The 57,671-nt window shown below is 56.3% G+C and carries 33 protein-coding genes and 1 rRNA gene (1 of these 34 running past the window's edge); 19 read left to right on the top strand and 15 right to left on the bottom strand.

The window, feature by feature from the left end; genetic code table 11:
• From Pla52o_RS25335 to Pla52o_RS25320, 4 genes are all read left to right on the top strand, one after another.
• Positions 1 to 35, top strand: the 3' portion of a protein-coding gene (locus tag Pla52o_RS25335) for a hypothetical protein (RefSeq protein WP_146597437.1). It extends 454 nt beyond the left edge of the window; the window shows 35 of its 489 coding nt (coding positions 455-489); the start codon falls outside the window, past its left edge; the stop codon is at positions 33 to 35.
• Positions 36 to 173: 138 nt separating this feature from the next.
• A complete protein-coding gene (locus Pla52o_RS25330; protein ID WP_146597436.1) occupies positions 174 to 1,352 on the top strand; it encodes a peptidylprolyl isomerase in 1,179 nt (392 codons plus the stop codon).
• A 163-nt stretch (positions 1,353 to 1,515) separates the two neighbouring features.
• Positions 1,516 to 2,154, top strand: a complete 639-nt coding sequence (locus Pla52o_RS25325; RefSeq protein WP_146597435.1) for a hypothetical protein — start codon at positions 1,516 to 1,518, stop codon at positions 2,152 to 2,154.
• A gap of 203 nt (positions 2,155 to 2,357) precedes the next feature.
• Positions 2,358 to 2,666: a hypothetical protein gene (locus Pla52o_RS25320; RefSeq protein WP_146597434.1), complete on the top strand. Its 309-nt coding sequence runs from the start codon at positions 2,358 to 2,360 to the stop codon at positions 2,664 to 2,666.
• A 113-nt stretch (positions 2,667 to 2,779) separates the two neighbouring features.
• Here Pla52o_RS25320 and Pla52o_RS25315 read toward each other — a convergent pair whose 3' ends face one another.
• Positions 2,780 to 3,802, bottom strand: a complete 1,023-nt coding sequence (locus tag Pla52o_RS25315) for a DUF4261 domain-containing protein (protein ID WP_146597433.1) — start codon at positions 3,800 to 3,802, stop codon at positions 2,780 to 2,782.
• A 239-nt stretch (positions 3,803 to 4,041) separates the two neighbouring features.
• Between Pla52o_RS25315 and uvrA the strand changes: the two genes are divergently transcribed.
• The 8 genes from uvrA to Pla52o_RS25275 all read left to right on the top strand — a co-directional run bounded on the left by uvrA (position 4,042) and on the right by Pla52o_RS25275 (position 24,528).
• Entirely contained in the window at positions 4,042 to 10,530 is a 6,489-nt protein-coding gene (uvrA, locus tag Pla52o_RS25310) for an excinuclease ABC subunit UvrA (protein WP_146597432.1), read from the top strand.
• A gap of 162 nt (positions 10,531 to 10,692) precedes the next feature.
• Entirely contained in the window at positions 10,693 to 11,121 is a 429-nt protein-coding gene (locus tag Pla52o_RS25305) for a GNAT family N-acetyltransferase (RefSeq protein WP_146597431.1), read from the top strand.
• Positions 11,122 to 11,438: 317 nt separating this feature from the next.
• On the top strand, positions 11,439 to 12,539 hold the full coding sequence (locus tag Pla52o_RS25300; RefSeq protein ID WP_231612660.1) for a glycosyltransferase: 1,101 nt from the start codon (positions 11,439 to 11,441) through the stop codon (positions 12,537 to 12,539).
• Positions 12,540 to 13,083: 544 nt separating this feature from the next.
• On the top strand, positions 13,084 to 15,237 hold the full coding sequence (locus tag Pla52o_RS25295) for a protein kinase domain-containing protein (RefSeq protein WP_146597429.1): 2,154 nt from the start codon (positions 13,084 to 13,086) through the stop codon (positions 15,235 to 15,237).
• Positions 15,238 to 16,052: 815 nt separating this feature from the next.
• Positions 16,053 to 19,034: a zinc-dependent metalloprotease gene (locus tag Pla52o_RS25290; RefSeq protein ID WP_231612659.1), complete on the top strand. Its 2,982-nt coding sequence runs from the start codon at positions 16,053 to 16,055 to the stop codon at positions 19,032 to 19,034.
• A gap of 379 nt (positions 19,035 to 19,413) precedes the next feature.
• Positions 19,414 to 20,100, top strand: a complete 687-nt coding sequence (locus tag Pla52o_RS25285) for a GDSL-type esterase/lipase family protein (RefSeq protein ID WP_197169520.1) — start codon at positions 19,414 to 19,416, stop codon at positions 20,098 to 20,100.
• Between the two features lie 829 nt (positions 20,101 to 20,929).
• A complete protein-coding gene (locus tag Pla52o_RS25280; protein WP_197169519.1) occupies positions 20,930 to 24,184 on the top strand; it encodes an organic solvent tolerance protein OstA in 3,255 nt (1,084 codons plus the stop codon).
• Positions 24,184 to 24,528 (top strand): diacylglycerol kinase, encoded by a 345-nt coding sequence (locus Pla52o_RS25275; protein WP_231612651.1) that lies wholly within the window; start codon positions 24,184 to 24,186, stop codon positions 24,526 to 24,528. The genes Pla52o_RS25280 and Pla52o_RS25275 overlap by 1 nt, the downstream gene beginning before the upstream one ends.
• Positions 24,529 to 24,622: 94 nt before the next feature.
• Here the strand turns inward: Pla52o_RS25275 and cutA are convergent, their stop codons facing one another.
• Complete coding sequence (gene cutA / locus Pla52o_RS25270) at positions 24,623 to 24,949, bottom strand: divalent-cation tolerance protein CutA (protein ID WP_146597426.1); 327 nt, start codon at positions 24,947 to 24,949, stop codon at positions 24,623 to 24,625.
• Positions 24,950 to 25,131: 182 nt separating this feature from the next.
• Between cutA and Pla52o_RS25265 the strand changes: the two genes are divergently transcribed.
• Positions 25,132 to 26,148 (top strand): efflux RND transporter periplasmic adaptor subunit, encoded by a 1,017-nt coding sequence (locus Pla52o_RS25265; RefSeq protein ID WP_146597425.1) that lies wholly within the window; start codon positions 25,132 to 25,134, stop codon positions 26,146 to 26,148.
• A 71-nt stretch (positions 26,149 to 26,219) separates the two neighbouring features.
• Here Pla52o_RS25265 and Pla52o_RS25260 read toward each other — a convergent pair whose 3' ends face one another.
• The 8 genes from Pla52o_RS25260 to Pla52o_RS25225 all read right to left on the bottom strand — a co-directional run bounded on the left by Pla52o_RS25260 (position 26,220) and on the right by Pla52o_RS25225 (position 43,304).
• Complete coding sequence (locus Pla52o_RS25260) at positions 26,220 to 26,936, bottom strand: hypothetical protein (protein ID WP_146597424.1); 717 nt, start codon at positions 26,934 to 26,936, stop codon at positions 26,220 to 26,222.
• Between the two features lie 214 nt (positions 26,937 to 27,150).
• Entirely contained in the window at positions 27,151 to 31,077 is a 3,927-nt protein-coding gene (locus Pla52o_RS25255) for an FtsK/SpoIIIE domain-containing protein (RefSeq protein WP_146597423.1), read from the bottom strand.
• A gap of 72 nt (positions 31,078 to 31,149) precedes the next feature.
• On the bottom strand, positions 31,150 to 31,410 hold the full coding sequence (locus Pla52o_RS25250) for a hypothetical protein (RefSeq protein WP_146597422.1): 261 nt from the start codon (positions 31,408 to 31,410) through the stop codon (positions 31,150 to 31,152).
• Entirely contained in the window at positions 31,407 to 32,966 is a 1,560-nt protein-coding gene (locus Pla52o_RS25245; RefSeq protein WP_146597421.1) for a HEAT repeat domain-containing protein, read from the bottom strand. The genes Pla52o_RS25250 and Pla52o_RS25245 overlap by 4 nt, the downstream gene beginning before the upstream one ends.
• A gap of 43 nt (positions 32,967 to 33,009) precedes the next feature.
• Entirely contained in the window at positions 33,010 to 34,470 is a 1,461-nt protein-coding gene (locus Pla52o_RS25240) for a DUF1501 domain-containing protein (RefSeq protein WP_146597420.1), read from the bottom strand.
• A gap of 64 nt (positions 34,471 to 34,534) precedes the next feature.
• Positions 34,535 to 38,050 (bottom strand): PSD1 and planctomycete cytochrome C domain-containing protein, encoded by a 3,516-nt coding sequence (locus Pla52o_RS25235; RefSeq protein WP_231612650.1) that lies wholly within the window; start codon positions 38,048 to 38,050, stop codon positions 34,535 to 34,537.
• Between the two features lie 188 nt (positions 38,051 to 38,238).
• A complete protein-coding gene (locus Pla52o_RS25230; protein WP_146597419.1) occupies positions 38,239 to 42,180 on the bottom strand; it encodes a hydantoinase B/oxoprolinase family protein in 3,942 nt (1,313 codons plus the stop codon).
• Between the two features lie 5 nt (positions 42,181 to 42,185).
• Positions 42,186 to 43,304 carry a hypothetical protein gene (locus Pla52o_RS25225; protein ID WP_146597418.1) on the bottom strand — a complete coding sequence of 373 codons (1,119 nt, stop codon included), beginning with the start codon at positions 43,302 to 43,304 and terminating at the stop codon, positions 42,186 to 42,188.
• Between the two features lie 312 nt (positions 43,305 to 43,616).
• Between Pla52o_RS25225 and Pla52o_RS25220 the strand changes: the two genes are divergently transcribed.
• Positions 43,617 to 45,659, top strand: coding sequence for an ATP-dependent DNA helicase (locus Pla52o_RS25220; RefSeq protein ID WP_146597417.1), 2,043 nt, complete (start codon positions 43,617 to 43,619; stop codon positions 45,657 to 45,659).
• Positions 45,660 to 45,681: 22 nt separating this feature from the next.
• On the opposite strand, the gene Pla52o_RS25215 is transcribed toward Pla52o_RS25220, so the two are convergent.
• Entirely contained in the window at positions 45,682 to 47,301 is a 1,620-nt protein-coding gene (locus tag Pla52o_RS25215) for an L-fucose/L-arabinose isomerase family protein (RefSeq protein ID WP_146597416.1), read from the bottom strand.
• A 428-nt stretch (positions 47,302 to 47,729) separates the two neighbouring features.
• Between Pla52o_RS25215 and Pla52o_RS25210 the strand changes: the two genes are divergently transcribed.
• Both Pla52o_RS25210 and Pla52o_RS25205 read left to right on the top strand, forming a co-directional pair.
• Positions 47,730 to 48,377 carry a hypothetical protein gene (locus tag Pla52o_RS25210; RefSeq protein ID WP_146597415.1) on the top strand — a complete coding sequence of 216 codons (648 nt, stop codon included), beginning with the start codon at positions 47,730 to 47,732 and terminating at the stop codon, positions 48,375 to 48,377.
• Between the two features lie 279 nt (positions 48,378 to 48,656).
• Positions 48,657 to 49,964, top strand: a complete 1,308-nt coding sequence (locus Pla52o_RS25205) for a DUF3472 domain-containing protein (protein ID WP_231612649.1) — start codon at positions 48,657 to 48,659, stop codon at positions 49,962 to 49,964.
• A gap of 170 nt (positions 49,965 to 50,134) precedes the next feature.
• Here the strand turns inward: Pla52o_RS25205 and ylqF are convergent, their stop codons facing one another.
• Together ylqF and Pla52o_RS25195 are read right to left on the bottom strand one after the other, a co-directional pair.
• On the bottom strand, positions 50,135 to 51,091 hold the full coding sequence (ylqF, locus tag Pla52o_RS25200) for a ribosome biogenesis GTPase YlqF (protein ID WP_146597414.1): 957 nt from the start codon (positions 51,089 to 51,091) through the stop codon (positions 50,135 to 50,137).
• Positions 51,092 to 51,528: 437 nt separating this feature from the next.
• Positions 51,529 to 52,095, bottom strand: coding sequence for a hypothetical protein (locus Pla52o_RS25195; protein WP_146597413.1), 567 nt, complete (start codon positions 52,093 to 52,095; stop codon positions 51,529 to 51,531).
• 222 nt (positions 52,096 to 52,317) lie between these two features.
• On the opposite strand from Pla52o_RS25195, the gene Pla52o_RS25190 reads away from it, so the two are divergent.
• Complete coding sequence (locus Pla52o_RS25190; RefSeq protein WP_231612648.1) at positions 52,318 to 53,208, top strand: endonuclease/exonuclease/phosphatase family protein; 891 nt, start codon at positions 52,318 to 52,320, stop codon at positions 53,206 to 53,208.
• 28 nt (positions 53,209 to 53,236) lie between these two features.
• On the top strand, positions 53,237 to 53,626 hold the full coding sequence (locus Pla52o_RS25185) for a CoA-binding protein (protein WP_146597411.1): 390 nt from the start codon (positions 53,237 to 53,239) through the stop codon (positions 53,624 to 53,626).
• Positions 53,627 to 53,643: 17 nt separating this feature from the next.
• On the opposite strand, the gene Pla52o_RS25180 is transcribed toward Pla52o_RS25185, so the two are convergent.
• Positions 53,644 to 54,369, bottom strand: a complete 726-nt coding sequence (locus Pla52o_RS25180; protein ID WP_146597410.1) for a platelet-activating factor acetylhydrolase IB subunit — start codon at positions 54,367 to 54,369, stop codon at positions 53,644 to 53,646.
• A gap of 353 nt (positions 54,370 to 54,722) precedes the next feature.
• On the opposite strand from Pla52o_RS25180, the gene Pla52o_RS25175 reads away from it, so the two are divergent.
• On the top strand, positions 54,723 to 56,672 hold the full coding sequence (locus Pla52o_RS25175) for an autotransporter outer membrane beta-barrel domain-containing protein (protein WP_197169518.1): 1,950 nt from the start codon (positions 54,723 to 54,725) through the stop codon (positions 56,670 to 56,672).
• 879 nt (positions 56,673 to 57,551) lie between these two features.
• Here the strand turns inward: Pla52o_RS25175 and Pla52o_RS25170 are convergent.
• Positions 57,552 to 57,671 (bottom strand): 16S ribosomal RNA (locus Pla52o_RS25170); the annotation flags it as partial.

The following is a 57,671-nucleotide window of genomic DNA, read 5'->3' as shown; positions in this document are numbered from 1 at the left end:
GGCGTGGCGAGCGGATCCCCGGCGATATTTTCTAAGCGGGATGGAGGTGTTGGCATGTTCGCAGCGATTTTTCGAACTCTCGGTCCGTTCTGATCTTGCGTTTGCTTCCGCTACTGGGCTACAAGCCATGGGATTGTTTCGCCCCCTCTCTCCTTTTCAGCGTAGAGCAAGGAATGCAACCGCTTTACCACTACCGGCTCGTTGGTGTGTTCGTCGTGCTGATCGCAATTCAGTGCGGTGGGGTCGACGCTCGCGCCCAGATCCCGACGCGAGCGGAAGTCGACGCGGTCCAAAGCGTCAGCCTTCCCGAGGACCCTGCGGCAATCATTGCCGTGGTGGGACAGACGCCGATTTTTCTGGGTGAAATCAGCCCCAAGGTCGAAGCCCGTATCAACGAAGTGCTCGCCAAGGCAAATCAAAGCGTTCCCGAAGACCAACTCAAATTTGCACGGATCAATTTGACCCGCGGAATGCTGACTCAGGCCATCCAAAACAAGATGATGCGAGAGAGTTTCTTGTTGGACCAAGTGGGGACCCAAAGTGCAGAGAAACGCGCCGAGGCCGATGAAACGCTGGCGGCACGCGCACGGCAAATGTTCCACGAGTCGGAATTGCCGCAGCTGAAGAAGCAATACAAAGCCAATGACATGAGCGAACTCGATGCCTTGTTGCGTCAAAAGGGAAGTTCATTAGCGGCACGACAACGTGACTTTACCGACGCGATGTTGGGGCACCTCTACATCCGTAGCAAAGTCAATAAAGACCCCACCGTTTCGTTGGCCGACATCACTCAGTACTACAACGAGCACCAGGCAGAATACCGACGCACGGCGATGGCGAACTGGGAACAGTTGACGGTGTTGCATAGCAACTTCTCTTCTCGTGACGAGGCGATCAAGGCGATCTCGGACATGGGACGCGAAGCCTACTTTGGCGGTAATGTGCAAGCGGTCGCTCGTGCCAAGAGCCAAGAACCCTTTGCCAGCTCCGGCGGCCTTCATGATTGGACCGCCAAGGGATCGCTCGCATCGGAGGTGCTCGATGCACAAATCTTTTCGCTGCCGCTCAATGCACTCAGCGAGATCATCGAGGACGAGACCGGGTTTCACATCATTCGCGTCCTCGGTCGCAAGGAGGCGGGTTTCACTCCGCTCAGTGAGGTCCAGGACGAGATTCGGGCGAAAATTCGTGAGCAGAAAATTGCGGAATCCCAGAAGAATGTGATGAAAGAGATGCAGTTGCGAGTTCAAGTTTGGTCATTGTTCCCCGACGACATCGAAGGGGCCAAGCCATTGCCGTCGAGCATCGCATCGCGTCCAAGTGCGACCCCCGCCGCAGCGAATCGTTTCTAAACCTAAACAGGACGAATGAAGGTGACGCTTGCGGAAGGCCGTCACCGGAGATCCTTCGTTTCGGGAGCTTGGTTCGGCCACGTGAGACGCTCGCCGAACTCCGCCACTCCCTTTCCTAGGCGTTCCCCCAACGCCAATCGCCTACGCCGTTGAGACCGTGATCATGAACAAGCGAGTTGCCCAATACGGAAGGTGCATTTCGCTTGTCATCGTCCTGTTTGCCGGCTGTGGCCAAATTGCCAATCGCTTGATCACGAATGTTCCCGAGCCCTTCGTTCCTAACCCATTGGAACTACCACCGGCTCCGGACACCTTCGTTTGGTCCCAAGTCATTGACGCCGTCGACGACTACTTTCGTATCGCTCGCGAACAACCGGTGCAAAATGCAGACGGCATCATTCTCGATGGCCGTTTAGAAACCACCTATCAAGTGGGTGGGACGCTGAGTGAACCGTGGAAAAAGGACAGCACGCCTGGCTTTGAGCGTTTGCAATCGACGTTGCAATCAATTCGCCGTCGGGCGATCGTGACGGTGCGTCCCCAGGGCGCAGGCTACGTGATCGAAGTGATTGTTCAAAAAGACCTCGAGGATACCGATCGCACGCAATTTGCGACCGAATCGACCGCGTCCAAACGGCATGACGGAACGCTGATTCGAGAAGAAAATCGGATCGACGATATACCGCAAACGCTCGGTTGGATTCCCTTAGGTCGAGATGCTTCGTTAGAACAGGTAATCTTGCGAGACATTTTCGGTCGTATCACTCAGGCAGACCGCAGCCAATCCCTTTTGCATCACTAATTTTTTCGAAATGTGTCATTCGGAACGGAATCGGCACAATCGACATGGCTTATCAGTGATTGCGGGACTTGACGTCCATCTTTGTCTTGGAGCGTTAATCTCCAGGCACCTCGGCGCCGATATCGAACCCTGCCATGCGGTGCTGACCCCCGATTGCATGGTCGTGTGAAACATTGGGCGTCGCCCCTCGAGTCATTACATCCATGATCTGCATCACGCCTCCTCGCGTCGACTATCAAACACTTTGTGCGAACATCGAACGCCGGCTTTGCGAACTAGGGATGCTTGAATCGAAGCAATTTCCAATGACTCAACGCGAAGTCGTTCGGGGTGGGAAAACGTGTGGCATTTACTTTTGCTTGCATGGACCACGTAGTGTCAAATTGACGGCGATTTGCGACTTCAACAAAAACACCATCATCTATTACGGTAGCGATGGCATTCGCCGCGAAAACGCCACGCTGCCCGCACGCATGGTCAGCCAGATTCAAAGCGAATTGAAGGCAGCTTAAGCCGAAGCGTACGCGACGCAATAACGTTCTTGGCTCGGTCCCTCGCTGACGCGTCGGGTTGGGATTGCCGTTCCTCGCTGACGCGTCGGGTTGCGATTGCCGACGTCTCCGGCTTAGAGATCGTCGTCGTCAAGAAAATCTTCATCGAGTTCGTCTTCGTCGAACTCGTCCACGGCCTCGCCGCGATCTAGAAATTCCTCAGGGGGATCGACGCCGTCTTGCGGGATCCAGCGGATCGTGGGACGCGGCGGATCTGAGAGTGCTTCTTCACACTCGAGCGCTTGCCAGGTCAAATCGCCAGGCCCATCGGCGGTGTCACCATCTTCGACCTCTTCGTCGGAGGTCAGCATGTAGAGCGATGCGTTCCGCAGAAAACGCTCGATATCGGCCGGTTCAAACTTTTCGGCCGGGTAGACCGCTTCGAGATCGGGCAAATCAAGTTGGCCGTTGCCGACCGTGTCCATCAACGTCCAGGCTTCGTCTGCCTTGAAAATGCGGACGTTCGTCCACATATCCAACGGTGGCAACTCGTGGCTCCAGGCGTAGTTGAGTCCTTGCCGGAGTCCCGTTTCCTCACGCAGCACCTCGCCGCCAGGATTGAAATAGCAGATCGCTTGGGGCAATTGCAAAAGTTCGGTGACCGCCCGCGTAATGAACTGCATCTCGTTGACGGCGTCGTAGTCCTCGGGAACGAGGGGGATATCTGCGTCATCTTCGTCGCTGCCAGCCTCTTCGACGCCGAGCACGTAGGAGATCAAGACGCGAATATGGGCTTGATGCTGCTTGATCGCGCTGGAGCCGTCTTCCCAGCCCCAAGTTTGTTCGCTGGCGCGTTGTAAACAACCGGGAAAGGCGAGCGGACCGAATTGGCCGAGCGACCAGGCGACAAAGCGTTCGGGAGACTCATCGGGATCCCCCATGTCATCGGGCCAGGGGGAGCGGGACGGGGTTACGAGCAAATGACCCCCCACTTCTTCGCGATACTTGAGCACCAAGGTTTCGGGAGCATCATCGTCTTCGATCGATTGATGGCGTCCAACCAGCTCGAAACATTTGAGGCGTTCTTCTAAATCCGCGATCGAAACCGGCTCACGGAGCAGGACGCACATCCCCTGAGTGAACAATCCTTTAGCCATTTCGATCTCTATTCCCGTCGCTCGCGATTTAGTGATCTACCGTTTTAACCCAGCATCGAAGCATTCACGAGGGTACACACCGCCTGGGGGCGGGCTCAACGCCGCATCGCGAAGCCAAAAGCCGCTAGAGACAGCGAAACGGAAAAACCGATACACTCCCCCTTTCCATTGCCTAAGAATGCTCATAGCGTTGATGATTCACACGGCAATTCTTTGTTCTAAGAGGCACCTGAACGAGCATGACGACGAAGGAAATCACAGTCAAAGGTGCTCGAGAGCATAATCTTCGCGATGTGAACCTCAGTTTGCCCCGAGGCCAATTGATCTGTTTTTCAGGTGTTTCGGGGAGCGGAAAGTCCTCGCTAGCATTTGACACGCTGTATGCCGAAGGTCAGCGGCGGTATGTCGAAAGTTTGAGCAATTACGCGCGGCAATTCATGGGGCAAATGCCCAAGCCCGATGTCGATTTTGTTGGCGGGTTGAGCCCCTCGATCTCGATCAGCCAAAAATCGACGGGAAATAATCCGCGCAGTACGGTCGGCACGATCACGGAAATTTACGACTTTTTGCGGGTGTTGTACGCGCGGGTCGGCACGGGACATTGCCCTCAATGTGAAGTCGAGATCACGGCGCAATCGCGTGACGCCATCGTGACGCGAATTTTGTCACTGCCCGGCGAGGCGACCTTGTGGGTGATGGCGCCGCTGATCCGCGGCCAAAAGGGCGAATTTCGCGATCTGTTCGAAGACCTTCGCAAACAAGGCTTCTCGCGCGCCCGCGTCGATGGCGAGACGATCCGGTTAAGTGATCCGCCCCATTTGGACCGCCAACATCGCCACGATGTCGAAGTCATCGTCGATCGTATTGATCCCGACTCACGCGATCGCGGCCGGGTCACCGAAGCGATCGAAACCGGCTTGAAACTAGGGGAGTCGACCGTCATGGTTTCGCTCTCCGAAGCCAATGACCGCGACGCCGGTAAACCGGCCGCCGACCTGCTCTACTCGTCACGTTATTCCTGCGGTTCGTGTGGCCAGAGTTTTAAACCGCCCACGCCCCAATTGTTTAGTTTCAACAGCCCGCAAGGGATGTGCGAAGCCTGTGACGGACTGGGACGGCTGTATACGTTTGTTCCCGAGTTGCTGATCCCCGACGAAACAAAGTCGGTTCGCAAAGGAGCGATCGATCTGCTCGGCGCCTGGAGCGAGATGGGACGCTATCGCCAACACATCTACAAGGGTGTCGCCGAGGCGATGGACGAAGCGTTGGAGCTCAAAAGCGGCACGATGCTCGAGGGACCCTGGCAAGACCTGCCCGAGCAAGCCAAACGCGTCTGGCTGTGGGGCACCGGCAACACGGTTGAGTTCACCTGGCGAGCGGCTGGGAAAACGAAAAAGTACTCGGATTCCTTCGAGGGCTTCATCCCAGAGTTGTTGGATCGCTATCGCACTAACAAGAACAAGATGCAACAGCGTCAGTTCGAAAAGTACATGAGTACGATCGAGTGCGTCGATTGCCATGGCAAACGGCTCAATCCTCAAGCCAGTGCCGTCACCCTGGCCACGATGAGTCAAACGTATCAGGCCGCTTTGGGAACGGACAAAGCGTCGCTGCCGGCATTGTGTGAATTGCCCATCGATGAATTGGTTGAGTTCTTTCGTGACGTACGGCTAGGCGAAACCGATGCCAAGATTGCTGCCGAAGCGCTGAAGGAAATTCGCACACGACTGGGCTTTTTGCTTGGTGTCGGACTCGATTATTTGACCCTTGGTCGCACCGCGCCGACGCTCTCGGGAGGCGAATCGCAACGCATCCGTTTGGCGGGCCAGATCGGCAGCGGGCTGGTCGGCGTGTTGTACATCTTGGATGAGCCTTCGATCGGATTGCATCCACGCGATAATGATCGTTTGATCGAAACGCTCGTTCGGCTTCGCGATCGCGGCAACACGTTGGTCGTGGTGGAACACGACGAAGATACGATGCGGGCCTCGGACATGATCGTCGACTTCGGCCCCGGGCCTGGCATCAAGGGAGGTCGGGTGGTTGCCATCGGTGACGCCGAGACCGTTTCCAACACGGCGAAGAGCGTGACCGGCCAATTTTTGTCGGGCAAACGCACCATCACGCCACCCGAAACGCTGCGTCCGATCGATCCCGAGCTGCAGATCACGATCAAAGGGGCGCGCTTTCATAACCTGCGAAACATTGATGTTTCGATTCCGTTGGCGACCGTGACCTGTGTCACCGGGGTTTCCGGTAGCGGCAAGAGCTCGTTGATCGGTGGCATCCTCGAACCGGCGCTGCGCGTCGCGCTCAACGGAGCGGAATGCGAAAGTGGCGAGCACGACTCGATCAGCGGACTCGAGCATCTCGACAAAACGATCGCGATCGATCAGTCGCCGATTGGGCGTACCCCGCGCAGCAACCCCGCGACCTATGTCAAAGTGTTTGACGAGATTCGCAATCTGTACGCCAAGTTGCCCGAAGCCAAAACTCGCGGCTACACGGCGAGCCGGTTTAGCTTCAACGTCGACGGCGGCCGCTGTGCCGGATGCGATGGAAACGGGGCTTCAAAATTAGAAATGGACTTCCTGGCGGATATTTGGGTGACGTGCCCGGTTTGCCAAGGACGACGTTACAACCGCGAAACCTTGTCGGTTCAGTTCAAGGGGCAATCGGTCGCCGACGTGTTGGAAATGGACATCTCGCAATCGCTTGAGCTGTTCAAGGACATCCCCAAGATCGCCGAAAAGCTACAAACGCTTGTCGATGTCGGCCTCGAATACCTCAAACTTGGCCAACCTTCCCCGACCCTTTCCGGCGGTGAAGCACAACGCATCAAGCTTTCGCGTGAGTTGAGCAAGCGTGAAACCGGACGTACGCTTTACGTGCTCGACGAGCCGACCACGGGATTGCACTTTGCCGACATCGAATTGCTGTTGAAAGTGATCCACGGGTTAGCCGATCGCGGCAACACGATTGTGATCGTCGAACACAACACCGATGTGATTAAGACCGCGGATTGGGTCATCGATTTGGGCCCCGAAGGGGGTGCCGGTGGCGGGTTGGTGATTGCCGAAGGTCGTCCTGCGGAGGTTGCGAAAGTACCGGGCAGTTACACCGGCGCGGCGATTGCCAAATCGCTGGGCTTGGCGCCGCGCCCGACCGCGAGCAAGCCGATCGACACGGTCCTTTCAAGCATCCTCGACAGCACGGTGAACACGAACACTCACGTGTTAGTGGAAGGGGCGACCGAACATAACTTGAAATCGGTCGATGTCGAAATTCCGCGAGACGCGATGACGGTGTTTTGCGGTCCTAGCGGCAGCGGCAAAAGCTCGTTGGCGATGGACACGATCTATGCCGAGGGCCAGCGTCGCTATGTTGAGTCGTTGTCGTCGTACGCGCGTCAATTCATTGGGCAAGTGCAAAAGCCCAAGGTGGAACGCATTGAAGGGCTATCGCCGGCGGTGGCATTGGAGCAGAAGAATCTCGGTCACTCGCCGCGAAGCACGGTGGGGACGGTCACGGAGATCTACGATTACTTGCGCATTTTGATGGCGCGGTTGGGAACGATGTATTGTCCCGATTGTCAAATTCCGGTGGGCACGCAAACCCCGGACCAGATCGTTGACAAAATCATGGCCCTTCCCGAGGGGACTCGCGCCATGTTGATGGCGCCCATCGAAGTCCAAGCGGGGCCGGCGTCCGAAGACACATGGCAATCGCTGCGCAGCACGGGCTACCAACGGGTGCGGATCGATGGGGTGACGACGTCGTTGGATGGCGCGCCGATGCTCGACGCTCGACAACGCCACGAAGTCCAAGTCGTGGTGGACCGTATCGTAGTCCAAGAATCGGATCGCTCACGAATCAGCGATAGTATTGAACAAGCGTTGTCGTTGGGCATCGGAGTGCTCGAAGTGGCGTTTGCCGTCCCCGATGTCGACGAAAAATTATGGGAAGTGGTCACGCATAGCCAGCACTTGGTTTGCGGCGATTGTGGCCGTTCGTTTTCCAATTTGACGCCGCACCATTTCTCGTTCAACACCGCCGTGGGATGGTGTCCGCAATGTGAGGGTTTGGGGACGCAGACAGGGACAAACCCGGCTGCCTTGATTTCATCGCCGACGGCCACCTTGGCTGAGGGTGCCGCGCTGTTATGGCCCTCGGTGGACAAAGCGGTGTCGCAGTGGATGTTGCATGCACTGTCACGCCAGACGGGCATTCCGATCGATGTCCCCTTTGACAATTTAACCACCGCTCAGCGGCGTACTTTGTTTCACGGCATGGGAGAACGTTGGATCGACGTGTGCGAAAGCGATCGCGATGTCGCCAAGAAGCATCGCAAAACGGACGTCCCGCTGTTCCGCTACCAATTCAAAGGGTTTTACCCGGCGCTTGCCGAAGCCGCTCGTTTGACGCCGGGACTACGTGGCAAACTAGAGCAATTTGTTGACGAGATTGATTGTAGCGCGTGTGATGGTTCGCGTTTACAAGAGGATGCCGCTGCGGTGCGTTGGCGCGAATTAACGATGGCCGATATCGTCCACATGCCGCTGACCCGACTCGCCGATCAAGTCGACCGCTGGAAACTCGACAAGCGAGAACGCAAGATCGCGGGCGAATTGGTGCGTGAAATCAGCTCGCGAGCTCGCTTCCTGTTGGACGTGGGACTCGATTATTTATCCTTACACCGTGGTGCGGCGACGTTGTCCGGCGGCGAAGCGCAACGGATTCGCTTGGCCGCTCAATTGGGAAGTGGGCTTTGTGGTGTGCTGTATGTCTTGGACGAGCCGACGATCGGCTTGCACCCGCGAGACAATTTGCGATTGATCGGAGCCCTGCATCGACTGCGAGATTTAGGCAATACCTTGCTGGTCGTCGAACATGACCATGACGTCATCGCCAGCAGCGATTATTTGGTGGACTTTGGACCGCGTGCGGGACGCTACGGCGGTCGCATCGTCGCGCGGGGTGAACCAACCCGAGTCGAGCCAATCGAGCAATCCGTGACCGCAGGCTATATCAACGGCAGCAAATCGATTCCGATCCCCTCCCATCGACGTCCCACCTTTGCCGCAAACGGATCACCCTATGTCCAGCTATTGAAGCTTAGCGGCGTTCGCGTGAATAATCTCCGCGGCGTTGATTTAAACCTTCCGCTCGGCGTGTTGACGGCCGTTACCGGTCCCAGCGGCAGCGGTAAAAGTTCGCTGATCGAAGGCGTCTTGTATCCTGCACTGGCGAGGCGACTGCATCGCGCTCGACTCCGTCCCGGTCGCTACGAAAAACTCGAAGGAGTTCGCTTCATCGACAAGGTGATTCAAGTCGATCAAACCCCGCTGGGCAACAGCCCGACGAGCAATCCGGCAACCTACACGGGAGTGTTCGATTTGATCCGTCAATTGTTCGCCGAACTGCCCGAAGCCGCGGAGCGACGGTTCACTTCACGAACCTTTAGTTTTAATGTGGCCGGCGGTCGCTGTGACACCTGCGAAGGCAGCGGGCAACTCAAGATCGAGATGCATTTTCTGCCCGATGTCTGGGTGCCCTGCGAAGAGTGCCAATCGCGTCGTTACCATCCCGATGTTTTGGAGGTCAAGTTGCATGGCGCGTCGATCGCCGATGTGTTGGAAATGCAATGCGGCGAAGCGCTTGAGTTGTTTGCCGATTACCCCAAGATTTCGCGGATCTTGCAAACGATCTGCGATGTCGGGCTCGAGTATGTGACGCTCGGACAATCGGCACCAACGCTGTCGGGCGGCGAAGCCCAACGCGTCAAACTTGCTGCGGAACTGGCTCGGCCAATGACGGGGCGAACACTCTATGTGCTCGACGAGCCGACTACCGGATTGCACTTTGACGATATCGACAAACTACTTGGCGTGATGCAACGCTTGGTGGAAATGGGCAACACCGTCGTCGTGATCGAACACAACCTGGATGTGATCAAGTGTGCCGATTGGGTCATCGACATGGGGCCAGGGGCAGGCGCTCAAGGGGGCCAAATCGTCTTCGAAGGGACCCCTGAAGCCTTGGCGGAAACATGCATGGGGAAAAAACAAAAAGGGATCGTCTCTTCGACCGCACCGTTCCTGGCCGAAGCGCTGGGGCATCACGTTTCCGCGACGGTAAAACGAAAGGCCTTGCCGAAGCTGGGCAAAACAGTAGCCGCTCGCAAATCCACGCCAAAGAAAGCGGCGGTGACGGCGAAAGCAACCGCGAAGGTAGCCGCGAAGGCAACCACGAAGGCAACGCAGCCATCCGATGCCAAGCCGAATCCCGACCAGGACGCTGCAACGCATCCCTGGCAAGTGCTCGGGCGACGCTGGCATTCACTCGGCAAAGGATTCCCAGCGGATTCACAGCCGGAGTGGCCGCTGGAACTTGCCGACATGACGCTGAAATTGCTCGAGCAAGTCGCGGGGGTCGATTCGCTGCGATTTGCTGCCCCCGACCGCGTCGAAGTGCGCCCCAATGGACACGAACAAGCGTGGGCAGAAGTCGAGACAAAGACTCCGGACGCAATCAAGGTCACGTTGGCGGGACCGCAGGAAGCATTCGATCTTGATCAACTCAGCTCGCTCGGGTTGAATGGCCCGTTGCGACCCGCTGACGCCCATCACGCCGAAATGACGTTGCAGTTGACGGAATTGAAGCATGCCCGAAGCCGCAAACTGAAAACGTTTTTGAAGAAACATCTTGAACGAACGATGCAAGACTAGGTATTTTTAATTTTGCTGTCGCTACCCTCGCTAGGCCGTGGACCATGTTCTGGCGTACGCAGTTACAGCTTGATTCCCTCTTCCTTTGTCAAATTGCTCTAGAGTGTCGTTGCTCGGAGGTGGCGGGCACGTGCTCAGGGGGCATGTCATACGGCGGAAGCAATGATCGTTATCAGACCCGTTGCTGAAGATGACATTGCCAACGTAGCCTTGATCTATCGGGACATATTGCAAACCGCGTCGTGGTACGTGGCACATCAGCCTGTGGCACATCAGTCGGCTGCCGATGCGTTTGCCGCCGCAACCGCGGGAGAGCGGATCTGGGTTGCGGTGGTCCAGGACAAGGCAATCGCTGGATTCATCTCGGTTTGGGAAGCGGACTCGTTTATTCATCATCTTTACGTCGATCCGCGGTTTCAACGCCGTGGGGTTGGATCGGCATTGTTGGAATCGTTGACTCTCCCACGCCCGTGGTCACTCAAATGTGCGGCAAGCAATTCCGCAGCGCTCGCTTTCTACCGTTCACGAGGTTGGCAGCAGGTCGGCCGGGGTGACAGCGAGACGGGGCCGTATTTGTTGATGCGATTCTAAGTTCGCCAAGCTGCGGATGGTCGCCGGCTTTTCGTCGCCCGCTTTTCTTCGCACGAGCCGTCACTCCGCAGCGGATTCCGACCGCAGTCGTTCGGACGGTGGACTGCTCGGTCGAGCGTGGGGTTTCCACGGGGTTTGTCGGCACATCTCACGCAAGTATACTCGACAGGTGTTCGCGATCGCCCCGCATGCAGCCAACGGTTGGGGGGAGTGAGCGTTTGGCGTCTCCTCCATCTGTTCTCGCTTGAGCCCGACTTACCTTGGACCTTTCAACGCCAACGCGCACGACGGATCAATCGGGCCATCACGTCTTGACCGTGCTGATCCCGAGTTACAACGAAGAGGCGACGCTAGAGAAATGTGTCGAGCGGGTCCACCAGATCGCGTCGGAGCGGTTGTCGTTGGAAATCATCATCATTGATGATTGCTCGACCAATCGGGGCGGCGAGATTGCCGTGGCGTTGGCTCAGAAGTATGACGACGTCTCGGTTTTGATGCATCGCGTGAACATGGGAAAGGGAGCCGCGTTGCACACCGGGATCGCCGCTGCGACCGGTGACTTTATCGCGATCCAAGACGCCGATCTCGAATACAATCCGCAAGATTTGCTCCGCTTGCTCGAGCCACTCCTGCAGGATCAAGCCGATGTCAGCATCGGGTCTCGTTTTCTCTCGCACGGCGTCCACCGCGTGCTGTACTTTTGGCATTCGATGGGAAACAAGTTTTTGACGTTCCTGTCGAACATGTGTACCGACTTGAATTTGACCGACATGGAAACCTGCTACAAGGTTTTCAAGCGTGAGTTGCTGCAATCGATCCCCCTGCACGAGAAACGGTTCGGATTTGAGCCCGAGGTGATTGCCGCGGTCGCTCAGCGCCGCGTGCGAATTGTCGAGATGGGCATCTCCTACATGGGACGGACGTACGAGGAAGGCAAGAAGATTGGGGTGCGAGACGGATTTCGGGCGTTGTACTGCATCCTCCGCTACAACGCGGCCACGTTGCCGGCGCCGGTCCAGTTTCTGTTTTATTTGTTTGTCGGTGGCGTTTGCGCGGTGTTGAACCTCGCGATCTTTTTGCTGATGTTGCAGTTGGATTTCACGGTGGGAATCGCGGCCCCGGTCGCCTTTGTCGTCGCAGCGATACTGAACTACGCGATGTGCATCCAGCTTCTTTTTCGTCACCAATCTCGTTGGGGACGTTTGGGCGAGATCGGGATGTACTCTCTAGCGGTGCTTCCGGTCGGTGTGGTGGATTGGTACGTGACCGCTTCGTTGATGGCGGTGATCGGACCGGCGAGTGCCAAGTTGATCGCGACGTTGGTTGGATTGATCTTGAATTTCTCGCTCCGTCGTTTGGTTGTGTTCCGCGGGGAACCCTCCGCCCCCTGGCGTCCGCAGGAGGGGGGGCGAGGGTAACGTCGGCGTCTTACGTTTTGTTCTCACTCGATACCCACCCCTGGTTTTGTCGCGGTGTGCACTGAGCGGGGGACGGAGGCTCGCTTGCCGTGGCCCCACTTACCGTCGCGGCGATTACCCTCGCGACGCGTTACCGGGGGCCAAACTCGCTTACGTTACCCGGCAATCATGGCTGACGTTGCCGGTCGGCTCAGGAAGCGTTGGCTCAGGAAGCGAAGGGGGGCTGTGGAACGCGGCGGCCACGATCCGCAAAGTCAATGCGTCGCGAATAACCTACGAAACGCAGCCAATGCCCCCTGTCCTAGGAAACGCTACATCACGCGTTGCTTGGGGCACTGGAACGATGAATTTGCCTAGCCTAAGCTGCCACTTCGGGTAAAATACCAGCGACGATCACTCGCGATTGAAAGTCGACGCGTTGTGCGTATTCATGTCGCGTTGCGCGTATTCATGGCGCATTGCGAGTATTCATGAAGCCCCGTCTCATTTTAATGCCTCCCCCGTCTCACTTTTCGAGCCCTCTCTCAACGTCCGCCCTAGATCTATGGCATTGAAACCCGCTACCGATGAATCCGACGCGAGTCGAAGCGACCATAACCTGATCACGGCGGTGCTGAACGATTCTCAATGGAGAGCGCGGCTCGCGTCGATGCCTTCGGATGAGAAGACCATCGTGCTCTCGAGTACCTCGCAATTAGCTCACCCGGCGTGGCAGGCAATCGAGCAAGACGGGTTCCACAGCGAGCGTGAAACGCCGCCCAGCGCCGATCTCGAAACGATCGCGTTGCCGAACCTGAAGTCGGTTCCGCTTGAATGTGAGGATTTGGGTTTCCTTCCTATGCGAAGGGTAGCCATGATTGGCGGCGGCAAGCCGTGTGATGCCGACTATCGTTTGGTGGGGGAACTCGGCGCGGGCGGGACAGGGATCGTTTACCAAGCGCATCAACGCGCCGTCGACCGCGAAGTGGCGATCAAGTCTTTGCGGGACCATCTTTCCCAAGACGCTTCGGCCCGCCATCGATTTTTGACCGAAGCACGGGTGATTGGCGGCTTGGACCACCCCAACGTCATCGCGTTGCATGAAGTCTGTACCGATCAAGATGGCGGTTTGTTCTATTCGATGAAACGAGTCGATGGAACGAGTTGGGACCAACAAATCAAGGACAAGTCGCTCGGCGAAAATGTGCAAACGTTGATGCGAGTCGCCGATGCGATTCGTTACGCACATTCGCGCGGCTTGATTCATCGTGACATCAAGCCGGAAAACGTCATGCTCGGCCGTTTCGGCGAAGTCTTGTTGGCCGATTGGGGACTCGCGATCAGCCATGCTCCGAATGAATCGAGCGATATGATCGGTCATTCGATTGGGGGCACGCCCGCCTACATGGCCCCCGAGCTGGCCACCGGAGACCACCGGCATGTTTCGTTTGCGACCGACGTTTATTTGTTGGGCGCGATCCTGTTTCAAATCTTGACAGGATATCCGCCTCATCACGGCGAGACCCTGTTGGAGTGCATCCAAGCGGCAGCGGAGAACGAGATTCGCCCCACCAACATCCAGGGCGAATTGATGGACATCGCGCGAAGGGCGATGGCGACCGAGCCAAGTGAGCGTTACGCCAATGTCGATCAATTTCACTTGGCGCTGCATATGCAACGCGAGCACGAGGAGAGTGCCCGGTTGGTCAAACGCGCCCAAGGGCATTTGAAAACGGCTAGTGCGGCGAACCATTACGAAGGGTTTCGCTTGGCCGAAGCGCTGGTCACCGAAGCGTTGGAAGTATGGTCTGAAAACCGGCGGGCGCGTGATCTGCGCGTCGAACTCAATCTCGAGTTCGCTCGGGCCGCGACGGAACAGGGAGATTTAGACCTCGCCATTTCACTGTACGAGTCCGCGGGGCATGGGAACAGCGAAATCGCAGCGCGCACGCGTTTACGCCGTGATCAACGCAACCTCAATCACGAGCGAGAATCCCGCTATTCGGTCCTTTTTACCCATTCTCCGGACGCGGGGCTTTTAATCCGATCGTCGTCGACACGAGTGGTCGAGGCAAACCAAGCGTTCCGCCATTTAATGGGTTACAGCGAAGCGGAAATTGTCGGCAAGTTGATGACCGAATTGAATCTTTGGATGTGTGAGAAGCGGCGCGATGAATTGATGGCCGAACTTGACCGCAAGGATTGGATCGATAACTTCGAAGCTCAATTGCGGCACCGAGACGGTCATCCTATCGATGTCTTGATTAGCAATCGAGTCACCGAGCTCAATGGGGAAACGATGCTGATTTCGTCCATTCGAGATATCTCGCTGCGTAAACAGACCGAGAACGAATTACGCCGCAGTCGGCGCCGGCTCAAGGATTTGCAATCGCTCGCCGGATTGGCAACGTGGTCTTACGATGCGATCACCGAGGAAGTCACTTGGAGTGATGAAGTGTTCGAGTTGGCGGGCCGCGATCGAGAGCAGGGCGTGCCATCGGCGATCGAATATGTCGCGATGGTCCATCCCGATGATCGCGAAATGATGCGAGACGCGATCAATGCCGCGAAGGAGTCCGGTGACGCCTACGAGCTTCAGATACGTCAGCGTGACGCGAGCGGGGATTACCAAACGTTGCTCATTCGCGGTCAACCGATTTTGGATGATGAAGGCAACACGATCGAAATTTATGGCGTCTTGATTCCACAGCCGGTGTAGGGAGAGGACGCGGCACCGGTTCTCTGAGTGTTCCCCTCCTACACCGCCCCTCGTTGTGCGGGCTTGTCCATGAGCTTGTCGTCCTGGCCGTGAACACATGCTGTCGGTGCCCATGTCCTGGCCGTGAACATCGGCAGCGAAGACCGCCACCGCACACGCAACCGCCGAGTCGCGTCCTACGATAGGGCCAACATTTAGCTAGCATTCGCTTAAGCTTTCATTTAGCGGGTTGTTCCTGCGTTGTCGTGCACCCCCATTTGCTTCGTTACCGGGCTCATGCTCGTTTCCGCACACCGGGGGGGGCTCTCTCAGCACGACGCATTCAAGCGGAGGTCTTTTCGCAAAATGAGCCGCAGGGCGTTAGCTGCGGTGCTCGCACCACCGCGATCAAACCCCGCTATTTCCTAACCTGGCGCCTCAGCGAGGGGAGATCACGTTTGACTCGTTCCCTCGCTGATGCCCCTCGCTGACGCGTCGGGTAACGATGCTGATCGCCTCCATCATGCCTGTCTCGCAGCCTCGTCATGGGAATGTTGTCCAGAGGGTTTCTCCATTTTCGTCGATGGCCTCTAACGATTTATCGGGTAAAGTGGATAAAGCGGGGCGGTTGGATGAACCAATCTTAAACTCAGCTTCGTAATGAACGGAATGCGCAATCGTGCGACCTATCCTAGAGCACCAGCGTTCTTTCTCTGCAGCGAGAATCGAGTGGGCTACATCGTCAGCAGAACACTCGGTTTCCTGCCGTCCGAGCTCCCATTTTCTGGCAATACACAACGTTCTGGCAATATAAAAAGAGAGCCGAAGTGATCCGAATAAAACCGATTCAATGTCTTGCCGCCGCACTCTTTGCGGTCGCGGTTGTCCCGTTTAGCTATGCCGACCTAGCACCGTTTGACAAAGTCAGTGAGGGCTATACTGCCGTGCCGGTATCGGATCAACAGAATCCGAAAGGATTGTTCAATCTATGGCAACGTGAAAAAGACGCCCAGCTTTTGGGAGAGCTTCCTAAAGCGTTTGCAGGCAAGAGCTACTTCATTGCCTTGACTGTTGGCAGTGGTGACAAATTTGCAGGATTGCAATCGGGTGACTGGGTGGTCCAGTGGCGTCGTTATGGCGATCGCTTGGCATTGATTTCACCGAACCTTGAGATTCGAGCCACGGGCGATGCGGAATCCAAAGCATCCGTCAAACGCTTGTTCACCGATGAAGTCCTGTTGGATGTTCCCATTCTCGCAACCGGACCCAACGGGGGGCCGGTTGTCGACCTGGATGCATTGTTGGTCGGTAACGCGAGTCGTTTCTTCGGCGCTTCGGTTCGTGTAAGTAACACCCGGTTGCAAAAGATTGAATCGGCCAAGGTTTTTCCCGAAAACGTTGAGATCGCATTCGAGATTGTGGGCGGCGCGGGGAAATTGCAAACCATCCACTATTCGTTTAGCGAAGTTCCCAGTTCGAAGAACGGTTTTAAGCCTCGCAAAGCGGACGAGCGAATCGGCTACTTTACGACTTCGTTCTCGGACCTAAGCCTCTACGAGGACGATGACACCCGGGTACGTTATATCAATCGTTGGAACCTGGAAAAACGCGACAGCAAACTAAAACTCAGCCCTCCCAAGGAACCGATTCGGTTTTATGTCGAGCATACCGCTCCGGTACGCTATCGCCGCTGGATCAAGAACGGTGTCGACTATTGGAACAAGGCCTTTGAAAAGGTGGGGCTCGTCGACGCGATTGTGATCGAGTACCAAGACGCCGTCAGTGGCGCTCATATGGAGAAAAACCCCGAGGATGTTCGTTACAACTTCATTCGTTGGTTGAACAATGACGTCGGCACCGCGATTGGTCCAAGTCGCGTGCATCCCGAAACGGGCCAAATCCTCGATGCCGATATTATCTTGACGGATGGTTGGATTCGCCATTTCAATTTCAATTATCACGATTTGATGCCTCAATTGGCAATGGAAGGGACGAGTCCTGAAACGCTCGCCTGGCTTGCGCAGCATCCCAACTGGGATCCACGCATTCGCTTCGCGCGTCCTGAAGACACCGCCAATCTGAAGATTCAGCATGCTCGTCAATCGCACGCTCCCATGGCGGGTTACGCGATGGCTCAGGCTGACTCGTCATTGTTAGGTGACGATGAGTATGACGGATTGTTCGGTCAAATCAGTCAAAAGAACGGCCTCTGCATGGCCGCCAGTGGCAAGAATCTTGATCTCGCGATCGCTCGCATGAACTGGAGCCTCGCTCTACTGGCTGACGAAGAGATCGCGAAGAAAAAGAAAAAGAAGAAGAAAGAAGCGGCCGAGAAGGCTGCCAAGGTTGAGGAGGGCAAGCAAGAGACTGCTCCGGATGCCGGCAAGCCATCCGAAGCGGCAAAAGCCGAAGAGGAAAAGGTAGCCGAAGACACCCCAGAGCCGAAATCCGATGCCGAGGAATCCAAATCGGAAGCGGATGAGCTTCTTGATGGCATGCCGGAATGGTTTGTCGGTCCATTGCTTGCGGATCTGGTGGCCCACGAAGTCGGCCACACGCTCGGATTGCGTCATAACTTCAAAGCCTCTGCGATGATGAAGTTGGCGGATATCAACAGCAACGATGTCAAAGGCAAGAAAACCTTTGCCGCATCGGTGATGGATTACTCGCCGATCAACTACCGCTTCGAAGCGGGGGAGACCCAGGGTGATTATGCGATGATCGACATCGGACCCTATGATCACTGGGCCATTGAGTATGGCTACACGGCCGACGAGAAGAAGTTGCCGGAAATCCTCAAACGATGCAGCGAACCTGAACTGCAATACGCCACCGACGAAGACACTAGCGGTCCTGATCCGTTGGCTCGACGTTATGACTTTGCAGCGGATCCGCTTGAGTATTGCAAAGAACAAACCAAGCTTGTCGGACTGTATCGAGATCGTTTGCTCGATCGCTTCGTTAAAGATGGTGACAGTTGGGCCAAGGCTCGTCGTGGTTATGAGTTGACGCTGGGGTTGCAAACTCGCAGCGTTAGCATGATGGCGAACTGGGTTGGCGGTGCATTTATCTACCGCGACAAGAAGGGCGACCCAGGCAACCGTCCGCCCGTGGAAGTGGTTCCCGCAGAGCAGCAACGCGATGCATTGAAGTTTGTCATCGACACTTCCTTCACCGATGAAGCATACGGTTTAACCCCGGAATTGCTTGAGCGTATGAGTGTCGACAAGTGGCTCGACGGCGGTGGACATGGATCGATGAATAGCGAATCGACTTGGCCGATCCATGATCGAATCTTGGCTGCCCAAGCGAGTTCATTAACGATGTTGATGAACCCGACGACGCTGCGTCGTGTTTACGACAATGAAATGCGATTGCCAGCGGATCAGGATGCGTTGACGCTTCCCGAACTGTTGGAAACGCTTAGTAAAGCCGTGTGGACGGAACTCGATCTCGAGTGCCCCGAAGCCCGCAACGATCGCAAGCCCATGATCAGCTCGCTTCGTCGCAACTTGCAACGTGAACACATGCAACGTCTTGTGGACCTTGTCTTGGAACAAAAGAATTCCAATGCGGCTCATAATCCCATCAGCAATCTTGCCCGCATGGAATTAAAAGAGCTACGTACGCGAATTGATGCTTCGATGAAAAAGTGTGGCAAGAAGATGGATGCCTATTCCTATGCTCATCTGTCCGAAGCGTCCGAGCGGATCGCACGAGCGCTCGAAGCCGGCTATACCTACAACAGCAAGTCGCAAGGTGGCGGAGGCATGATGCTGTTGTTCGGTGAAGAGCCACAGCACGGCTATACGCCATAGTCGCGTTGAGAGAAGCAACGACCGTCTTTCGCAAGACAGACGCCCCCCCTCTGTGAAGCCCCGTTTGGAAGCCCTGTTTGGTTTTCAAGCGGGGTTTTTTGTTGGACAATTAGGATCGCACGGCGAATATGTCCCCCCGTTCCGCTGAGGCTTTTTAAGCGACAGCCAACAAAGGAAGTCGATTCCCCTGATGACTGCCTTCGGCTGAACTATAACGGGGGTAGTTATGTGCGATGAAACCCGTCCCCTCCTCTGCTGACTCTTCCCCATGAACGATTGTTTTCGACCCGTTATTGCTCCGCTCACACTTTGCCTGTGTTTTTCAGTAAGTTCGATCACCAGGGGCCAAGATACCGCGTCCCCGGACGAGAACGTCACGGTGCCATCCCCGGTGGAGGTCCCCATTTCCGATGCCGATCGCGAGGCGGCTCTGGAACGCTGGGAAACCAGTATTGTCGCCCTCGAGGAAAAAAACGAATCGGTTCGAAGCAACGAAGAATCGATTCTGTTCATCGGTAGCAGCAGCATTCGCCTTTGGGATTCAATCGCCCAGGACATGGCTCCCTACCGCTGTATCGAGCGCGGGTATGGTGGGGCTAAGTTCAGCGATTTGGCGGTCTTTGCCAAACGTGTGATTGAGCCCCATCAATACCGCGGCCTCGTGGTCTTCGTCGCCAATGATGTTGCCGGGCGGACCGGTGACCACTCGCTAGAGCAGATCGAAGCGTGGGTGCGGTACATCATTGGGGTGTCGCAAGCTCATCAGCCCAATGCGGCGATCGGGTTGGTCGAGGTTACACCTACTGAGAGTCGGTTCGCCGCTTGGGACAAGATTCGAGCGGTCAATGCCTTGTTGAAGGAGATTGCGTTGACGACGCCGGACACCTATTTGATCCCGACCGCCGAGCATTATTTGACGGCGGATGATCAACCACGACCGGAGTTGTTTGTTGCCGATAAATTGCACATGAATGAGCACGGTTACGAATTGTGGGGGTCGTTGATTCGTCGTCGACTGGATGACATTTTCCGCCTGCGTGCCGAACAAGCTTCGATGAAGCCGTAGCGTTCACCGTGAGCGCAATCTCGCCTAAATCGACGATCGAGTTTTTCCATCAAATCACAACCCGACGCGTTAGCAAGGGACCGAGTCATGAGTGATTTACCCTTGCTTATGCTCTTTGACGTTGCGTTATCGTTCGGTTCTCGGCTGAGAACCGCGGGCTAGCGATTAATCGCACTTTCTTTGACGCTCTATCGGGTGGTTTTGTAGCGGTGCGACGGAAAAGTCGTGGGCGATCGCATCTCAGGGGTGGAGCTTACTTGCGATGCTCGCAAGACCCTTACCCGCGGTTAAGTTGTTAACGCCGTTGGTGTAAATGGAAGCGGAGCCAGGGGGATGAAAGCCGTGCAAGCAAATGTGGCGTCAACTCGGAAGTTTTAGCAACTCATGCTTGCGCCCTGCGGTTGATCGTGAATCCGATATAACGCACTGAATCAATAAGCCGCCACGCGTCGAGGGATGAAACACATCGCCGCAAGGAATCCGTGATCCAATGAATCAAACCGGGGTCGCGGTAATTGAGGGCGCGGTAATGAGCGCACGTTCGATTGCTCCAAAGGGAGGCCCGTATCGCATCGTCCCCCCCATATTTGCGGGGCGTGGTCGTGTTTCACTGTGTTCCACGCAAATAATTTTGCGACAAGGGTGATTTTCCCGCGTTAGCACGTGATTTTCACGGTTGTGACCGGAGGAAAAGCATTCGTATACTCCGCGAAACGACTTTTACTCTGGGGATACCACGCTCTTGGTCGGCAAGGACGCCACCACCGATAATCGATTAGCCAGGTTTCGACGCTTCACGCGTGAGCTGGCACCGGGGTTCGCGCGTCCATTGAGAATTCCGCTGAGCGCGGCGATGGCGTTTGTTTTGTTAGCGTTTGCAGTGCAAACGACCGCTATGGCGAGCGAACGCGATGTCAGTGCGGATCCGGTTCAAGTCAGTGGTAATGTGATCTATCGCTGGGCGATTGGCACCTCGCAAGCCTCGCTGCTCGAAGGGGATTGTCTGCTGCGGCATGGCGAAACCCAAGTTTCCGCTGCCTCGATCCTGGTGGTCGTCAGTGGTGACGTGGGGCAAGTTCGCACCGAAGTCGTCGCCGACGGGATACCCTTGGCCGATGGCACGCGCTCTGGGCCTCGCGTGATGAATTTCTTGACGCTGGTGGATCCTGAAGTCCAAGCGCCGCTGTATCGCGGCAGCCCCGACCAAGTCCCTCGTTTGGTTCGTTTTCTGAAGTCGCCTAAACCGACTCGATTGGGGCTCGCGTCCCATTCCGAATCGCTTGCGCTAGAGCAGGATGCGAGCCAGCAGAATTCGGGCCAGCAGAATTCGGGCAACGTCGTGCAAACCCAGTATCAGACGGGGCAATTGCAACAACCCGATTTTGCGAATCCGAGTGTTCCCGCATGGGACATGTCCGAACGGGGCATGTCGGCTGATGCGTTCCAACCGGCACAGGGGCCCACGCAACAAATTTTGTCGGGGGACTCTCCCTATGCATCCCAACTGCGACCGCAAGTCAGCGAAAGCGTCGCTCCGAACTTGTTGCTACCGGCTGATGGCACACCGATTCCACCGCCCCCGATCACGTTATCCGATGGCGCCACGAGTGGCGGATTCCAGTTCTTTGTTGGCGGCGGAACACGCAGTATCGAGTTTCTGGCACGTGGTACCACGATGCCACCTCAAATTGAAACCATCAACCGTCCTGAGTTAGGCGAAACCGTCGTCATCGCCCGCGGCGGGGTCACCGTGCTGGTGCGCGACGTGACGGCACAAATGCCAGGCGGCGATCTGATGGAATTGGGCACGATCTCGTTGTCGGCCGATCGGATTGTCGGTTGGCTTCCCTTGGTGACCAATCTGTTCAATGGATCGGCGGATTTATCGCAGGCCCAAGGCGAGCTCTATTTGGAAGGGGACATTGTTGTCCGCCAAGGCGAGCGAGTGATCTACGCCGAATCGATGTACTACAACGTCAACAGCGAAAAAGGGATCGTGCTCGATGCCGAAACGATCACGACGATTCCCAATTACCAAGGGATCGTCCGTTTAAAAGCGGACGTGTTGCAACAAGTCGCCCGCGGTAACTTTGTCGCGTTCGATGCTGCGGTGACGAGCAGCCGCATGGGCGTGCCTCGCTATTGGCTGCAAAGCGAACAATTGCAATTAACCGATCGAAACACGATGGTCGCCGATCCGATCACCGGAGTTGCATCGGTACGCCGTGATCCGTTTGTCAGCAGTCGCGATAACTTTACGTACTTTGGGGGTGTCCCCATCTTGTATTGGCCGAGATTTGCAACCTCCCTGCGTGAACCCACATTTTTCGTCAGTGGGGTGAACGTTCGAAACGACAGCATCTTTGGCAACCAAGTGCTGCTGGACTTTAACCTGCTGCAGTTGTTCGGGATCGAGAATGCCCCCGAAGGCTTGAAATGGGAGTTGTCGACCGACTATTTGAGCGACCGTGGTCCGGCGCTCGGCACGATGATGAGCTACCAATTTCCGGCCCTGTTGGGCGTTCCAGGTCCTGTCAACGGAGTCTTGGATGTTTGGGGGATCGACGACAAGGGGACCGACACGCTCGGCGGTGGACGCAAAAATTTGACGCCCGAAGAAACGCTGCGTGGCAAAGCAATCTTCCAGCACCGACACGTCCTGCCGAATGATTACGAGTTCATTGCCGAAGTTGGCGCGATCAGTGATCGCAACTTCCTCGAGCAATATTACGAACAGGAATGGGATCAGAGTAAGAACCGCGATACCTCGATACGACTACGCAAATACTACAACAGCAATCTGTTGGAGCTATCGGCTCAGGCTCAGGTCAACGACTTCTTTCAAGAGACCGAGCAGCTACCGGCGCTGGATCATTACTTGATCGGAGGGTCATTGCTGGCGGACCTGTTTACATGGTCGGCGCACAATCACATCGGTTATTCACGACTGAATGTCGCGGACACCGCGGACGATCCTGTCGAAGCGGCCGGCATGTCGACGCTTCCCGGAGAAATCCAAAGCGAAGGCGTGGTGGCGCGAACGCGCCAAGAATTGTCACTGCCCCTTCAAACCGGACCGATCAAAGTCGTCCCCTACATTTCCGGAGAAGCGGCCCACTATGGCGAGGCCAGCGACGGTGATTCGTTAACACGATTGTTAGGCCAAGGGGGGATTCGAGCGAGTTTGCCGATGTCACGCGTCGACCCCACCATCCAAAGCAGTTTGCTAAATATCCGTGGTTTGGCTCACAAGTTGGATTGGAATGTGGACTACTTCTACGCCGACAGCGATACCGATCTCGATGAATTGCCGATGTACGATGCCTTGGACGACCACGCACAACAACAATTTCGTCGTCGATTCATTACCAGTGACTACGCTGGGGTTTTGCCAGGCACCTTCGATCCTCGCACTTACGCCCTTCGCCATGGCACGCAAAAGTATGTCGTCAGTGGCAGCGATGTGATTGCGGACGATTTGCAACAAGTGAGACTCGGACTCGATCAACGTTTTCAAACCAAACGTGGGTTGCCAGGACGTGAACGCATTGTGGATCTGTTCCATTTCAATACCGATGTGTTGATCTTTCCCGAAGCGGATCGAGACAATTTCGGCGAGACGGTGGGGCCGGCAACCTATGATTCCGCCTACCACATTGGGGACCGTGTCAGTTTGCTAAGCGATGGCTATTTCGATCTGTTTGATTCGGGGCTGCGTTCGATCAGCGCAGGGGTGCGCACCAGTCGTCCCGGCGTAGGCGAAGTCTACCTTGGCTTGTTATCGCTCGAAGGGCCAATCAGCAGCACGGTATTCCGCAGCACGATGGATTATCGACTCAATGAAAAATGGATTGCCTCGTCCGGAATGACCTACGACTTTGGTGCGACCGGAAACATTGGTCAATCCTATGGATTGACTCGGATCGGCGAATCGTTCTTGGTTCGTGTGGGCATCAATGTCGATAGTGGACGCGATAATGTTGGTTTCGGCTTCATGGTCGAGCCTCGTTTTTGGCCGTCCCCACGACTTGGGAGTGTTGGGGGACAATTGATTCCACCGCCTGGGGTTGAGGGACTCGAGTGATGCAAGCGATGCGAATCTTTGGGCTCAAATTTGCGGTTGCTTTTCGTGGACTGGGGATCTCGTTGCGGGATCAATCCAGTTTGCAAATCCACGTCTTGGCTTCAATCGTGGTGTTGGGGATTGCCACGTATCTCGAATTTGAGTGGTGGAGATGGGCGGTGTTGATCCTCGCGATCACGGTCGTCATCGCTGCGGAGTTGATGAACACTGCGATCGAACGACTCGTTCGAGTGTTACACGCACAACGTCATCCGGAGATCGGTGACGCATTGGATACCGCCGCTGCGGCGGTGCTTGTGACCGCAATCGGAGCTGCCGCGATCGGGGTGTTGGTGTTGCTGTAGCAAGTGAGGCCTACGATTCGGTGAGCCACGGCGCGGGCTGCCGTCAAGGTTTTCGGACAGAGCTTTTGCACAACGCTAGGGCTTTTGCACAACGCTAGGTCGTCTGGTCCACGACCCATGCACCGTAGCCTTCACTCGCATCCGCAATCGGAACCATGATGATCTCCGGTTCATCGTAGGGATGCAGTTTCAATAGACGTTCCTTTAACGTCGGCCAAACCGTTAATGTCGTTTTGATCATCAAGCGATATTCAGTCGCATGTTCCACTTGGTCATTCCATCGATAGCAACTTTGGATCGGGCCATCGATTTGCACACAAGCGGCGAGTGACTCGGACACCAATTCCCTCGCCAACCGATTGGCGTCCACTTCCAATTCAACCGTAGAGATGACGAGAGCTAGAGTGGGCGATTCTTTCATTTTTCCGTTCCGTTAAGTCGAGAAATCTCTTAGATTACTAAGCAATGGTTGGCAGAAAACTGCGTCATTTGATTGTGTTGTCACTTGATTGAGTTGGCTCGCCACGCTGGGGATTGTGAGCCAGAAGTGCGAACTCGGGGCAAGCGAATACAGCGAAATGATTTCCCTAGCGATTTGTAAACATGGATTGTAGTGGAAGCACCCTACTTCGTGGGCTTTCTCTCGCATCCAACGTCCCCCACACCGACTTGCCGAGCCCTGTGATGATTGCACGCTACCGCTACGATGAAACCCTGGTTGGATTCTCGCTACTCACGTGGGTCGCCCTGTTCACGTGGGTGACGTGCACGCCCAGCATGGCACAACAGCCGAGCGCGCCGCAGACGATTGAGATCCCCGAAGCTCAAGTTTCCCTCATTCAAAATACGTTTATCGCCTCGCCGATCGCCGGAGTGGTTAAGAGGGTGGAGGTTAGCGAAGGAGCGACCGTTGACCAGGATGCGTTGCTAATCCAACTCGACGACGAGCGACTTCGCATGGAATTGAAGGCGGCGGTTGCCGCACATAAGGCAGCGACATTGAAAAGCAACAGCGATGTGGATGCACGCTACTCTCGTCGTGCGATGGAGTTTCATCTTCGCGAGTTGGAGCAAAGCGAGCAGGCCAATTCCAAGTTTGCCGGTGCGGTTAGCAATTCAGAGGTCGAGAAATTGCGGCTCGTCGTCGACCAAGCAGAACTCTCGATTGAACAGGCCCAACACGAACAACAGATTGCGATTGCTCAAACCAGCGAAACTCAGGCAGCCGTCCAAATCGCGGAGCAACGGGTGCAAGACCACGCGATTCAAGCGAGCGTCGGGGGCCAAGTCGTTGAAATCACGGTGCAACCGGGTGAGCCCGTGGAAGCTGGCGAGCCGTTAGTCCGAATCATCTCGCTTGATCCGATTCGCGCCGAATGCTTTATTGACGGACGCCGATTCGGCTCCGAACTGGTCGGACGCAAGGTTCAATTCATCTGTGACGAATTGCCTGGCGTTGGTATGGAATCGACTCGCTCGGTAAAGTTCACCGGCAAGGTCACGTTTGTCTCACCCGAATTGCAACCGGTGACGGGGCAAGTTCGCTTGTGGGCGACGATCGACAATCCCACACTGCGGCTGCGGAGCGGAATGCGAGGCAAGGTGATCGTCCAGCCGTAGAGAAGACCGCCCCAACCCGCTCGCACGCGCGAGGGGGGGGGATTACAACCGCGAGGCTGTTGGGTCGTGGTTTAGTGATGGTGATGGATTTCAGAGTGAGGAATCCCAGAGTGCGGGTTTCGAGAGTGCGGGTTTCGAGAGTGAGGATACCAAGGCGAAGGAACGGGATGACGAAAGCTACGATGCACGTCCTGTGGTTGGGTGTATCCATAGAGGGCAACCTCAAGCTGGCGAATGAGCGGGTTCGCTTCGGAAACCACCACTTGACGCATATGTGCCATCGCATGAAAGTCATTGGTTCGCGCCCCATCAAACCCTTGATGTTGAAGTTCGCGATAAAGTTGATTCAAAAGAGACTTGACTTGGCGAACGTCGCTCTTGATGTGTTGGATCAACCCGGTGGAGGTGCGATTCGCCTCCGCCGCTTCATGAAGGATTTGGTGCATGTGTTGTTGCAGCCGATCGATTTGGTCCACATACCGTTCGATCGACTCCGAGTGCTCGTAGTCTTGTGACAATCGATGAGCGTCCTCGTGCAGATGCCGAGCCACTTTGGCAAGTTGATCGGCGTAGGTGTCCAATTGAGTCACGCTGGGGGTGTGTGGCGGATGATGCCAATAGTCATGGTAAATGTGTCCGTCGTACCCGTCGTTGTACCCCGAATCGTGAAGGGGGGCTGAGTGCAATGCCTGCGGCGGAGCTCCATCAACCTGCGTGATTTGGGCGCGGGCTTGTGGCGACGTGATGGCCATCATGATGATCGTGGCGATTGGGAGAAGGCGTGACATTGTGATCGCTCCAAAAAAGAGGGGTGGCTTTCAGAAGTTTCACAACGCATTGTTCGTGCCAAACGATAAAATGGGCGTTCTTGTTGTGTTTCACGCCACCGCAATCGCTTGCGTTGAATCGGTTTGATGGCGCGTTGCAGGTCCGCGTGACGACAGTTGTGCGTGATCTGTCAATCGCGGGATTCGCGCGCGGGATTCGGTGACGCCCGGCGAGCTACGATTGGAGCCATGATTTGACGTCTCCGGCGCTTGGTCGATGACATTGTCGGAACTTACTGATTCGGCCATCCGAATCGTCATAGATTAGCATCGTTGCGGCCGACAGCTCTGCGGCCATCGGGGTATCGATCAAGAGCGAGGAATCCGATGGGTTCATTCGTCCGAGAACCCGCAACTCCAAATCGTGCTGTGACGCACGCGGCAACCATCGTGAGAGGGTTTCCGCCGAGCCGCTGACCACAATCGAAAACACATTCACCGCTGGCCCGTCGCGCAAGCATTCTTGAAATGCCGTCGCCCCGCTGAGCGAACTTGGAGCGGCGTCGAGCGAAAATTGGAAGGACTCGTCTTGTCGCAGGTCTCGAAAGCGTTCGAGTGGATCGATCACCAAGACGATCGCTGGAAAGTCACCCTCTTGTTTCATCCGTTCTTGGACGATTCCATGCACGCGGACCATTTCGCTTTCGACATCGCGCAGTTTGATGATCGTTGCCGAGACCGAGGATTCACCCAACCATGGAGCAATCGATTCGGCATCGTCGACTCTTGTCCCCTCGAAATAAATGATTTGGGTGCGTGGATCGGATTTGCAGAAGCTGGCCACACAGGTAGCTATGACCGCGCCCCGCGATTCAGCCGGCGCGATTAGCAGCACATTGCGTCCGGTATCACGCGTCAACTTAACCGAGACCGGTGGACCAATTTCGACGGCTTCGCCAAGCAAGCCGTAAAGCGACTTGTCCTCAGCGGCAGCGAGAACTTGATTGGCCAGACTCGGTGTCCAGCGGCAGGGGCGATTTCCTTCGAAGACGACGGCGGGTGGTAGCGATGCGACAGCGCGTTCATCGCGTTTTGCAATCGCGGTTAACATTTCACGATGGGCTGTATTGGAGAGCCAAGCGACTTGGAAGGGTTGATTGCCTTCGATCAAACCGCCGGCATCGTTGTAGATCGCCTCTCCGGGCCGAGCGATCAGCCTAGCCGCGGTGTTATCGTCGGCCAGGATCAATGCGGCATCGGCATCGCTACACTGCATCGCGATACGGACCGCCATTTGACCCAGCGTGGCGCGTGGCAGCGAGTACGCACCGGCCAGCGATTGGCTACTGAGGATCACGTGCATTCCGAACGAACGCCCTTGCCGCACCAATCGATCGAGTAACATGGCGCAATCGCCAGCCAAGCGGTCATCTCGCACGAACAGCTCTTGAAACTCGTCGATCACCAACATGATACGAGGCATCGATTGGCCGCTTGCTTCGCGGTATTCGCTAAGTTCTTGAACGCCGACGCTCCGGAATTTCTCGCCCCGTTGCTGCAATTCCTGATCGAGGCGTTGCAGTACGCTCAGGCCAAATTCTCGCTCGCTTTCGATCCCGATCACTCGGGCGTGTGGAAAGTGGGCGTCGGCGTACGGTTTGAACTCGACTCCCTTTTTGAAGTCGAGTAGGTAGTACTGCAATTCGTCGGGCGTGTAGTGGTAGGCACCGGACGTGATGATGGCGTGCAACAGCGTGCTTTTGCCGGACCCCGTTTTCCCCGCGATCAAAACATGCTGGCGAACGCCTTCGCCCAAGTCGAGCGCGAGATGCCGGTTTGCCCCTTGGCTGCCGATAGGAATTTCAATTCGATCCGAGGTCGAGCCGGCGGCGGCGTGATCCTGTTTTAAGATATCGGCCAGCGGAATCTCGACTCGCGCCGCGGCGATCGCCGCCAATCCGACCTGCTCCACCAAGGCGCTGCGCAATCCAGTGGGAGGGGAAGTCTTCGGTTCAAATGGCAATTCCTGTAACCCGTCTTCGAGCAGATGCCACTGGCCCTCGTCGCTGACATCAAGGTGTAACAACTTGTTTGTTTTCGGCAGCGGGGTTTCTGCTGGCCATGGTTTCGACTTATCACAGACAAGGATCGTGAAAACGCCGCAACGCAGCCCACTTTCGATCAGTGCCTGTAAATGGCGATAGCCGTCACGGGTCAAGCCTTCGGGGAACCCGATCGCAGCGATCACGCGGTACGGCTCCGCCATGGAACCGGCGACTTCATTGTAGTCTTCGATACGCTGAAACCGATCGCGCAAACTCGCTTGCAACACGTCTTCGATGTGCTGAGCAATTTCACCCAACCGCTCGCTCACTTGCGATTCACTGGTCCAGACGCGATGTCCCACCAGCGTCGGATCATGATCGGCGAACGCCATAAAACTTGTGAAGTTTTGGCCGCGTCCGATCGGATCGATAAGCGTCAACTTGGCTCGCCCGGGTGCCGCCCCGGTCAACAATCGCCACAGCACTTGGTGGGCGAGATCGATCGCGTCATCCAGGTAAAACGAGGGCGCTGAAATCACCAAACCGCTATGCAAGCGGCGGTGAAGTACGATCGGCAACCACTCCGGCACCTCGAGTTCCTGGAGGCTGGCAATCTCGTTGGAGATTGGATTCTCCGCTTGCGGAGTTTCGCAGGACGATGCATCGAGGGCTGGCGAATGGTCCAGCATGTTGCGCAAACTGGGGGCGACTCTTAGCCGTCCAACCGGCAAATAATCGGTCGCTGGGGGGGCCGACACGCTGGTGTCGAGCACCGTTTGCCAATCCGGAAAACGCGACTCGACCCGGTTTGCCGCTTGGTCGATCCGGTTTAACCCGCCACTCACACCCCGTTTAAGCCGATCCGCCAATCTTGCGTATTCCTGCAGCCGTTTTTCGCTTGCCAAACGACGTTGTTGGGCCAGCGATTGATCGGTGTCGGCCAAATCGCTGGTGATTCGGTTGGCAAGCTTATCGGCCTTGGACATCATCGCTTCGCTGAGTCGATTCCATGCCGTTTTGTATTCCTTGTTCGCATTGGTGAGTGCTTGAAGCAGTCGTTCTTTGGCTTGTTCACGCTCTGCGTTGATCGTTTCTTCGAGCAGTTGTAGTTGCTCCAATCGCCAACGGGCCGCCGTTTCAAGATGGAGATCGCGTTGGTTGATCAATTCGAGCGACGCATCCTGAGCGACCTTGGCTGCAATTTTGCGACCCGTTGCGGCTGATTCTTCGGCCGCTTGGGCAATCCGTTCGACCACCGGATGCAGTCGCCGCGTCATCCGTTTTAGCGGCATCATTAAGATCAGAAAGATGGTGAACCCGATCACACCCGCGATCGGTACCCCCGCGGCCATGGGCAACCAAGGGGGATCGAACTTCAGCGCCATTACACCGACCGCCCAGATCAAGATAAAGACGCCCACCCCGGCGGGCAGGTAGAACGAATCGACGATTTTGGATGCGGCTCCCGATTGCATCTCGACCACGGTTTGTTTGCATCGGCGTGTCAATAAATCAATCCCGTCAATGGATTCTCGGACATCCTTGGGGGCTGGCAGCCGTTGATTGTCCTCGGCTGATTGCGCTGGCAGCACTTCGGGTAGACGATCGAGCCGCCGTAACGTCAACGCCCGCGCCCACTCGACGTGTTGATAGATGGGGTTGAGCGATTGATTGATTTGCTCGATTTCTTTGTCGCGGAGTTTCCCCGGTCTGTCTTTGCGTTCGTTGTATTGGTGATGGATTGCGGTCGTTCTCGCTTTGACTTTACGCTCGATCGCATCCTTCCACACACTGGCCTTTTTGCGATAAACGGCACCGAGACGATTCAATTCTTGACGGTTCTTGATCGCCAGCGTTTCATATTGACTGGTCAACCGCTCTTCATTTGCATCCCATTCAACCAGCATTTCATGCCGTAGATGTCGGCACGCGTCGGTCTTGATGGCGCGTTGCGAATTCAAGCTCGTCTGCTCATGCTCGCTTTCGGACGCATGTCGCTCCGCTAAGGCTTGCTGTTGGCTCACGCTCGAGCGAAAGCGAGACGCCAATGCCTCTAGCAAACGGCGTTGGCGTGAAGGGGCGAGCAGTCCAGCGGGACCAACGGATGAATCTTTCATTGTCAGCAGCGTTTCAGAAAAGAAAGACAGCGTCGAAGAACGACGAGTAAGAATCTCAGAACAGCAAACGCTTTATTCTAACCTGTCTGAACGCGCGCGATCGTCGTTGAGTGCCTCCTCGGCACGCCGAATCACCTCACAACACTCTTGCAACGCCGAGGAGAACCGGGTCAAACTTGGTCCCAAATTGGATAAATGTTGCTGCTCGAATTGGCGACAACGATCGTCCAACCAAACTTCACGTACCTCGCTCCAGAGCCGGGAAAACTCGCTGAAATCACGCTTGATTCGGTTTTCAGCATCCTGAGCGGGACCAAGTTTGAATGTCATCATTCATCCATACTGGGGTTCGATGAGGGATTAAAGGTGCGTAGCATTTTTCGCCCCTTGTAGAGATTGAATACGTCTCCGGGTGCCAGCGGTCGAATTCGACCTGCGATGGTGTGATCGAGCGTTTCCAAGCCATCGGTGACCACGATGCACTCGATTTCACCGCGCAGGGCGGTGAAGACGCCCGCTTGCTCATCAAGGAAAAAGCCCAATAGAGCGGGTTTGATCTCTTCGTATTCCAACATCTCGAGATGCTTCACGTAGCCCTGCATCGCACGCTGCTGAGCGACATTGAACTGTTCCGCCGGGATCACAAAGATCTCGGGGTGCTCCGCGTGCCAACCTGCATAGATTGCGTAGATATCGTCGATCGGCAGATCGGCCACATCATTGGAAATGGCAAAAGTAACCGGCCCGGTGATCCCGATGTTGCTGTACTGTTGCTCACCAAAACTGTATTCAAAACGGACCAAATGCACGTCGACGCGATCGGTAAAACTAGGCCACAACATGCGACGTGAATCGACCACTTCGATCGATGTCGGCGGCACGCCCATCTGTTGCGGTTGCGTCAACCACAGGGACATTTCCGCTTCGGCAGTGGAGGTTTCCGAACGCAACTCGGGATCCACCAAGTCGCCAAACCCCAGTTCATCGGCATACGCGATCGCGCGCAATCGTGCGGCCGGATCGGTCGTCAATTCCAAGATTCGTTTCTTGCCAAGTTCATCGCCCAAGCGAGCCAAGGCACCGGCCGCTTCACATTGCACACGACGATGTTTTAAGTCGACGGTTTGATTCAACTTTCCAATCGAAGACTCATCCCCGATCAAGCCGACCGCGTCGCATAACGACACCGCCAGTGATACCGCCTCGCCTAAGGTCGATTGCACGGTTTCTACATCGTCACCAAAGGCGCGTGGATTTTCTTCAAAGTTGCCCAGCCGGGCGCTCACTTCGCCAAGCAAACGGTTCAACATCGAAATGTTGTCCGCCGCGGGATGCGGCGAGATGTTGTGTTCGCGGGCCAGAAAGTTGGCCAGATCAAGCGTGGGCGCCGCTAGCGATGGGTACTGTAAACATTGCAGCAAGCGGGGAAACACCGATCCCACTTTCCAGCGAGGATTTTGCATCAGGGGACTGATCGCTTGTGCCGCCTCGATCCACTTCCCAGGCGGAGATTGTTCAAGCCGATCGAGCAAGACCGCGAGCGCATCTTCGGATTGGATCATCGCTAAGAGGTGCAATAACAAATGCCGATTGGGCGTTGCCTCGGGCAGCGTTTGGTCGAGTTGTCGGACCCGTTGCGTTTCGACTTTTGCGAGGGTTTCCCCTTCACTCGCAGCGGCTGAACGCATCACCAAGCTATGGATCACATGCAACAGTCCGCCCAAAATTGCGGGATCCGAGCGACGCACCAAGTCCTCTTGCTCGCTCAGCTCAAGGATCAGATCCGCACCGTCGTACGACTCGTTTTCGGCAAGTTCTCTCAACCGCCATCCCGCAGCGACGGGATCCGCGGACGGGCCTAGCAAGGCAATAAGCGTTTCGTTTTGCAAAGTAGATCGTTTTCTTTAGAGTTCTCGACATAGGGCGAGCCGATCAACTCAAGATCTCACTCACCACTCGGGGTTCTTCCACCCCCGTCAAACGTTGATCCAGACCAAGAAATGGATAGGTAAACCGCTGATCATCAATCCCCATCAGATGTAGGATTGTGGCGTTTAGATCATGAATGTGCACGGGGTCTTTGACCACGTTGTAGCTAAATTCGTCCGTTTCGCCATGCACCACCCCTCCTTGGACTCCACCGCCGGCCAACCAAACGGTAAAGCATTTCGGGTGATGATCGCGTCCATAATTGGTCTGGGTCAGTCCGCCTTGGCAATAAATGGTGCGTCCGAATTCGCCGCCCCATACGACGAGCGTATCGTCAAGCATGCCGCGTTGTCGCAAATCGGTCAGCAATGCGGCCGAAGGCTGGTCGACATCACGACATTGATTGGGAAGATCCTTGGGCAGCGTTCCATGTTGATCCCAACCGCGATGGAAAATCTGAGTAAAACGAACACCTCGTTCGGCCATCCGGCGAGACATCAGACAACAATTGGCAAACGTGCCCGGTGTCGTGACGTCGGGGCCGTACATTTCGAGAATGTATTTCGGTTCGTCGCTGATGTCCGCCAATTCGGGAACGCTGGTTTGCATTCGGAACGCCATCTCGTACTGAGCGATACGGGCGTGCGTTTCTGGGTCCCCAAGTCGCTCGGCGGTCGCTCCGTTGAGCCGCGAAAGCGAATCGAGCATCCGTCGCCGCACCGCAGGATCGACCCCATCGGGATTGGACAAGTACAAAACGGGATCGCCGCTGCTGCGCAGCGCCACGCCTTGGTGTTTGCTTGGCAAATAGCCGCTGCCCCACAATCGGTTGTAGAGCGCTTGAGCTTGCTTGCGTCCCGACCAAGATGCCGTCATCACGATGAAGGCCGGCAAGTTTTCATTCTCGGTGCCCAGACCGTAACTCAACCAAGACCCGAGACTCGCTTTGCCGGGCAATTGATTCCCAGTGCAAATATAGGTGATCGCCGGATCATGATTGATCGCCTCGGTGTGCATGGTTTTAATCAACGCGATCTCGTCGACCTTTTTCGCCATCTGCGGTATCAACTCGCTCGCCATCGTGCCGGCGGCACCATGTGGAGCAAACTTGTAGATGCTCGGTGCGATCGGAAACCGCGATTGACCGCTGGTCATCGTGGTCAAGCGTTGCCCTTGGCGAATCGATTCGGGCAAATCCTTGTCGTACCAATCGGCCATCGCCGGTTTGTGATCCCACATGTCCATTTGGCTGGGGCCGCCCGACATGAACAAGTAGATCGCGCGTCGCGCCTTGGGTTCATGGTGCGGTAAGTTTGGCAGCCCACCAATGCGGGTGCTCGATGCACTCGCCGATTGAGCCGTGGAAGCATCCAACGACGCTAACGCCGCTGCGCCCATACCGGCCGAAGATCGTGAGAAGAACGATCGCCGCGTGAGTTGTTCCAACCGAAGGTTCGTTTGCATTATGGGTCTCGATATTCGAGGTGAATTCTTGGCCGCCGCCACTCAAGGGGAACAACGGATCGCACTACTTGTTGAGCACTTCATCGAGATTCAATAACGTGCTACAGAGCATCGTCCAAGCCGCGGTTTCGGCTGATGACGTTCCCACTAATTTTTCAGCAGCTTGCGGCTGGTCGGCGTAATGCAGCAGCAGATCTTCCACCAATCCTGCTAATTCGTTTGTCTCCTGCGGCGAGGGCGGTCGCAGGGTCACTCGCTGAAACACCCATTGGATTTTCTCGTCGAGGGTTGGCAATTCCGTTTGCTCGGCGACTTGCTTGCCCAACTGCTTGGCCGACTCGAGGAATTGAGTCTCATTCATCAGCAACAGCGCCTGAAGAGGCGTGTTGGTTCGCTCACGGCGGGCAATACACGATTCGCGGCTCGGTGCGTCGAAGGTGGAGAATTGCGGAGGGGCACTCGTCCGCTTCCAAAACGTATAAACGCTGCGGCGATAAATCTTGTTGCCCTCATCGGCCTTGAAGCGAACGGTATTGCTGCCCGAATATCCGACCGCCAACCACAGTCCATCGGGTTGCGGTGGCTTCACGCTGGGGCCTCCCATTTGATCAACCAACAAGCCCGACAAGGCAAGCGATTGATCTCGCAGCATTTCGCCATCGAGCCGGAATCGCGGCCCGCGAGCCAATAAACGATTGCCGGGGTCTAGTTTTTGATGGATCGGCTCGGATCGCGCCGAACGTTGGTAGGCGTCACTCATCACGATCGACTTCATCAATCGTTTGATGTCCCAGCCTTGCTCGCGAAAATCGACCGCCAACCAATCGAGCAAATCGGGATGGCTCGGTTGTTGGCCTTGGCTACCAAAATCTTCGCTCGTTTTGACAATCCCCGTGCCAAACACTTGTTGCCAAAATCGATTCACCGCAACCCGTGACGTCAATGGATGCTCGTCGGCCAACAGCCACTTTGCCAACCCCAGTCGATCCTTGGGATCGGACTCGTCCATCGGCGGCAAAAACGCAGGCGTCGCCCGCGGCACCGCCGCGCCAAGTTGGTCATAGGCGCCGCGCAGCATGATGTGAGCTTGACGCGGTGTTTCAAGTTCTTTCCAAATCAGCGTCGAAGGGAATTCACTGCGTATTTTTTCCGCCGCAGCCATCATCCCTTTTTCTTGATCGACGAGCACCAACCAATCGGGATGCGAGCAATAGACGCTACGATAATATTTCCGCAGCGCGTCGCGATCTGCCGGTAAGCGATCCGCTGGAGGTGTCTTGACCAAGGCGGCGAGCGACGGCGAAACCTCCACCACCGGCGATCGATAGGCAAACGAAATCAGCGACGGTCCGTCGTGATTGACGACCTTGATGTAGAGTTCGTTGTCGCCCGCTTTGAGATCCAATTCCAGCTCTTTCCCCAATGGATCGAGTTCTTGGGCACCTTGCGAAATCCCGATCTGCTTGCCGTTGAGGTAGACGACATGGCCATCGCTCGTCCCCAGCAATAACGTGATCTTTTGAGCCGTGGGTGACGTAACGGTTTGATGCAACAGATTCACACTGCCCTGATCCGCAACCGTGGCGAGTGTGTTGACAACCACTTCGGATAGGTCGTCACGTTGCTGCCACTCGAAGTTGCGATCTTCGTACAGGAATGTTTCCTTGGCATCGAACGCGGCGGCTTGGGATGCGAACGTTTGTTCGTAGCTCAGTTCGGTCGTGGCCACCGGAAAGGGGCCCACACTATGAATCGGGCCGCGCTGAACCCGATGCGACTCGGGCGTGGACGGCATCGTTGTGGACAACGAGAAACGCACGGCGCGAAATTGGTGCTGGGCAAACTGTGATTGATACTTCAACTGTACCCGCAATTTCGCTGCGGCGGTTTCACTGAATAACGTGCCAAGATCAAACCATGCCGTTCGCGATCCGGTTTGCTGATGTCCACCAATGGCCCAGCCTTCGCTCGGCGTGAGTTTGCCATCAATGGCGTATTTCACAGCGAACGATCCACCGGGTTGTTCGATGTCCGCGATCGCAGCACGGATCGGCACTGGGATCCATTGCGTGGGATCATCGCCGTGCTGCATTTCCACTACGATTTCACTGAGCACGGCGTTGCCGTTGGAAGCCAATCCGGCACGTTGCTCTGGAGTATCGGTTAGCACTTCCAAACGCAACGCTTTCCAGGGTTCGTTGGCAGGCAGCGGCATCTCAATTGTCGTGGTGTCTTTCGCGGCGACCTTACCAGCGACTTCAACGGCTTGATCCTCGCGAATCCGCATCTCGACATTCGCTTCGGAGGTTGCCGTCGCAGGCGTCAACTGCGTCCACTCCGATTTCGGAGTTGTGCCCAAACTGCTTTCCCAAATCAGCTGAGCTTGGTCGACCGTTTCCAGCGGCCCTTCCATTTGCTGACGGATCTCTTTGATCGCCTGATCAAACTCAGCGACCTCTTTCAATTGTTCGGGCGTTCCCACTTGGATCGAGGGTGGCGAATCTTTGATGTTTCCATCCATCGCCTTGCCATCGAGGCTGTTGAAAAATGCGGAGAGGGAATAGTAGTCGGCTGCCGTGATTGGATCAAATTTGTGGTCATGGCAAACGCTGCATCCGGTGGTTAGCCCTAAGAAGATTGTTCCAAAGGCATCGGTGCGGTCGATCACGTTGCGAGCAAACACTTCCTCGACGATCGATCCGCCTTCATTGGTGGACACGTTCAAGCGGTTGAAACCACTCGCGATTTTTTGCGAAACGGTCGCCTCGGGAAGCAAGTCACCGGCGAGTTGCTCGGTGATGAATTGGTCCATCGGCATGTTCTCGTTGAACGCATCGATCACCCAATCGCGATACAGCCACATTTCGCGGAAATTATCCAGATGCAAACCATGGGTGTCACCATATCGAACTAGGTCCAACCAGTAGCGTGCCATGTGTTCGCCGTAGTGATGCGATTGCAGCAATCGGTCGACCAAACGCTCGTAGGCCTCCGCAGACGTGTCGTTCAAGAACTGTTCGGCGTCACGCTGCGAAGGAGGCAACCCGGTCAAATCCAAGCTGACGCGTCGCAACAAGGTCCGCCGATCCGCAGCGGCATTGGGTGGCAATCCGATGCGGCGTAGCTCGGCATCGATAAACGCATCGATCGCTTCGGTCGCCGATGGCATGGCGACTGCGGGGACGCTCTTTTTCTGTGGCGTTTCAAAGGCCCAGTGTTCCCCATAGGTCGCGCCCTGGGCGACCCATTGTTTCAAAATTTCGATTTGGGCCTGGCTAAGCGGTTTGCCAAACTTGGGTGGCGGCATCAACGTGTCCGCATCGTCGGACAGAATCCGCGAGATCAATTCGCTCTGGTCGACCTGTTCCGGTTGGACGACGCTCAAAACGCCTACGGAGGCATCCAAACGCAAATCCGCTTCGCGATGCTCTTCATCGGGACCATGACAAGCGAAACAATGGTCCGACAAAATCGGACGCACATCCCGACCAAAGTCAACCGGTTGGGCGGGAACGTTTGCAGCAAACGCGACAACGAACGCCCAACCAACGACGTAGCGAAGGTGGATCATGGTGCTCATGGAAGATTTTCCTGGCGGGGGGCCAAACGATCGTCGCTTAGACTGAATCCGGAATCAGGCGAGAGTTTCATTGTATCGTGAATGTACCCGAATCCAAAGCTGAAAGCACTCTCGAGCTCGGCTCGGCGAGTTCCATCGTGCGGTTTGTAGCGGCTAGCAACCGACCGAGTTGTGCTCGCGTTGGGGTTCTAAGGCGTGGCGTCCTGTGGGGGGTGGATCGGCTCCGCGTCGGGGTCACGCTCGCACCGTCCCCAACCGCCGCCGCCCGGCGTTTCGATTCTTAACCGCTCTCCGGCGTTTACCTCTCTAGTGATCGCCCAGGGCAGCGTTTCGGTCGTTCCAGCGGAAATTAGCGTGTTTTTGCCCACCTCGCCTGACTCACCCCCGGCCACTCCGTACGGGGAACGCGTCCGCCGTCCGGTGATCAGCGACAGCGTTAACGGTTTCAAAAACTCGAATTCGCGGATGATGCCGTCGCCGCCGCAATGCGTTCCCGCACCTCCGCTGCCGCGGCGAATCGCAAAGCATCGCACTCGCAGCGGCAAGCGACTCTCCATCACCTCGGGATCCGTAATCCGTGTGTTGGTCATGTGAGTATGCACCGCATCGGCGCCGCGATGATCCGAGGTCGCTCCGGATCCGCCTCCGATCGTTTCATAAAAACCGAACGTTTCGTCGCCGATCAAGACATTGTTCATCGTCCCTTGTGAAGCGGCGGCAACCCCGAGCGCCCCCAACAACACATCGACCACGCGTTGGCTGGTTTCCACATTCCCGGCGACCACGGCGGCGCATTGGGCTGGGTCGTCATGGGCCGGTGGATTTAGCAGCCCACCGGGGACGACCAAATCAATGTCGCGCAACACGCCATCGCACAGCGGTAAATTCGATCCGGAAACCATCCGCACCACGTACAACACCGCGGCCGTCACAATCGCCTGGGTCGCATTGAACCCAAACGGGTGCACCGCCGCCGTGCCTGTGAAATCGATCCTCAGCCGGTCGCTGGAGCGTTCAAGCACAACCGAAATCAGGGTGCCATCATCAAGCGAATCGGTAAACGACATCGGTTCGCTGGGAAGGGTGTCGATCCACCGCTGCGCGGTATCGCCGGCCACTTCCAATAACCGCTGCATGTAGTGATCGATCTGAGCTACCGAATATGTCCGTGCCATCTCGACGAGTGAGCGAACCCCCTCCTCCCCCGCAGCTCGTTGGGCGGCGAGATCGGCCAAGTTCTCCGCTGCATTGCGTGACGGATAACGTCCACTTTGTAGCAATGTCTGCAATTCATGCTCGTAGTGAACGCCGTGACGCACCATGGCAAAATCTCGAATCAAGACTCCTTCTTCGGCCAACGAGGTCGCATCCGGAGGCATTGAGCCGGGCGTCCGCCCTCCGATCTCGGCATGATGGGCTCGCGAAGCGACAAAGAAATCGGGGCGGCCTCGACTCGCCTCGGGATCACAAAACACAGGGGTCACCGCGGTAATGTCCGGAAGATGGGAGCCTCCGGAAAACGGATCATTGCTCAGATAACAGTCGCCCGGTGACATCCTCGGGAAGACACTCATCAAATGACGCACGGTATGACCCATCGCTCCCAAATGCACGGGCACGTGCGGAGCATTGGCGATCAAAGAGCCGTCGCCACGAAAGATTGCACAGCTGTAATCGCGGCGTTCTTTCACGTTCACGCTAACCGCCGTGCGGCGCAGCACCTCACCCATTGAATCGGCAATCCCTTGCAATCGTCGCGCGACCACCTCGAGTAGTACCGCCTCGTTCTCGTTCTCGTTCTCAGACTCAGACTCAGACTCAGACGTGGTCTCGGAATTGGTTCCTCCCTCGGATTGGCGTTTCAGTTGGATCGTCCCTCCGGCCAATACCGAGCCGGTCCAGCCGGGTTCCACGACTAACGTGGAATCGTCGCTAATCACCATCGTCGGCGCGATGAGGATATCGCCCTCCTTCAGCTCCGAGCGTTCGATCCGACCCCCAGCGTCCCAATGTTTTCCCGACTCGCTCGTTTTCAAACCATGTGGTTTCGTGTGCGAGTCCTTGCTAAGCGACGTCGGGGGGGACAATGTTGCTTCGCAGCGAATCGCGACCAACTCGAGCGGCCGAGATGGTTGGTTGTACCCAAAGGTCTGCAGATGCTTGGCGTGAAAACGTTCGGCAAGCGAGGGGAGCGTTTGATTACCGAGGGAGCTATCGTCGTGCGGTCCGTAGGGGATCGGCAATGACGATTCCGTGCCACGGTATCGCACGTCGCATTCAAACGAATACCCCATCGGCAATCCGTCGATGTTTTCGGCTGCAAGCTGATCACGAGCTTCGCTGCGCAGCGTTTCGACAATCGGAGCGATCCACGCCGATGATGCGGTGTCCAGTTCGGCATAGACTCCGCGAGTCACCACGCGACCGATATCGGCCAGCCCCATTCCAAGTGCACTGAGCATGCTGGCATCGGGATGATCCACGATTCGTTTCATCTGCAACGCATCGGCAACGCGACACAGGTGCTGGCCCGCGGCGCCCCCAAATCCGACCAGTGACATTTGTCGTACATCGTTGCCTTCGGCCGTGCTAACGGTGCGAACCGCTTCGGCCATGTGCGTGACCGCAATCTGAAGAAATCCTTCGGCGATGGATTCCAGGGTCGGGAATTCAACGCTCTTGGGAAGCCGCTCGGCCACCTGCTCGATCCTCCGCTGCGCCGCCGATTCGTCCAACGGGAAAGGGAACCGATCGGCGGGTAAGCGTCCCAGCAACAGATTGACATCCGTGATCGTCAGCGGCCCGCCACGACCATAACACGCGGGCCCGGGATCCGCGCCCGCACTCGCCGGGCCCACCACCATCCGTCCGTCCACAGAATCGCAGATCGAACCTCCACCTGCGGCGACCGTGCGAATGTCCATCATTGGCGTCAGCACGCGGAGTCCCGCGACGCGTGACTCGTAGCATCGTCCGACGCGTCCTGTGAACCGGCTGACATCGGTGCTCGTTCCCCCCATGTCCAATCCGATTGCCGAGGTGGATCCCACCGACTTGGCAACATGCCCGAGGGCGACGACGCCTCCGGCCGGCCCCGATAAAACGCTATCGCGACCGCGAAATTCGTCGGCGGTTACCAGATTGCCGCCACTGGTCATCATCCGTAATCGACATCGATCTTGACCCCCGAATTGTTGCCAAACGCGACCGACGTATGCCGCTAAAATGGGGTTCAAGTAAGCGTCAAGGGTTGTCGTTTCGGCCCGTGAAACCAGTTTGATTAGTGGCGCGACTTCGCTCGATCGACTGATTTGCTCAAACCCCAACTCACGGGCCACACGCTCGATGTGACGCTCATGCGTGTCATCGACATGAGCGTGCATCAAACAAATCGCCAACGAAGAATCACGTGACGCTTTGGTTTGTAACAATCTCGCACGCAATATTGTCTCGTCGAGGGGCAACAGGACGTGGCCGTTGGCGTCGATGCGCTCACGCACTTCGATCACGTGTTCGGTCAGTGGTGTCGGTTTTTCAATCGCCAAGGCAAACAATTCGGGGCGATCCTGCTCTCCGATCCGCAGCACGTCCGCGAAGCCCTCGGTCACCAACAACGTGGTGTTGGCCCCCGTGCGAGTCAGCAGGGCGTTGGTGCCTCGTGTGGTTCCCAAGCGAACCGAAAGGGCCGGCAAGGGGGCGCGCAATTTGCAGCCCAGCAACAAGCGAGTTGCCAAAACCGGGGCTTCCAAATCAGCGTCGAATTCCAGTACCAACGAATCGTCGCCGCTTTCCATCGCCACGTCTCGATCGGGCTGGATCGATTGCTCAGCGAGATTGAGCGTAATGCGATTGCGTTTCGCATCAAATCCGACGACGTTCCCGAGCACGATCGCGGTGGCATCCCTTTGCAATAACGAAACCTGAGCTCCGTTCCAAAAATCATCTGGCAGCGAAAGGGCACCCGCATGACTCTCAAGATGATACTGATTGAGCGTTCCGCTGGATCGACGGGCACTCACCCGGACCTTGCCACTGCTCAGTACTTTCGTTGCTCGACGCACTCCTTGTTGGACGACAAAGCAATCGGTAAACGTGCCGCCAACATCGGCCCAAACTTCGGTGAGGTGCATCAAACTTAATGGGCTGGGGGGGGATTCGTGGGTGGTAGGTAGGGCGTTGTCGCTTTGGGATTGTCGATCGCTTGGCGGGTCAGCAACAAGTATCCCACCGCAAACAACAGCATGGTCAAGGGGGTGGTCACGAGTTGGCCGACGTAACAGGCCGCCGAGCCTGCCATCGACAAGACCGTTGCAATGATGACGACCAACGCCGAGGTCAATTTGTTGCTCAAGGTGATCTTGCAACCGATGCGAAGCGATTCGAGTGCGGAGGCCTTCCCATCGCTGACGACAAAAATCCAAGGCCAAAGCAACCACTGAGCGACCAGGGTCAAGGCAAATCCCGCAATCGATGCGAGGATCATCAAGATGGCGACGAGCGGTTCGGCACCATCGATCAAAGCCACGCCCACAATGACCGCGCCCCCCAGCAAACTAACCAACCCCAACCCCAGTAACAAAACCAGCATGCCCCCAATAAAACGCAGCACTAGATTCATCGGAGGTAAAAGCAGAGACAACGGCGACGGTTCATTACGAGCGACCGCCAGCGAAACCCGTGTAAATCCGACCGTGGTGTAGCAGCTAACCAGAATCAGGACGGGTAGCAACAGCAGAATCGCAAGGCCCGCCATGGCGTCACCGATTGCGTTGACCGCAACCGAGATAAGCAAGAACGGGATCCCGATTAACGCTAATAGGACCCCCAAAATGATCAACGTCGCCAAGATCAACGGCGACCAACGTGCTGTGAAGATGGCGAGCGTGGGAGAGACAATGTCTTCGATCGGACGCTGGACAATTTCAATTTCGCCCATCCGCGTCACTGGGGCCTCGGCAAAGGAAGTCGCCTGGTACGGATTGACCGTTTTGCCACCGGAGTATCCCGTCGTTTCACTCGATTTCGATATCGGAGCCTGAAAGGGATGTTCGTTATCGTCCGATGCGAGCGGGGGATTGGGGCCCGGTGGTACAGGCGGCGCCGCAGCGGGGGTGGTGTCGTTGTGATCACCCGCTGTCTCACCGGTCCGAAAAGTCGCGTTGCAAGCCGGGCATTTCGCCAATCGCCCGATCGCATCAGCGGGCAATTCAAGTTCGCGGCCACACGCGGGGCAGGGTTGACGATGCAGGCTCATAACTCACTCGACGCAATCGGAACAAAGCATAAGACTGGCTCATTACAAGGACTCCCGTGTCGCGATGCAACCGTGCGGGCATGTTTTCCGACGTTTCGTAAAAGTCGGGACCGACTTTGAATTCGCCATCGGCAGCCGAAGACGCTCAAGCAACGGCCAGCTAAACTGGATTGTTGGCGCTCGCCGAAACTTCCCTCGACTGCTATTTTGATACGTTGACGGTTGGAGATCCGGCAGCGGTTGAGACGGCCGTCGCGCGCACAACCGACCGGTAACCACTCCCCCATTCCTCATCCCAAGTGACCTGCTTCGTTGTCAGAGAACCTCCAATCCGATTCGATCCTGGGTGCGGACGGCAGCATTTCTCGGCGTCTCAAGAATTTCACGCCACGACCTGAACAATTGGCGATGGCACGCGACGTCGAAAAGGCCCTTCGCAGCGAGCAACATTTGATCGCTGAAGCGGGGACGGGCACCGGCAAAAGTTTTGCGTATCTTGTGCCCGCGATTTTGTACGCCACCGAAAACCAAGGGGAACCCGAAAAGCCGATACAGGATGTCGAAGACGAAAACGAAACTGGACGTAAACGACGGATCCTGATTTCAACGCACACGATCAGTTTGCAAGAACAACTGATCAACAAAGACATTCCGCTACTCAACAGCGTGATTGCTCGCGAATTTTCCTCGGTGCTGGTCAAAGGCCGCTCGAACTATTTGTCGCTGCGGCGGATGAATCGCGCGGCGGCGAAAATGACGTCGCTGTTAGCCAACGAAATTCAATACGAACAAGTTCGTGGCGTCATGAAATGGGCCGAAGTGACCAACGATGGTTCGCTCTCGACACTACCGAATCGTCCCGACTCTGCGGTTTGGGACGAAATGAAGAGTGATACCGGCAACTGTCTCGGCCGCAAATGTCCCCACTTCAAAGACTGCTTCTACTTCAAAGCACGTCGACGCGCGGCCAATGCGGAATTGATGGTCGTCAATCACGCCATGTTCTTTAGCGACTTGGCACTGCGGCAGCAGGGCGTTTCGATTCTGCCCGACTATGACGCGGTGATCCTCGACGAATGTCACACGATCGAAGCGGTCGCCGGCGACCATCTTGGTATCCGTTTGACCAGCGGCCAATTTGATTACTTGTTCGACAAACTCTACAACGACCGCACGCAAAAAGGGTTGCTGGTCGAAAAGAATTTAATGGGGCTGCAGAAACAACTCGAACGCTGCCGCTTTGCCGCGACGAACCTGTTCGCCGACATTCTCGATTGGTGGGAAAACTCTGGTACCCGTAACGGTCGCGTGATGCATCCCGGTGTGGTTGATAACCGTGCCAGCCAACCGATGGAAGCATTGGCGCAAGCCCTGTTGCAACAAGCGGAGGGCCAGAAGGATGAATCCGAGAAAAAGGATTTTGAATCGGCCCATGATCGCATGATGGCGCTCGCCGGAGGACTACGACAATGGGTCAATCACGACCTGGACGGCGCGGTCTATTGGCTCGAACGTAGCGGTTCACGCCGCGGTCTCGACCGCGTCACCTTGGCCGCTTCGCCCATCGATGTCGGAGCGACACTGCGCGAACACCTCTTTCAAAGCAAAATGATTCGCAGTGTGGTGATGACCAGCGCTACATTGGCCACCGGCAACGACGACAAATTCAACTTCTATCGCTCGCGGATCGGCTTGACGGGCGGATTGTCGTTGCGCGTCGGCAGCCCGTTTGATTATAAAGAACAAGCAAAACTTGTCGTCGTTCGCGGGTTGCCTGACCCGTCCAAAGAACGGGCCGAATTCGAGAAAGCAATTCCGGCGCAAATCAAACGCTTCGTCCGCCACTCCGACGGTCACGCGTTTGTGTTGTTCACCAGCTACGATTTGTTAAAGCGTTGTGCAACGGCGTTGACGCCTTGGTTGGCCGAAAACGACCTGCTGCTCTACAGCCAAGCGGGAACTCAAAACCGAACGCAATTGTTGGACGCCTTTCGCCGAAACCCCAAAGGAGTGCTCTTTGGCACCGATAGTTTTTGGCAGGGAGTCGATGTTCCCGGCGAAGCGCTGACCAATGTGATCATCACCAAATTGCCGTTTTCCGTGCCCGACCATCCGCTGTTGGAAGCCAAATTGGAAGCGATTCGAGCGGGCGGGCGCAATCCGTTTAACGACTACCAATTGCCCGAAGCGATCATCAAGTTCCGGCAAGGCTTCGGACGCTTGATCCGGACCCAGCAAGACAAAGGGATGGTCGTGGTGTTGGATCCACGCTTGGAAAGCAAGCCCTACGGGCGCGCGTTCTTGCAAGCGCTGCCCGAGATGCCGGTCACCATTACGTCCGCGAAAACGCAGTAGGCAACCGCCTATTTCACGTTACCTACTTCACGCCGCATAACGACACTTCCATTCCCAGCGATTGGGCTGCAACCGCCTTGGCTTTCATCGCCGTATCGGCATCGGCTGCGGAATGGGCGTAAGCGACTTGGATATGATTCGCCTTGTGCCTCGCCATCATTTGATCTCGCGATACCCCGTGCAGCACCGCGTGCATGATCGGCCACTGAGGCGTCGTTGCATCCCAACGCCGCTGAGTCTCATCGATCGGCAACGCGATCGATGATGCGCGGCCGAGATCCATTTTCAATCGTCCGTCTGCAACGTACACTCGCGACCAAACCACTTCGCCGGGGCGAGAGATGCCACGAATCGTGCTGCCGCCGGACGGGAAATACATCGGCGGTTGACGGAACCCTTCTGCATCGGCCCAACCGTTCTCGAAATGCGACGCGGGAACCGCGCCGCTGATTTCCAAGACCCAAACCTCGTCATCGACCGTGCCGCTGGCGTCGCGATCGGACCAACGCAAATCGTGCAGCGTGTTCTCAACCGGTTGGCCAAGCGCCCGATGAACTCGATCGGTGAGCAAGCCATCGAGCCCCGCGCACTCATCGACTTCATTGAAATGCGGCAACGGGCGGCCGGCGAACAGTTCACGTGATCCGTCACGCGACATCACTGGCGGACGCACCGAGTCGTTTAGCATCCCTTCGACGAGATCACTCGCGGGCAATAAATCCTTCAATCCTTGTTGGTACTGAATCCCGATCGCATCGCAACCAAAATCGTCTGCGATCCGCATCGCCGCAATGTACATTCGGCACTGGTCCAAAATTTGGGCGTCGGTGAGGTCGGTGTCGTGATTCGACCCCGTGTGGAACTTCATCCCTTTCGCGTCCAACCAATCACGCACTTGTTGTGCCTCGCGGTCAGTCGTTTGTCGAGTTTCGAAATAGAGCGCCGATTGGCTCAGCCGCTCTTTAAAGACGCCCAAGGGATTCAAAAGCGAATCGGGAATGATCGCATTGAACATGCCCATGCACCCTTCATCAAACACGCCGAGGATCGCTTTGTTTTGCCGCAGTTCCGTGGCGATCTGTTCGCCGACGTGCCGGGCTTGTTCGGGGACATCGGCGGCATCAAACGGAGCGGCATGCGAGGTGTCGTGAGACACCCCGGCGCCGTCGAGCCAGCGTTTGAGGTTGGTAAGAAACGCTTCATCGGAAAACGTTTCGCTCCACAGGGAGTCGTATCGGATGCCTGCCTTGGTGAGTGAACCGTTCAAGTTCAACAGTCCCACTAAACCGGGCCATTGGCCCGACCAATTGGCGACCGTCAAAATGGGGCCGCGATGAGACATCAAACCGGCCAGCAGATGATGCGAGTACTGCCAAACGGCCTCGGCAACGATCAGCGGCGTCTCAGGATCGAGAGTCTTGAAAATTTCGATCCCCTCACGCTGCGACGCGATGAAACCATGTCCGCGGTCGGGATCAAATTGGTGTCCACGCACCACCGAATGCCCCAATTGCTCGACCGCAGCGATGAGTCGTGTTTCCATTTCCGCTTGCGCAGCCCAGCAAACTTGATTGGCCGATTGGCGAAGGTCTCCCGAGGCCACCAAGGTGATCGGAGTGCGGGAGGATTGCGATGCGTTCATGGCCGGACCTGATGATTTTAGTTGCGCGTGATGTCTCGAATTTTGGCGATATTCTACCCAACTGCGAATGCGTAACAACGACGACGCGACGCTGATATTTCGCAGCGACGATGATGGATTTCAAGCAAACCAGCAGGGATGGATCCCCAGCACCTCAGGAATCCACTCTCTTGGATAATGGAAGCGCCCCCTCGAGCAAGACGGAGTCGTGCGCCAACACTACGACTACACTCGTGGCGACACGTGGTGTCGATGTGATGGCGCTCGCGTTTCCAGCTTCATTGCAAGCGATGCATGTGAAACACCGTAAAAACACGCGTTTATCGGTGTTTTCTGGATGTGAAACTCGTTTGGCACGATAGCTGCGATAAAGTTTTTTCGAAAGCCGCTCGTCAGTTGGCTGCACCCCCTCCATGAAGGAATTCAAAATGACAACTCTTTTCCAAACTCTTGCGGCATGCGGATTGGTCATCGTGGCGTTTTCTACATCAGCCTCAGCCGATACCTACCATCACGTGGATCAATTGGCGCTGCAAATCGATCGGCAAGCGAAGCAGATCCTCAGCGAGAGTCGCCATTACCGCCATACACCGGAGTACTCGCACTTGGTTGCAGACGCTCGCGAGATGTCGGAATTAGCAGATCACATGCATGAAGTCGCCCACCATCGCGGCAGCCTTGCACATTTGGAGTCCGATTTGGCCAAGCTCGATGCTCAGTTTCATCATTTGGAGTCGCTGATTGATCAGATCGAGCGACGCTCGGCCCGCGGGCGTGGCCATATTCACGGCAACACTGCACACGTGAAGAGGTTGTTGCATTCGATTGAAGACAACATTCATCATTTGCAAGCGGACCTACGGTCGTTGCGAACGCCGCGGTACTCGGTCCAACCCTACACTTCCGCTCGCCCGGTAATCGGGACCCCGTACTGGAGCGGGTACGGCGCGCGTCCTCACAGCAGTGGCTTTGGGCACGCTCGAGGGCATCATGATCAACACGCCGGTGAGCATCATGGACGCAGTCGTGGCATCACAATTGGGGGCGGCAGCTCCCGATTCACGATCCGTTTCTAATGCCCTATTCCGCAAGCCCAATGGCATGACATGTCCATGGCCCGCATCGAAACGGTGCGGGCCATGTTTCGTTGGAACCGACTTGGTTCGGTGCACCCCCTTCATCGCGGCTTACTCGCTATGCTGACGAAGCCCTTGGAATTAAAGTCGTACAAGCAAATCCGGGGGCAATACCCACTTTTTAATCGCCCACGACAACGCGCGGTTGGTGTCAAAGTGAAGCAAGCAACGTTTGCCGTCTTCTGCTGCACTCGTGAAAGTTCCTCGCGCATCCCAACCATGAAACACTGCATTCTTTCGATCATGATGTTTGCGGTGGTACTGGGCGTCCGTGGCACCAATGCAGAGGCACTTGACGCGGCCGTTTGGGCAATTCCGCTGGCCGGAAACGCCTATCGTACTGCTCCGGCCCCCGGCAATGGTGGATTCCAACGCGATGGTTCGGTCGTCTGGAGCGATCCCCAAGAGGTCTATTCCGTTTTCGTTCACATCGATCGTGCGGCCGTGATTGAGCTTTCGTTCACGGCTCGCGTCCCGCAAGGTCGCTCGAGCATTACGACCACCGTCGGTCAAACCGTTCATACGACTACCATCGAGGGCAGCGAGTTGCAGCCCCATCAAGTGGGACGGTTCGAAGTGGTCCAAAGCGGCTACGTCCGCGTCGACATTCAAGGCGTCAAACGAGAAGGCCAAAGCTACGCTCAAATCGATCAGATGCTCGTTTCGTCGCACACCGAGGGGATGACGCTCGATTACGTGAAGAGCAACGATGGCAATCTGTTTTATTGGGGGCGTCGCGGGCCGTCGGTCCATCTTCGCTACGAAGTCCCGCCGCAAACCGATCTACAATACGCGTACAGCGAACTCACCGTGCCGCAGGGGCAAGACCCCATCGGCTCTTACTTTATGGCCAACGGCTTCGCTCAGGGATACTTCGGGATCCAGGTCAACGGTCCCGAGGAGCGACGCGTGCTGTTCTCGGTTTGGAGTCCGTTCAAGACCGACAATCCCCAAGACATTCCCGAAGACCAGCAAATCAAAGCCTTGGCCAAAGGTCCCGGCGTGCACATCGGCGAGTTCGGCAACGAAGGATCGGGCGGCCAAAGTTATTTGGTTTATCCGTGGCAAGCCGGGCGTACGTACCGGTTTCTCACGGAGGTGCGCCCTGATGGAAAAGGAAACACGATCTATACGTCTTGGTTCGGCGAACGAGCAAACGATTCCTGGCGTCTGATTGCCAGCTTCGAGCGACCGAAGACCAACACTCACCTGAGTGGCTTTCATTCCTTTCTGGAAAACTTCAACCCTGTGATGGGACATCTCCAGCAGCGAGTTCTGTATGGCAACGTAAGGGTACGTGGCGTCGACACGCGGTGGTATTCATGCACCACAGCTCGGTTTTCGGTTGATCCGACCGGGGGCGGACGCCATCGACTCGATTTTGCCGGCGGGGTTGAAGGCGAGCATTTCTATCTGCATAACGGTGGGTTCATCCGCCAAACCGGCAAACCCGGCGAAACGTTTACGCGTAAATCATCCGCCGACGAGCGCCCCGCGATTGATTTTGACTCGCTCCCTCGCGGTTGATTGTCGCGAGTGGTTTCCTTAGAGCAATTTTAAAATTGACGTAGGACTTCAGCCGTAGCTGCGTTCGCAAGAGCGCGGTCCACCGCAAGGGCGACACGAGCGATATCGAAATTGAAAATGCTCTAGTGCAACCGGGGGGCGGCGCCGACGATGCGGCTCCGAGTTGCAGTTCAGTTCATCTCGCGTGATTTTCGTTTGGCCCGTTGCTGATCGCGGAATCGCTTCTTGCGTTTGGCATCGTTCGCCTGGGACGCTTCCGCTTTGGCGGCGACGTCGGCAACGGTTCTCGCTTTCTCACGCTCCATCATTTCCGGAGTTTCGAGGGTGAAACGACCGAGTCCCCCCGATCTCAGTTCAAGGACCAGGATCCGCGAGGCGCGATCGATGTCCACAAGATTGCCCTTGCCCAGACAACCTCGCTTGCGGCCGATCGCTTCGATCAGCTCCAGATCGGTTGCTGGAATCGAAGGCAAATCGAAACGCTCGCTCAGACGCTCGGGGTAGTGCGCTGCCATGTAGCGAGCGGCAAAGAAACCAATGTCGGCGTAATCGATTGCGGTCTCTTTGATGGAGCCGATCAGGGCCAAACGGTAGCCGCTATCCACATTGTGAACGTTAGGCCAAAGCACCCCGGGGGTGTCGACCAGCGTGACGCTGTCGCCAATGTGGACCCGTTGTTGTTGCTTGGTGATCGCCGGCGTGTTTCCGGTCTTAGCAATCTTTCGGCCCGCCAAATAATTGATGATGGTCGATTTGCCAACGTTAGGAATGCCCACGATCATGGCGTCGATCGTCTTGCCTTCACGGTGGGGCACCATGCGAGCCGCGATGTGTTTGAGTTTCATGATCGTGGGAACGTCTTCGCTGGTGACCGCCTGGGCACGGACACCGACGGTTTGCTCGAAGTAGGCTTGCCAAGTCGCGGTCATGGCGTCATCGGCAAGGTCGCTCTTCGCCAAAACCTTTAAACAAGGCTTGTCGCCACGCAGTTCGGCCAGCATGGGATTCTCGCTTGAGTACGGAATCCGCGCATCCAAGACTTCGATGACCACGTCCACTTTGGGAAGCCCCGCTTGCATTTCAAGCCGAGCTTTGTGCATGTGTCCTGGGAACCACTGAATTGACATAAGATTGTCGGTGAATCGAGAAAGAGGAGCGAACTTGAATGTTTGGGGGTGGGCATCGGCGGTCAAGCACGGGGCATACCCCTTCGCTGGCGAAGGTGCCGCGGAGCGAGACGGGATGTCTCGCCCTCGTTGCAAGCTGACACGAATTCTCCGCACCACGCTTAGTTTCACCGGTCAACCTCACCCTGCTAACCCCCGTTTGGCTTCATTAGCGACCTTTTCACGAATTTGATCGCGTTTCCCCCCCATCAATTGTGTCCCCAATCGGTCGGGGGCATGCGGCGAATCGGTATCGCTTCGACGTGCCGCGAAGGCAAAATCACGCTCGCAGTTGCGGGACTACGAAGCGGTTTGGATGGGGAATATAGGTTTGGCTTGCGTCTTGCCGCGTACGGAAATCAATTCACCGTCGATCCACGAACCGGGGTTGCCAGGAGTCAATTCGGTTGTAATTGCTCCTGCTGAAACTGACTTGCGCACTCGGGGCACACCGTGTAATGCAATCCCGGAACGGTTTGCGTTTCATACATTTGCAACTTGATCGCAATGTTTTCCATCTCTAACCATCCCGAGGGCTCGATCAGAGTTCGTTTGCAAAAACTGCACATGGTCAGAAAGGCCTTCGTCCGCGGCTGACTAGGCTCAAAGACCGAGAGGTGACGTTGAGGCAGGGCGCGAATCAGAGCGCTTTCATACCGCAATCCGCCGTTGGCCGCTCGGTTGATCGTCAATTGCATGTAACGCTGAAGAACCGGTGAGTCGCAGCGAAAGGGGATCGTGATCGGAGTCCCAGACATACGCACCCAGTTGTGAATCTCCTTGTACAGCGTTCGCGTGGGTTCGTCGACGATGAATTCCCAGAGGGACTTACCCACGACCGTCAGTTCGTTGAGTTCGGCTGAGTGGTTTTCTTTTGCGAACGCGAGCCACCAGTCGTTGATGCAAACGATCACGTCTTTCTGGTCCACACAATAGCGATAAATCGGTTTGGATAGCGGGACCATGGTGTTGCTACCTTTATTTTGTGGGGAGCTGGTAACACGGTGGATACCGTGATCCTAACACGCGGGCACGCCCAATGCTAATTTCCTTTGGCGGCTCGTGGCTCGTTGGTTTGTCACGAGAAGAAACGGTTTTGCTGTGATCCCTCCGCCCGTGAAGCGGTTACAATGTTTCATTCACGCATCACCCTTGCTATCACTCCATGGTGTCACCGGAATCTTAATATGCATTTGTCACGTCGAAGATGGCTCCACGCGGCAACGGGAACGTTGGCCGTCGCCGCGTTCTCTGTCCCCGAAGCGATCGTCCCCGCAGCGGTCGCAGAAGAATCATCCGCCGACGATCTCACCGTGATTGCCTACAATGTCTATCAATGCAGGGGGTGGCCCTCGCAACGCCGCGGGGCGATGGATGCCAAAGCGGCTGGGGAGATGCCCGAGCGATTCGCCGCTGCGTTGTCTCCGCTGAATGCAGATGTCGTTGTCTTTTCCGAATCGCCAAGCGAGTCGATTACGACGGCGATAGCGGAGAAATTAAATAGGCACGTGATCCGTTTTCCAAGTGGCGGCAATTGGCCCGGCACGCTGCTTTCCCGCTGGGAGATCATCGATTCGGCGAACGCGCCGGTCGCGGGCGGCACGCGTCCCCAAGATCTGTTCACGCGGCATTGGGGGCGTGCCACCCTGCGGCGCCCTGATGGCAGCGAGTTGATCGTGCATTCGGCGCACCTGATGCCGGGGGCAGATCCGGGGGTTCGCATTCGCGAAATCAACGCCATGCTAGAGTCGATGAAGCCCGATCTCGATGCGGGGCGAGACCTGTTGTTGATGGGCGACCTGAACCACGCCCCAGACACGGCGGAGTACCAGGCGTGGATCGACGCTGGTTTGGTTGATACGTTTGAGCGAGTTGGCCAGGGGGATGGTTTGACGTTTAAGTCCGACACTCCCATGCGCCGCATCGACTATGTCTTTGCTGCGGGGCCGATCGCTGATCGCATTGCGGAATCCAAACCGTTGTTCACATCCCCGTTCCGGTTGGAGAATGACAACGAGGCATCATTCGCACTCAGCGATCACCTGCCGCAACTTGCTACGTTCCAACTTTCCCACTGAAACCATCGTTCCGGATGTGCAACAAATCATGGATCCAATCGAATCATTTCTTGCCGCAAAAACGTATGCGGTCGCCGGTGCGTCGGCGCGGCAGCATAAGTACGGCAACAAGGTCTTTCGCGCGCTACTGGCTTCGGAGCGTGAAACCTACCCGCTAAACCCGATCAGCGAAGAGATCGAAGGGCATGCGGCCTACCCCACGATCGCGGAGCTACCGATCGTTCCCGAAGCGCTCTCGGTGATCACGCCGCCGCAGGTGACTCGCCGCGTCGTCGCCGATGCGATCGCCGCGGGCGTGAAACATATTTGGATGCAACCGGGGGCGGAGGATGCCCAAGCGAGCCAAGCGGCTCGCGACGCCGGGTTGAATGTCATTGATGACGGCAGCTGCGTGCTGGTGCTGCTCGCTCGAGGCTGATTGAGACCAAATTGTGCTTACTCGGCCAACATCTTGGTCAAGGTGGGCTCGATCGACTCGGCCCAAATCGTGTAGCCCTGTTCGCTCAAATGCAACAAGTCGGGCATGATTTCCTTCGATAGTGTTCCTTGGTCACCAAGGAAGTTATCGCCGATGTCCAGGTATGTGACGTTATCGTCGGAGGCCAACTCCGCCACGATCGCATTGCTCCGCTCGTTCACTTGACGTCGTGCGTCCGAGGGATCCGCGCCGCGTGGGAACGTTCCCAGCAAAAGAATCTTGGTTTGGGGCGTTTTCTGCTGCAGTTGACGAACGATTGCTGTCACTCCTTCGGCAATTTCTTCGGGTGAGTTGCCACCCGAATTATTGGTGCCGATCATGATCACGGCAGCCTTGGGGGCGATTCCTTCGAGATTGCCATTATCCAAACGCCAGATCACGTGCTGAGTCCGGTCACCGCCGATGCCAAGATTCACGGCGTTGCGCTCGCCATAGTATTTGGCCCAGACGTTTTTACCCGCCCCTTCCCAGCCTTGGGTGATTGAATCGCCAATGAAGACCAGGTCCACGTTGCCTTGTTTGACGCGGGTGTTCATCGCCTCGTGACGTTTCATCCAGCCTCCCGCGCGAGGGACCGGTTTGATGGCATCATGAACGGTGGCGGTTTGCTGTGCGGAGGCCGTGGTCGTGAGGACGGCGACGACAACAAGCGAAGCGATCAGGGATCGAAGACGCAAAAGCATGGTGGGGTTCTCTAGCGTTGATGGATTGTAATGGGACACGAAGCCCCCATCTTAATTGCCAAGCAGCGGGTAGGGAATCAGGACGGACCGCCACACCGAGCGAGTATTGCTGATTCGAGGCGGGACGCGTGCCGGGGCGCGGCGAGTCGCCTCCAACAACTTCCCCCTCGCCCTCGCCCTCGCCCTCGCCCTCGCCCGGGTGGCAAGCTTTGACGCTAATCGGGATTAATCCAGCTGTGAGCGACGTGTCTGTTGTGAGGATTGGATTTGTTGCAAGGATCGCAAGGATCGTGGGCCGATGTCATTTTGGTAGGGTTCGTGTGTCCCCCATGGATCGAGGCAAGCCACGCAACATGAAACGAATTTCGATGTCCCTGTTGATGCGATTTTACAAACGCCGCGTCTTGTCAGCTCTGCTCGCTGTATCGATGTTGGCTCACCACGCCTCTGCGACCGATGTCACGGTGACCAACACGGCCGATTCCGGCGCCGGATCACTGCGCGCGGCAATTGGCAATGCCGCCGAGGGAGACCGGATCGTTTTCGATATCCCAGGCGCCTCGCCGTCCACGATTATCTTGCTCAGCAATCTGCCAACGATCGCTAGTGGGGTGACCTTCGACAATCCAGTAGCCTCGCCCATCACCCTTGATCGAAATGGCTTCGGCCCGCTGAGGTATGCCGCTAGCAGCATGATCGACCCGGGCACCTTAGTTCTCGAAACGTCGGGGGCTCCATCGGTGGATACGGATCTCGATGCTCCCACTGGAACCACCGTGTTTGGTGCGAGAGCCGTAACGGGAAACTTGATGGTTGCGGGAACGCTGGCTCCAGGGGCCGCGGCGACGCCCGGCAGCATCGGCACATTCAAGGTCACCGGTGATTTAGATCTGACCGATTCGAATGTCGAGCTGGATATTTCCTCGAGTTCCACTTCCAGCGACTTGATCGACGTGGACGGAACTCTGACGGTGACCGATGCGACATTGACGCCCAATTTTATTGGTGGGCAATTCAAGCTAGGCGATAACTTCAAGGTATTCGAATCGACAACCCCGATTGTGGGAGGGTTCGAAAACCAGAGCGACACGTTTGCGCTGCCTAATCAACCGTTTTTGCAGGCCATCACGGACGCGTCGGTTTCGGGTGAATTCACATTTCTGATCCAAGACAATGGCATGAACTTCACCGACGTGGTGTCGGGCAGCAACCAAACGGCCGCCGCCGCGCTGCTCGATCGAGTGCGTGCGGACACGCCAACGCCTTCGCCGTCGATCGAGGCTAAGAATGCAGCGGATGCCCTGCGAAACGGCACCACGGATCAAGCGGTGATGGCGATTGATCAATTGTCAGGTTCCATTTATCCCTCCTTGATCGGAGCCGAGATCCACCACATTCAAAACAACGTCGAATCGGTCCGCGACCGGATCGCGATGCAGTTTGGTTTCGACTCCGACACGCTGGAGCGGGCACCTTGGGCACGCGTGTATGGAGTCACGGGGGAAGTGGACGCAGATGAATACGAAACCCTCGGTTACCGACATCGGATCGGAGGGATGGAGCTCGGTGCGGGCGTGGCGGGCAACAACGGGCTGAGCGCCCACACCTTTGCCCATTTAGCCACCGCAAATCTCGACATACACGGTGTCGATCAGCATGCCGACATCGATTCGTATCGAATGGGAGGGGCGGTTGAATACGTTGGCCCGCGGTTTTATGTGCTGGGCGCGGCGGGTGCGGGAATTCAAAATTATGAAGTTCGCCGCTCGTTGTCCGCGCTGACGGACTCGCCGTTTGCGGAAAGTTCGTTTGATGGTTCCGCCCAGTATGGGTATGTGGAATTGGGGACCCTCGTGCCCGGACTCGCCATGCTGTGGACGCCGTACGTTGCCCTGCACTCGACCCGAGTGGAGCTCGATTCGATTCGCGAGACGGGTGACACCACGTTTGCCTTGATCAACGAGGGAGGTGCCGGAGATTCGCTTCGCAGCGCTCTGGGGCTTTCTTTAGCCCAATCGGGTCTCACACCCCTGGGCATCGCAACGACTCGCATTCGGTTCGGATGGATGCATGAGTATTTGGACGAATCGGAGGCCTTTGTTTCCGCAATCGCTAACGATGGCACGCCGACCGAATCGCTCACCGACCGCGGTGTTCAAGCGGGTAGCGATTTTGGATTTGCACGGGTCCAAGTCGACATGGGGCATTTGTTCGGCGGCCAGTTCTCGGTCGCCTATGTAGGGCAAGCCAACCGCGATTCCTTCTACAATTCGTTGCTGGCCGGAATCCGCTGGATCCTTTGATCGCCAATCAAACGCACTGCAGAGGCAGGCCATCCGCCGAGTCGTTGGTTTTCAACACGCGAATCCGCCTCGATCGAAGCCAAAAAACTGGCAAATTTCCCAGATTGTTCCAGGATATTTTTTCCAAGCCTGTGCGAGCCGCCGTGGGGTGAGCGTCCCGCTGAATTGCAACGATGTTGCGATCCCGATGGATTCGAGTTTATCACCGAAAATGAGGATGAAAATTTCATCGATTTGGTTTTGAATTGATTCTCGGCCGCAACGATCCAATCGAAAACTTCGAGAGCTTCTTTCAGATAGGTCGCAGGGCCGGTTCCCACCGGCCCATTACAAACTGGCCGGTGGAGACCAGGCCCTACATCGCGACATGCGTCAGTATTGAAGTTGCGCTTTTGTCGGTTTTCCTGGGAAATCATAACTCGACGCGTAAGCGAGGGACCGCGTCAAAAGCGATCTTCACTCGCTTACGCGTCGGGTTACCCAAGAAATCGAAACTTCAAAGCGCGTACGCGACGGACCTATCAAAAAATCCCTCGCTTAGGCGTCGGGTTATGATTTTGACTGTGAACATCATTCAAAATGCGTAACACGCAGTTGAATAAACGGTTAGTGCATTTTTGCTTGATCGGATGCAAAATCCTGCCTAGCAGCGCGCCGCCCACGAATGAAACGCTATGGAACAGCGATGTTATGGAACAGCGATTCGGTGCGCGCACGAAAAAACCCACTCAGGCTGGCGACGGGCCTGAGTGGGTCTTCGTTTGATATTTGGTGATGACACAGATCCGAAGATCTGATTTCTGTTGAGTGGTTGAAAGGGCATTTTCACAAATTAGATGAGATTAGTAAACCAATCCCATCCATTTCTAAATTCCTTAGAAAGGAGGTGATCCAGCCGCAGGTTCCCCTACGGCTACCTTGTTACGACTTAGTCCCAATTGTCGAGCTGACCTTCGGCACCTGCCTCCCTTGCGGGTTAGCTTGGTGACTTCGGGCCCT

The sequence above is a fragment of the Novipirellula galeiformis genome (genome assembly GCF_007860095.1).
In the GTDB taxonomy this organism is placed as follows: domain Bacteria; phylum Planctomycetota; class Planctomycetia; order Pirellulales; family Pirellulaceae; genus Novipirellula; species Novipirellula galeiformis.
The sequence above is the reverse complement of the archived record's forward strand: the minus strand, read 5'-3'. Positions and strand labels throughout refer to the sequence as shown.

Coding starts and splice junctions, on each gene's coding strand:
- Pla52o_RS25265 (WP_146597425.1), top strand. CDS start 25,132: ATGGATTGTAGTGGAAGCACCCTACTTCGTGGGCTTTCTCTCGCATCC.
- Pla52o_RS25190 (WP_231612648.1), top strand. CDS start 52,318: ATGCATTTGTCACGTCGAAGATGGCTCCACGCGGCAACGGGAACGTTG.
- Pla52o_RS25325 (WP_146597435.1), top strand. CDS start 1,516: ATGAACAAGCGAGTTGCCCAATACGGAAGGTGCATTTCGCTTGTCATC.
- Pla52o_RS25230 (WP_146597419.1), bottom strand. CDS start 42,180: ATGCACCTCACCGAAGTTTGGGCCGATGTTGGCGGCACGTTTACCGAT.
- Pla52o_RS25175 (WP_197169518.1), top strand. CDS start 54,723: ATGAAACGAATTTCGATGTCCCTGTTGATGCGATTTTACAAACGCCGC.
- Pla52o_RS25240 (WP_146597420.1), bottom strand. CDS start 34,470: ATGCAAACGAACCTTCGGTTGGAACAACTCACGCGGCGATCGTTCTTC.
- cutA (WP_146597426.1), bottom strand. CDS start 24,949: ATGAAAGAATCGCCCACTCTAGCTCTCGTCATCTCTACGGTTGAATTG.
- ylqF (WP_146597414.1), bottom strand. CDS start 51,091: ATGTCAATTCAGTGGTTCCCAGGACACATGCACAAAGCTCGGCTTGAA.
- Pla52o_RS25215 (WP_146597416.1), bottom strand. CDS start 47,301: ATGAACGCATCGCAATCCTCCCGCACTCCGATCACCTTGGTGGCCTCG.
- Pla52o_RS25250 (WP_146597422.1), bottom strand. CDS start 31,410: ATGATGACATTCAAACTTGGTCCCGCTCAGGATGCTGAAAACCGAATC.
- Pla52o_RS25315 (WP_146597433.1), bottom strand. CDS start 3,802: ATGGCTAAAGGATTGTTCACTCAGGGGATGTGCGTCCTGCTCCGTGAG.
- Pla52o_RS25275 (WP_231612651.1), top strand. CDS start 24,184: ATGCAAGCGATGCGAATCTTTGGGCTCAAATTTGCGGTTGCTTTTCGT.
- Pla52o_RS25260 (WP_146597424.1), bottom strand. CDS start 26,936: ATGTCACGCCTTCTCCCAATCGCCACGATCATCATGATGGCCATCACG.
- Pla52o_RS25225 (WP_146597418.1), bottom strand. CDS start 43,304: ATGAGCCTGCATCGTCAACCCTGCCCCGCGTGTGGCCGCGAACTTGAA.
- Pla52o_RS25205 (WP_231612649.1), top strand. CDS start 48,657: ATGAAACACTGCATTCTTTCGATCATGATGTTTGCGGTGGTACTGGGC.
- Pla52o_RS25295 (WP_146597429.1), top strand. CDS start 13,084: ATGGCATTGAAACCCGCTACCGATGAATCCGACGCGAGTCGAAGCGAC.
- Pla52o_RS25330 (WP_146597436.1), top strand. CDS start 174: ATGCAACCGCTTTACCACTACCGGCTCGTTGGTGTGTTCGTCGTGCTG.
- Pla52o_RS25255 (WP_146597423.1), bottom strand. CDS start 31,077: ATGAAAGATTCATCCGTTGGTCCCGCTGGACTGCTCGCCCCTTCACGC.
- Pla52o_RS25235 (WP_231612650.1), bottom strand. CDS start 38,050: ATGAGCACCATGATCCACCTTCGCTACGTCGTTGGTTGGGCGTTCGTT.
- Pla52o_RS25305 (WP_146597431.1), top strand. CDS start 10,693: ATGATCGTTATCAGACCCGTTGCTGAAGATGACATTGCCAACGTAGCC.
- Pla52o_RS25185 (WP_146597411.1), top strand. CDS start 53,237: ATGGATCCAATCGAATCATTTCTTGCCGCAAAAACGTATGCGGTCGCC.
- Pla52o_RS25320 (WP_146597434.1), top strand. CDS start 2,358: ATGATCTGCATCACGCCTCCTCGCGTCGACTATCAAACACTTTGTGCG.
- uvrA (WP_146597432.1), top strand. CDS start 4,042: ATGACGACGAAGGAAATCACAGTCAAAGGTGCTCGAGAGCATAATCTT.
- Pla52o_RS25210 (WP_146597415.1), top strand. CDS start 47,730: ATGACAACTCTTTTCCAAACTCTTGCGGCATGCGGATTGGTCATCGTG.
- Pla52o_RS25180 (WP_146597410.1), bottom strand. CDS start 54,369: ATGCTTTTGCGTCTTCGATCCCTGATCGCTTCGCTTGTTGTCGTCGCC.
- Pla52o_RS25195 (WP_146597413.1), bottom strand. CDS start 52,095: ATGGTCCCGCTATCCAAACCGATTTATCGCTATTGTGTGGACCAGAAA.